Consider the following 57671-nt stretch of genomic DNA (forward strand, 5'->3'; position numbering starts at 1 on the left):
CTTCGCGTTCACGCTGTGGATGGTCTACGGCTCCGGCGCGGACGCCGTCCTGAAGAGCCTGATCCTGCTGCTGGTCGGCATCCCGGTCTACATCTGGGTCAAGGCGTCCCGCGGCGAATACGGCCCCGGCGAGGTCAAGCGTTCCACGTCCAAGTAACCGGAAATCCGCGGGAGACCCCCGCACTGCCTAGGAGGTTCCATGGGGTTCAACGTCCAGTCGGAGACCGGGCGGCTCAAGCAGGTCATCCTGCACCGACCGGACCTGGAGCTCAAGCGGCTGACCCCCACGAACAAGGACGAACTCCTCTTCGACGACGTCCTGTGGGTCAAGCGGGCCCGTGAGGAGCACGACGCCTTCGCCGACGCCCTGCGCGACCGCGGGATCACCGTGTACCTGTTCGCGGACCTGCTCAAGGACACGCTCGGCGCCGAGCCGGCGGCGAAGAAGCTGGTCCTGGACCGGGTCTTCGACGAGCGCGCCTACGGCCTGCTCGCCGTCGACGAACTGCGAAGCCTGTTCGAGGGGTTCGAGACCAAGACGCTGGTCAAGCACCTCATCGGCGGCATCACCAAGCGCGAGGTGCTGGAGTACATCCAGGAGCCGCACAGCGTCGCGTTCCACACCATGGACCTCGACGACTTCGTCATCATCCCCGTGACGAACCACCTGTTCACCCGCGACACCTCGTGCTGGGTGTACGACGGGGTCGCCATCAACGCGATGCAGATGCCCGCCCGGCGCCGCGAGACCGTCCACTTCGAGGCGATCTACAACTACCACCCCATGTTCGCCAAGGGCGACTTCAACGTGTGGAACCCCGGGCAGTCCGAGTACCCGGCCACCATGGAGGGCGGCGACGTCCTGGTCATCGGCAACGGCGCGGTGCTGGTGGGCATGAGCGAGCGCACCACCCCCATGGGCGTCGAGGCCCTCGCCCGGTCGCTGTTCCGCAAGGGCGCCGCGCAGAAGGTCGTCGCCCTGCGGATGCCGAAGGCGCGCGCGTTCATGCACCTGGACACGGTCATGACGATGCTCAACGGGGACACGTTCACCAAGTACGCCGGCATGGGCATGCTGCCCTCGTACACCATCGAGCCCGGCGACGCGGAGGACGAGCTCAAGGTCACCGACCACCCCGCCGAGGACATGCACGACGCCATCGCGCGCGCCCTCGGCCTCGACAGCATCAACGTGCTGACCGCCACCCAGGACGTCCGCTCCGCGGAGCGCGAGCAGTGGGACGACGGCTGCAACGTGCTGGCCGTCGAGCCCGGCGTGGTCTTCGCCTACGAGCGCAACGTCACCACCAACACGTTCCTGCGGAAGAACGGCATCGAGGTGGTGACCATCCGCGGCAGCGAGCTGGGCCGGGGCCGCGGCGGCCCGCGCTGCATGAGCTGCCCGGTGGAGCGCGAAGCGGTCTCCTGACCGCGGGCTACCCCCCGTCCCCGTCCCGACACCACGAAAGAAACACTGGAGTCATGGCTTTCAACCTGCGTCACCGCAACTTCCTCAAGGAGCTGGACTTCACTCCGCAGGAGTTCAAGTTCCTGATCGACCTGGCCGCGGACCTCAAGGCGGCCAAGTACGCCGGCATCGAGCGGCAGCGCCTCAAGGGCAAGAACATCGCCCTCATCTTCGAGAAGACCTCGACCCGTACCCGCTGCGCCTTCGAGGTGGCCGCCCACGACCAGGGCGCCAACGTCACCTACCTCGACCCGTCCGGCTCGCAGATCGGCCACAAGGAGTCGATGAAGGACACCGCGCGCGTCCTCGGCCGCATGTACGACGGCATCGAGTACCGCGGCTCCAAGCAGGAGTACGTCGAGGAGCTCGGCGCCTACGCGGGCGTCCCCGTGTGGAACGGCCTCACCGACGAGTGGCACCCCACCCAGATGCTCGCGGACATGCTCACCATGAAGGAGCACTCCGACAAGCCGCTGCACCACGTGTCCTTCGCCTACCTCGGCGACGCCCGCAACAACATGGGCAACTCGCTCCTCGTCACCGCCGCCATGCTCGGCATGGACGTGCGCATGGTCGCCCCCAAGGCGCTGTGGAACGACGACGCGGTCATCGCCAAGGCCAAGGAGCTCGCCGTCAAGACCGGCGCGACGATCACCCACACCGAGGACGTCAAGGAAGGCGTCAAGGGCGTCGACTTCCTCTACACCGACGTGTGGGTGTCCATGGGCGAGCCCAAGGAGGTCTGGGACGAGCGCATCGCGCAGCTCAAGGCGTACCAGGTCAACATGGACGTGGTGAAGGCGACCGAGAACCCCAAGGTCAAGTTCATGCACTGCCTGCCGGCCTTCCACAACCGGGAGACCCAGGTCGGCCGGGACATCTACGAGAAGACCGGCATGGAAGCCCTCGAGGTCACCGACGAGGTCTTCGAGTCCGACTTCTCGATCGTGTTCGACGAGGCCGAGAACCGGCTGCACACCATCAAGGCCATCATGGTCGCCACCCTCGGCGACTGAGGGCCCTGACGCAGACCCCGAGCCGGGCCCGGCGGCCCTCCCCGGCCCGGGTGCCGGACCGAGGCACCCGGGCCTTGTCGGCTCCACGAACATCCGAAAACTCCGCATCCATCCCGCTCTTCACCCGGCCCACAAGGCCCGAAGCCGCGGCCGTTCGGAAGGGAGACCAGGCCCATGCGCGTGGTCGTCGCCCTCGGCGGAAACGCCATGCTCCAGCGCGGGGACAAGCCCGACGCCGACATCCAGCTCGCCAACGTCCGCAAGGCCGTCCGGGCGCTCGCCCCGATCGCCGAGGAGCACGAGCTCGTCGTGACCCACGGCAACGGGCCGCAGGTCGGCGTCCTCGCGCTGCAGTCCGCCGCCGACACGTCGCTGACCGTGCCCTACCCGTTCGACGTCCTCGGCGCCGAGACGCAGGGCATGATCGGCTACTGGCTCCTCCAGTCGCTGCAGAACGCGCTGCCCGGGCGGCAGGTGTGCGCGCTCATCAACCAGACCCTGGTGTCCGCGGCCGACCCCGCGTTCCAGAACCCGACCAAGTTCGTCGGCACGGTGTACAACGAGCAGGACGCCAAGAGGCTGGCCGCCGAACGCGGTTGGACGGTCAAACAGGACGGCGAGTACTGGCGGCGCGTCGTGCCGTCGCCCAAGCCGCGTCGCGTCGTCGAGACCCGACTGATCCGCCAGCTGCTGAACTCCGGCGCGATCGCCGTGTGCGCGGGCGGCGGCGGCGTCCCCGTCATGCGCAACGAGACCGGCCAGCTCGTCGGCGTCGAGGCCGTCGTCGACAAGGACCTGACCGCGTCGCTGCTGGCCGAGGCGCTCGAGGCCGACGCGCTGCTGCTCCTCACCGACGTCCCCCGCGTCATGCGCCACTTCGGCACCCCGCAGGCCGAGGAGATCACCAGCGCGACGCCCGCCACGCTGCGCGCCGAGCAGTTCCCGGCCGGCTCGATGGGCCCCAAGGTCGACGCCGTGTGCCGCTTCGTCGAGATGACCGGCGACATGGCCGCCATCGGCTCGCTCGACCAGGCCGCCGACATCCTGGCGGGCAAGGCCGGCACGATCGTCACGCCCAGCGGCCAGTACCCGGAGCGCGGGCTGCTCTGAGCGGCGCATCGACGCACGGCCTCGCACGAGCCCGCACGCCGCAGGTCGGCGTGCGGGCTCGGCCGTCGGGGTGTCGAGGCGGCGGCGCGGCGGACGGTTGGGGCGCGGCAGCCGGCGAACCGTCCGGTGTGATCCGGTGTCCCCCTCCCGCGCGACTGCCCAAAAGCTTGACGGCCTGTCACCATCACCCATATGGCCGCTTCTGTGATGCCTGCCGCCGACACTCTCACCCGGACACTGCTGGCCGCCCGCGACGCCGACTGGGGTGCGTGGAGCCGCGACGATCTCGGCCGGGTCGCGGCCGGGTTGTCATGGCGCACGGCGGAGCTCGACGAACTACCCGAACTCGACACCGGGGTCCCGGGCCTGCTGTGCCGGTGGGATCCGGGGGAGGGCCCGGACGGCTGCCCGGTGCTGCGCTTCGAGGTGCCCGTACCGGTGCCGACCCCGGGACCCGAACTACCGGCCCCCGGCGGACCGGGGCGCAGTCTCGGCTTCGGCGCGGGGCTCTCCGGTGAGTCGTGGGGCCTGCCGGGCGCCGGGTTCCCGCGCGACCGGGACCGCGAACTGGACGCCGCCCACACGCGGTTGGTCGCCTCGGTGACCGCGGCCCTCGGCCCCGCGCCGTGGCGCGGCGGCCCCGGCGCGTGGCTGCGCTGGCGCACCCGGACGACCACCCTGCGCCTGGCCCGCGACCGCGCGCGCGGCGCGCTGACCATGGAGCTGTTCCCGACACTGGCCTGGGAGGCCGACGAGCAGCGGGAGTTCGCCGCCGCGCGCGGGCTCTCGGGGCTGCCGTACGAGTGGTGCGTGAGCCGCCCCGACATGGCGCTCGCCGAGCTGTTCCTGCCGTTCGGCCCCGAGCCGGAGGACTGGGACGACTTCGCCCGCGCGCTGCCGGCCCTGCTCGGATCGTGCGTCACCGACCTGCCGCTGGTCGGCTGGATCGAGCCGATCCTGCTGGTGGTCGGCGACATCGCCCGCCCCAGCCGGACCGTCGAACTGCGCATCGGCCAGGACCGCCTGGAACTCGGCGGCATCCCGAACCTGGCGCGCCAGGTGTGGCTGCGCCCCGGCACCGAGCACGGGCGGAGGGCGGGCAACCTGCTGCTCGAGGCGTTCGCCGCGTGGGGCATCACGGCGACGTCCGGCATGCGGGTGCGCTCGTGGACGAGCGGCGGCTATGTGGACTTCCCCGGGCTGGGCGTGCGGCCCGAGGGCACCCATCCGGACGACGTTTCCTGAGAAACCGCGTCACCAGGCGGCGCGGTATCGGGTAGTCTTTGCGGCCTTGCCCGGGGTGCTGTGGGCGAGCCCGGCGGTGGCACACCGCATCAGGGCCCGCGCAGCGAAACCAAGAGCGAGCGATCCGAACTGACTTTCCGACGCCGTGCGCCGGCCGCTTCGGTGTGCCCGGCGCAGGAGGTATCCGTCATGCCGTTCGCCGCCGCATGCCCGAAATCCGCTCCTGATCCCCATTCCGCCCCCGATCCGTCTGCCGATCCGCCCGACCGGCGCGGCCGCCCGAGACCGCCCGCGCGGCGCCGCGCCGCCGACGCGGCCGCCGGCTTCGTCGCGCTGACCGGCGCGGGCTTCCGCCGCTACGCCACCTACCGCCAGGCGATGGTCGCCGGGCTCTTCACGAACATCGTCTTCGGCGCGATGCTCGCGTCGATCATGCTGGGCGTCGCCGCCGACGGCCGTACGCCCGGCGGCTACTCGCGCGAGCAGCTGGTCGCGTTCGTGTGGGTGGGCCAGGGCCTGCTCAACGTCGTGTACACGTGGGGCTGGCGCGAACTCGCCGACCGGGTCCGGTCCGGCGACGTCACCGCCGACCTGCTGCGCCCCGTCGACCCGCTGACCTCGTACGCGGCGGCCGACCTGGGCCGCGCCGGCCAGGCGGTGCTCGGCCGCTGGATCGCGCCGGTGGTGGTCGGCGTCGCCTTCTACGACATCTACGTCCCGCACCGCCCGTCCACCTACGTGCTGTTCGTGGTCTCCGTGGTGCTCGCCACGCTCGTCAGCTTCGGCGGCCGCTACCTGGTCAACCTGAGCGCGTTCTGGCTCCTGGACGTGCGCGGTCCGGTCGCGCTGTGGATGCTGGCCGGGGCGCTGCTGTCCGGCAGCTTCCTGCCGATGCGCTTCCTGCCCGAATGGGTGCAGTGGCTGCTGTGGTGCGGCACGCCGTTCCCGAGCATCTTCCAGATCCCGCTCGACGTCGCGGTCGAACGCACGGACGGTGCCCTCTCGGCCACCACGGTGCTGTTGCAACTCGTCTGGGTGATCGTGCTGTTCCTCGCCTGCCGCGCCGTCCAGCGCCGCGCGGTACGACGCCTGGTGGTGCAGGGTGGCTGACACGATCCGCGCGTACCGCTCGCTGGTCGGCGCCCAGGTGCGCAGCCAGGCGCAGTACCGGCTGTCCTTCGCGCTCGACGTCCTCGTGACGTCGTTCGTCTCCGGCATCGAGGTCGTGGCGATCCTGCTGCTCTTCCGCGTCACCCCGACGCTCGGCGGGTTCTCCGTGCGCGACGTGCTCGTCATGACGACCATGTGCGAAGTCGGTTTCCAGCTCGCCGACTTCCTGGTGGGCAACGTCGAGGCGGTGGCCCGCTATGTGCGCACCGGGCTGATGGACACCGTCCTGATCAGGCCGCGCAGCGCGCTCGGCCAGCTCCTCGCCGTCGACTTCCCCGTGCGCAAGTTCGGCCGCCTGCTCCAGGCCCTGACGATGTACGTCGCCGTGCTCGCCTGGGCCGACCTCGACTGGACCCTCCCGCGCGCGCTGCTCGCGGTCGGCGCGCCGGTCGCCGGGGCCGCGCTCTACTCGGCGATCTTCGTCGCGGGCGCCACCGTCGCGTTCTGGTGGATCGACTCGGGCGAGTTCGCCAACGCCTTCACCTACGGGGGCCGCCAGTTCGGCTCGTACCCGATCAACGTCTACGCGCCCTGGCTGCGCGTGGTGTTCGCGTACGGGCTCGGCATGGCCTTCACCGGCTACCAGCCCGCGCTGGCACTGCTCGGCCGCCCCGACCCGCTCGGCGCGCCCGACTGGCTGGCGTGGTGCACGCCCGTGGTCGGCGCCGTCGCGTGGGCGGGCGCACTGCTGCTGTGGAACACCGGAATCCGCCACTACAGGAGTACGGGATCATGACCATGCCTCCGCACGACGCCGTCATCCACGCCGCTGGCCTGCGCAAGGACTTCACCGTCAAGCGCAAGACAGGCCGACTGCGCCGCACCGCGCAAAGCGTCTCCGCGGTGGACGGCGTCGACCTCACGATCACCACCGGCGAGACGGTCGGCTACATCGGCCCGAACGGCGCCGGGAAGTCGACGACGCTGAAGATGATGACCGGCATCCTGACGCCCACCGGCGGCGCGCTGACCGTGTGCGGTCTGGAGCCGGTGCCGCGCCGCAAACAGCTGGCACGCCGCATCGGCGTGGTCTTCGGACAGCGCTCGCAACTGTGGTGGGACCTGCCGCTGCGCGAGTCGTTCCGGCTGCTCCGGCACGTGTATTCGGTTCCGGCCGCCGACCACGCGCACCGCCTGGAGACGTGCCGCCGCATGCTCGACCTCGACGCGTTCCTCGACACCCCGGTGCGGCAGCTGTCGCTCGGGCAGCGGATGCGCGGCGAGATCACCGCGGCGCTGCTGCACGGCCCCGAGGTGCTCTTCCTGGACGAGCCGACGATCGGCCTGGACGTCGTCAGCAAGCACGCCCTGCGCGCCTTCCTCGCCGACCTGGGCGCGCGCGGCGACGTCACGATCGTGCTGACCACGCACGACCTCGCCGACATCGAACGGCTGTGCCCGCGCCTGGTGGTGGTCGACCACGGCCGCGTGGTGCACGACGGGACGCTCGCGGCGCTGCACGAGAGGTACGGGTCGCGCCGCCGCGTCGTGGTGGACCTCGATCGCCCGTACGACGACCTGCCGCACGTCCCCGGCGTGAAGGTGGACCGCGTCGAGGACGACGGCCACCGCGTGGTGTTCGCGCTCGACGGCGTCCCCGCGGGCGGCCTGATCGCCCGGCTGGCGCAGTTGGGCGGGCTGCGGGACGTCGCGGTGCAGGAGCCCGACATCGAGGAGGTCGTGGCCAGGCTGTACACCACCGAACCCGCCGAACCCGCCGAACCCGCCGAACCCGCCGTCCCCGCGTAGCCGCACGCGCCGAGGCGCCTGTGGCCGCGCACCGGCACGACGTCCCGGCGCGCCCTCGTATCGGGCGCGCCGGGACTCCCCGCCGTCGGCGAGGACGCCCTGCTCACGACGTACCATCACCACCACGGCGGCGTCCGACCGCCGTGCCCCCGGCGAGATCCGGCCGCCGCACCGACCACGTGGGGCTCGGGCCGCGGGCGCCCACGACACGGAAAGGCGGGACCGCCGTGCTCCTGGAAGACGCGCGCCTCGCGCTGTGCGCCTACGGCCGCCGCGCCGTCGACGACGGCTTCGTCGTCGGTAGCTCCGGCAACCTCAGCGTGCGCCGCGACGGGACCGCGTCAGGCGGGCGCGACCTGGTCGCCGTCACCCCCGGCGGCTACCCGCTCGACCGGCTCACCCCGGCCGACTGCGCCGTCGTCGACCGTGCCACGGGCGAAATCGTGGACGGCGTACGGCCGCCGTCGTCCGAGACACCTATGCACCTCGCGCTGTACGACACCGCGCCCGACGCGCGGGCGATCGTCCACACGCACGCCGTCTTCGGTGCCGTCGTCTCCACCACCCGGCCCGCGCTGCCGGCCATCCACTACAACGTCCTGCTGTTCGGCGGGCGCGACGTCCGCGTCGCCGACTACGCCACCTATGGCACACCCGAGTTGGCCGAAAACGTGCGTGCCGCCCTCGCCGGCGGGCGCACGGCGGCACTGCTGGCCAACCACGGCGGGGTCACGCTCGGCGGCGACCTGGACGAGGCGTACGAGCGCACCCGCATCCTCGAATGGCTGTGCCAGGTCTACGTGCGCGCCTGCGCGATGGGCGGCGAACCCCGGCTGCTCGGTCCCGACGAACTCGCCGGCGTCGAGCGGCGCATGGGGCTCGTGGGATGGGACGAGCCCGGACGGACGGGCGCGCGCGGGGTACCCGGGCCCGCTTGAGTATCCGTACGGAGTTGCCGCCTGGGGCCCGCGCCGGAGCATGGGAGCATGACGAAGCGGTACCGGCGACGACGGACGCTCACCTCCGTGTACCGCGAACCGGTGCGCGCCGCGGAGCCGCCGCCTCGGCACGACAGCCTCGCCCGCATCGTCGTCACCCTCGTGCTGCTGTGGCTGGCGACCGCGGCCACCATGGTGTTCCTGCCGCTCGAGATCATGGTCGCCGCGTACAACTGCGCCGACGGCAACCGCACCGGGCTGTGCAACCCGGGCGTGCAGGGCGTGGGCATCAGCGGCGCGTTCCTCGCCCTGCCCGCGCTGGCCGGGCTGGCGACCGGCGGTGTCGCCAGCCGCGACCAGCGGACGCGGCGGCTGGCCGCGCAGGGGTGGTTCGGCGGACTGGTCGGCGTGTGGGCGACGTTCGTGCTCCTCGCCGCCCACCCGTGGCACCGCTGAACCGCATCACCGGTACACGTCGACGACAATCCGGCTCGGGTCGGTCAGGACGAACGTGCGGACCTCGCTGACGTGGCCCTGGGTCATGACACCGACGTCGAGGTGGCCCTCGAAGTCACACGTCACCGCGTAGCCGGTGACGCGCGCGAGCTGCGGCGTGCGCACCACGCGCGGACCGGTGTAGGTCGGGTTGCCGTCGGCGTCGTGCGCCGCGCTGGCCGCCTGCACCTCGTGGAACTGGTCGCCGGGCAGCGGGACCTCCTGGCCCGACCCGCAGTTCGTCAACGGGCCGGGGCCGCCGGTCACGCCGAACGCCGGCACGCCGCCCGAGAAGTCGAGCACCACGCGGTCGAACGTGGGGTGCGCGCCGGTACGGATGTTCGTCAGGTACGTCGGCCCCGCCATGGCCGGCGCGGACAGCGCGACGGACCGCTGCGCGGCGGCCGGCGCGGCGGCGTCGGCGGTCGCCACCGGGAGCAGCGCGACCGCGAGCAGGGCGCCGGCGGCACCGGTCGCCAGTGCGGCACGGGCCGCGCGCCGACGGGGGAGCGCGGTCGGCGTCGGAACGGCGGAGGGGGACGGGTTCTCGGACACGGAGACCTCCTGGGCCGAGGCGCGAGGTGCGGATCAGATCGCGCCGTAGATGCTTGAAGGACGCCCATCTCACCTGTCGGGTTGCACGGTTTGGCGATATTGCGCCCGAATTGCACGCCTGATCACTCGCGGGCGACAGCGCCTTCACCCATGTGGATGAAACGGGTCGTTCTGACTGGCGCGCGGCCTCCGGGCGCGTCAACGTACTCCCGGACGGGTCGCCGCCAGGTGCCGTCGGGAATCCTCGGGAGGCTGTTGCATGAGTCGGCGCCGCGTCGGATCTTGGTGTGCCGTCGTCGTCCTGGCCGCGGGAGCGGCCTCCGCGTGCGGCGGTTCGCACGCGCGTATCGCCCCGGCGGGCAACGTGCCGGCCACCGGCGCCGCCCCGGCGGCGGAGGGCAACGACCAGGCCCCGGGCCGCGGCCCGCACGGCAACGCCACCAGGGGCGGCAAGGCCCCGGGCGTGACCGCCTCACCGGGCGAGCGCCACAGCGGCGTCCCGCTGCCGCCGCAGGAGGCCGCGTCCGTCCGGCCCGAGGAACCGTCCTTCACGGCAGGCGACGCCACCCCGCCCGCGGCCCCCGGCACCGCCCAGCCCACCCCCGCCGCCGACGCGACCCCGGTGCCCTCACCCCCGGCGGTACCCCCGGCCTCCGCACCGCCCACCACCGCCCCGCCCGCCCCGAGCCCCCTCCCGACGGACAACCCGCCGGCGTCGCCGCACTGAGGCGCCAACGACGTTCGGCCGCACGGTGTTTGGGCCGTGCGGCGGTTGCGGCCCGCTGAGCCGCGGCGGCGCAACCGGGCATGACCGTCCCGCACGTCAATCGACGGCGCGGAGCCGCCGACATGCGACCGACCGCACCGTCGGCTCCTCGATCGGCTCGGCCACGAGCCACGCCACGCTGGGACCCGGCACAGGCGGCCGGCTCGCATGCCGTCGGCGCGCCGCCGCAGCGGGGCGGGCCGACACCCTCAGGCGAAGTCTTCAGTGCTCGGGGTTCAGGGCGGCGCGGAGCAATGCCCGTGCTGTGTCGCGCATCAGGGCTACGGCGGCGGGGCGGGTCAGGCCGGCGATGTCGGTGAGCCAGACCAGGGACTCGATGCCGGTGGCGGCGCGGATGGCGACGGCCAGGCGGTGGACGTCCACGTCGGGGTGGGTGGTGCGCAGCGGTGTGAGGGCGTCGGTGATCCAGGCGATCGCGCGGCCCTGGCGCAGGGGCGGGCGCTGCGCGACCTCGGGGGTTGCGGCCGGGGTGAGCGACAGCCTTAGTGCGGCGCGGAGTTGGGGTTCCCACTCGGTGGTGATGCGGGCGAACGCGGCCATCACCAGGTCGAGTCGTGCGTACGGGTCGTCGGGCGGCGCGTCGTCGGGCAGGAGCGACGTGTACTCGATCTCGGGGTGGGCGGCGGTCAGCAGGCTGTGCTGGTTCGGGAAGTACCGGTAGGCCGTGGTGCGGGAGATGCCGGCCGCGGCGGCGGCCTGTTCGACCGTGGGATCGCCGCCGTCGGCGATGAGGGCGCGGGCGGCGGTGACGAGGGCCTCGCGGGTGCGGGCCTTCTGCTTGCTGCGTCCCGTCGACTCATATGGTACCGGCATGCCATCATGGTACTCTGATCCCATAAAGGGTTCCATGCTGTGGAGGTGGGCTGCCATGCACCAGGACCCGGCGACGACCGATCCCGAGCTCTACCGCGTCGTGTTCGAGAACGACCGTGTGCGCGTGCTGGAGTACCGCGACAAGCCCGGCGACCGCACGATGCCGCACGGGCATCCGGACACGGTGATGTACACGCTGAGTTCGTTCCGCCGCAGGCTCAGCTCGGGCGACCGGCAGGCGGACGTGGAGCTGGCGGCCGGGCAGGTGCGCTGGCTGGACGCGCAGGAGCACGCGGGCGAGAACATCGGCGACTCCGAGACGCACGCCCTGTTCATCGAGTTGAAGGAGCCCGCCGCGGCGCCGCGTCCGGCCGCGGGCGGTGCGCTGGGCCCCTCCGCGACCTGAGCCGGAGCTCACTGCCGCGGGCGGTCCGAACGTGCCATCCAGTACAGCTGCTTGTGGTGCCCGCCGGTGTGCTCCATGGCCGCCAGCCGCTCGCGTGCCTCGTTCTCGGTGTCGTACGAGGCGATCAGAAAGCGCGCGCCGTTGTCGTCCTGGCGCCAGACCTGCCAGCGGATCCGTTCGGTCATGGCCTGATTCTCCCGTATGCGTCGCTCTTTCGGGTGATTGGGCTCAAGGTTTCCGATGCCCGGCCCCGACCTTCGCTTCCATGGATTCATGGGACATCTTGTGAAGATCAAGGCGAAACCCGGGACAGCGCAGGGGGTTTCGTGCGACGTCCGCCGCGAGCCGGGGAGCCTGCTCGAACCGGCCGGGCTCGGGGACGGCTTCGACGCGGCGCTGGCCGAGCTGCTGGAGGCGGAGGCGGCCGTCGTCGCGCCCGTGTCGCCGCGCGGCGTCGACCTGGTCCGGCTGGAGCCGGCCCTCGCGCCGGGACGCGGGCCCGACCTGCCCGGGATACGGGCGATGGCGAACGCGCTGTCAGGGCCCGGTAGACCGGAGATCCGGCGGATCGGCGAGATCGCCGTACTGCTGGCGGGCCTCGCGGAGTTGGGGCGGCACGCGCTCGTCGCCGACCTGGCCGAGCTCGCGGTGCGAAGCCTCGCCGCCAACCCGGTGCTCGTCCGGAATCCGCTCGACTGGGTGTGGGACGCCGCGGTCGACCTGGTCGACCTGCACATCGCCGCCTGCCTGCGCACCGGCCGACCGGCGATGCGGCTGCCCGAGCCGCTCAGCCCGGCCCGCCCGCGCCTGGCCGTGGGGTCGTGCTGACCGGCTTGTCGTCCCGCGTGGGCGGCACCTCTTGGGGGCCGCGCCGCAAAGGCAGTTCGCGCAGCGACAGCGCGAGGGCGAACGCGCCCAGCGCCAGCGGTACACCGGTGGCGAAGACCCACGAGAGGGCGTCGGAGAAGGTGTCCAGCACGGCCGCGTGCGCCGGCGCCGGAAGGGCGTCGATGCGGTCGCGCGTGATGCTCGAACTGTCCCCGCCGAGTGCCGCCGCCTCGGAGGGGGAGAGCCCCGCCGCGAGGCGCCGGCTGAAGACCGCGCCGAGGATCGCGACGCCGAACGACGATCCGATGGAGCGCGAGAACGAGTTGAGCGCGGTCGCCACTCCCAGGTCGCGGTGGTCGACCGAGTTCTGCACGGCGAGCGTGGTGACCGGCCCGATGGTCCCGAGGCCGAGTCCGAGGACGACGAGCGCGACGAACAGGCGCCAGTAGGGGCTCGCGACCCCCAGCGTGGCCAGCATCGCCAGCCCGACCGCGGCCGCGAGCGTGCCGCCCACCGGGAAGCGCTTGTAGCGGCCGATCCGCGAGATGATCCGCCCGCACACGGTCGAACACACGAGCATCGAGAGCAGCATCGGGGCGAGCAGCAGCCCCGAGGCGGTCGGGCCCTTGCCGTGCACCACCTGCTCGTACATCGGCAGGAACGTGCTCATGCCGACGAACAGGCAGCCGGTCAGCAGGGTCATCGGACACGCGACGCGCACCACCGCGTTGTCCGACAGCAGGCGCAGCGGGACCAGCGGATCGGCCGCGCGGCGCTCCGCGGCGACGAACAGGGCCAGCAGCACGACCGCGGCGGCCGCGAGGGCCAGGATCGGGGCGGACGACCAGGCGTACTCCGTGCCGCCCCACGACGTGCACAGGATCAGCGCCGCGGTGCCGCACGACAGCAGCGCGCCGCCGGCGAGGTCGAGCGGCCGCCGTTCGCCGCGCCGTTCGGGCGGGCGCAGCACGAAGCTGGTCACCACCAGGGCGATCGCGCCGAGCGGCAGGTTGACGTAGAAGACCCACTGCCACGAAAGGTGCTCGGTGATCACGCCGCCGAGCAGCGGCCCGCTGACCGTGGCCAGCGCGATGACGGACCCAATGAGGCCCTGGTAGCGACCGCGTTCGGCGGGGGGCACGAGGTCGCCGACGATGGCCTGGGCGTTGCTCATCAGGCCTCCGGCGCCGAGGCCCTGCAGGGCCCGGAAGGCGATGAGCGCGCCCATCGACTGCGCGAGCCCGCACAGCGCGGAGCCGGCGAGGAAGACGACGATGGCCGTCTGGAAGAGGTACTTGCGCCCGAAGAGGTCGCCGAGTTTGCCGTACACCGGCGTCGAGATCGCCATGGCCAGGGCGTACGCCGTTGTCACCCAGGCCAGGCGGTCGAGTCCGCCGAGGTCGGAGACGATCGTCGGCAGCGCGGTGGCGACGATCGTCTGATCGAGCGACGAGAGCAGGATGCCGGTCATCAACCCCACGAACGCCAGCAGGATCTGGCGTTGTGTCAGGGACGGGGTGGATGGTGCCGCGGGACCGGCCGGGTTCCCAGGTCGCATGGCGGCAAGCTAGTTGAATCTAGTTGCAACATGCAACGGTATCCCTCGGTCGGCGGAGAGTCCCGCGGGGCGACCGGCGGGTCAGGCGGCCGCGGTCGGCCGCGGGGTCGGCTGCCAGCCGTTGCTGCGCAGCAGGTCGACGACGCCGTCGACACCGTCGCCGCGCAGCCGTTCGACGACGCGGACGCCGTCGATGCGCGACTTCATGTCGGCGGGGGTGAGGCCTCGGGCGATGCACTCCTTGGCGAGCTCGTGCTGCGCGGGGAGCAGGCCCGCGGTGAGCCACGCGTGCACCTGCGCGGCCGTCAGGTCGAGCCGGACCCAGGCAGCCGCCATCTCCGAGCGCCACTCCGGCGTGGTGCGCGGATCGATCTGCTTGATGACCCGGCCGATGTCGAGCTGCCGGTTCGCGCGCAGGTCCGGCACCTGGTGTGAGGCCGACGGGCTCGGGATCGCGGCGCGCGCGGGCGCGTTGCGCGACGCGGTCCGCTGCTGCGGAGCGGACTGCCGGGAGTCGGAGTTGCGCTGGGACTTGGGCACGATGGTCGCCCGGCGGCGCGGCTGACGGCCCTCGAGGAGGTTGGCCAGCATGAGCCGTTCGAGCGCGTCCAGGTTGTCGTCCACCCGCATCACCCTTCCGTGGGACTGTGCGGCGTTTGCGGAACCATCGTGGACGGAGGCTCCGACACCGCAACGCGCGGCTATGGGCGCACCCCCTCGGGTGCGCCGCCACATACGCAGACGCTCCGGTCTTGCCCACGAAGCGTGTACTTCACACACGCGCTCGATCAACGTTTCGCGCTGATGTGACGATCCGTCAATCTGCGGGCCCCCCGCATGACCTGGGACGAGCCGTGGCGCACGCCGTAGCGCGCCTCCGGAAGCGGTCGGTCACGCTGCGTATCGTTGATGTCGCTCATGATCGGACGCCCGTCCGGGGCACTAGGCTGGACCACCGCGCGAGGAGGTGGGCCCCGTGACTCTCGGATACGACAGGTCTTGCTGGTTCACGCTGCCCGCGGAACCGGCCGCTGTGCCGCAGGCCCGCCGGGCGTTGGCCGACCATCTGACGTACTGGGGGCTGCCGCGCAACCACGATCTCGGGTACGGGCTGCGGCTGATCGCGTCGGAGCTCATCACGAACGCGGTGGAGCACGCCGCCGTGGTGTCGCCGGAGATCGTCGTGACGCTGACCGTGCACGACGGCTGGCTGTGGCTGGGCGTGCGCGACCGGCACCCGTACCGCCCGGTCGCGTTGCTGGAGACCGTCGACGACACGTCGGGGCGCGGGCTGCTGATTGTGCGTCAGATCGTGGAGGAGAACGGCGGGCAGATCCACATCGAGGCGCACCCCGACGGCAAGACGCTGTGGGTGATCCTGCCCTGGCCCGTGGCGTGAGGCGGCGGGCCGGGCCCGGGAGTTCCGGGCCGGCCCGCCCGCGGATGTCGCGAGCCCCGGCTCAGGGGCAGGTGATCTGCACCTTCTCCGCCGAGGCCTGAAGCTCCTCGCTGTGGCTGACCTCGTCGAGCGTCGCGCCCGCGGCCTGCACGTCGCCGCTGTTCAGCTGCTCCGTGGTCTGGTTGATCAGGTCGGCCTGGTGCTGGTACTTCTGCGCCCAGTCCCGCAGGTCGGCGTCGGTGTTCTTCGGCTGCGGAACGGCCTTGACCCGGCTCATCAGCGCTTGCATCGAGTTGTTGAGCGCGCGCATCTTCTGCTGCGCGTCCGTGAGGTTGGCGTTGCTCCCGTTGATGGCCGCGTCGACGTCGCTGAGCTTGTTCGCGATGTTGTCCGAGGACTCGCTGCAGACCTTGTTGACGTCCGCGACGAACTTCTCGCGCGTGACCGATTCGTTCGCGGCGGGCTGGCCGCTCGCGGGAGTGTTCTTCGAGTCGCTCGACAGGTCGAACGGCCCGATGCCCATGGCGAGCAGCACGCTGACCACCGTGGCGACGGTGCCCACCAGAGTGAGGATCAGCATGAGCTTGCCGTTGCCGTCCCCGCCTCCACCGCGCTGCGGCGGGGGCGGCGGCGGTGCCTGCCAGTGCGGGGGCGGGTAGCCGCCGTAGGCGGGCTGCTGCCCGCTGTCGCGCCGGTGAAAGTCCATCGTCGTCTCCGTGTCCAAGCCGATCCGTGGGGGACGGCCCGGTCGCGCGGAGTGCGGCCGCGCGCCGAGCTGGTTGCGTTCGGCCGATACGGGTGACCACACGCTCTGCTGGACCCCCCCAACAGGTGCGCGCGGGTGCGTTCGCTCCCCCCATCCGGCCGCCTGACGGCGCCTCGGACGTGTCCGGCGCCGACAAGGGCAGTGCGTATGGTAGCGACCCGCGTCGGCCGGCAGCGGGCCACCGTCCATACGGGTCGCTTGTGGTGACGGAGGCGGCACCTTATCCGGTTCCCGCGCGTTCACCCGATGGCCGGGATCTCGAACGGGTCGCCGGTGGGTAGACATCGGTTCGGCGTCCGGCGACCGGACGCGGAACACGTGTGACCGGGCCTGAACACCGGGGAAGGGATGGGTTACCGTTCTCCGAACAGCTCGCGTTGCAGGTGCGCCGCAGATCCGTCCCGAGGAATCCGCCGCGTCCCGAAGTCGGACACCGACCTCCGGACCGCCGTCGAGCACGACCCGAACGCCGCCCCACCGCACGGCCGTTGTCGAACAGGGGAGGTCCGTACAGCCCATGTCGTTTCCCGGTCAGGCGCCGACGACCCACGTCGCGGCCCAGCGTCTCGGCTCTCCTCCGTCGTCACCCACTCTCCCGCCCGCGCCCGACCCGGATCCGCCGCTGCGGTCCGCCGACGCCGAAGCCGCCGCCGACCACGCGGCCGTCGAGGCGCTGCTGCGCTGCCGGTTGCGCGAGGACGGCGGGGCGGTGCGCGAGGGCCCGACCGTGCGGCCGGCGCTCGGCGCGGACGGCCCGGTCGTCGAGGCGGTCCTCGAGTACCGCTCGCCGACGGGATGGCACCGCTTCGGCGCGGTGCGCGACGCGGACGGCACACACCTCGACGCCCCCGCGCTCGCGGCGCTGCTGTGCGCGGACCGTTCCCCCGAGGTGGCCGCCCAGTTGGCGGAACGCGTCGCGGACTCGGTGCGGCGCACGGCCCGGCACCTGCTGGCCCGGCACGCGGAGGCCGAAGGCCACTCCGCGTCCGCCGTCCCCACCGCGCGCGGCACGGCGAACGGCTCTTCCGCCCCGGCCGCGCCCGAGTCCACCCCCTTTCTGGACGCGGAGCAGGCGCTCGTCCTCGGACACCCGTTCCACCCCACACCGCACAGCCGCCAGGGCGTCGACGACGCGGAGGCGGAACGGTTCTCCCCGGAACTGCGCGGCCGGTTTCCGCTGCACTGGTTCGCCGCCGACCCCGACGTGCTGCAGCTCGACGAGGACCTGATCGGACCGCTTCCGGCCATATTCGCCGCGCTCGCCGGACCCGGCCTCGAACGCCCGCCCGGCACCGTGGTGTTCCCCGCGCACCCGTGGCAGGCCCGCACCGCGGTGACCCGCCCGGCCGTCCGCGCGCTCCTCGATACCGGCCGACTCCACGACCTGGGCCCGGCCGGCCCGGAGTGGTCGCCGACGTCGTCCGTGCGCACGCTGTACCGCGCCGACGCGCCCGTGATGCTCAAGACCTCGCTCGGCGCGGAGATCGCCGACTCGCGGCGCGAGAACCTGCGCTCCGAGATGCGCCGCGGCCTGGCCGTGCACCGCATGCTGGACGCCGGCCTCAAACGCGTCCTGCACGGCGCGCACCCGGGTTTCGACGTCGTCCGCGACCTCGGCTGGCTGACGCTGCGCACCTCGGGCGGCGACGCCGGGGCGGGCACCGACGGGTCGGCCGCGTGCGGCGGCGCCAGCGGCCTCGAACTGGTGGTGCGGGACAACCCGTTCGGCGCCCGCGACCGCGTGCTGTGCGTCGCCGGGCTCACCGCCGAGCGCCCCGACCGGCCCGGCGGCCGCTCCGAACTGGGCCGCGTCGTCCACCACCTCGCGCTGCACACCGGCCGTCCGCTGGCCGAGGTCGCCGACACGTGGCTGCGCCGCTACCTCGACGTCGTGGTCGCGCCGGTCCTGTGGCTGTACGCCGACTACGGGCTCGGGCTGGAGGCCCACCAGCAGAACACCCTGGTCGTGCTGGACGGCGACGGCTGGCCGATCGGCGGCCGGTACCGCGGCAACCAGGGCTACCACTTCTCGGCGGCGCGGGGGACACCGCTCGCCCGCTGGCTGCCCGCCGACGTCCGCGAGGACCCCGGCACGTGGGCCACCGACGCCGTCGTCGACGAACGCCTCGGCTACTGCGTCGGCGTCAACAACATGCTCGGCCTCGTCGGCGCCATGGGCGCGCAGGGCCTCGCGGACGAGACCCGACTGCTCGGCGACGTCCGCGCGTTCCTCGCCCGGCTGCGCGACGAGCACGCCGACCACGCCGCGGGCGACCTCGTCGACACCCTCCTCGACGCGCCGCGCCTGCGCTGCAAGGCGAACCTGCGCACCCGCGTCGCGGGCCTCGGGGCGCCCCCCGGACCCCACCCGAACCGGACCGTATACGTCGACATCGCCAACCCGATCGCGACCGGATGACCCGGACCCCATCCGGCTGACGATCCGGGAAACTCGCGTTACGTTCGGCGTGTGCCAACCGGCGCGCGCCGAACTCCAGGAGGGCCCGTGCCGCTGCCTGACTTCCCCGAACTCACCGGTCCCGCATGGCAACGGGCCTCCGCCGCACTCCTGCTCTCCGTCCTGTCCGAGTACGCGTACGAAGGGCTGCTGCTCCCGCTCCCGGACGAGGAGGCGGGCGACGAACGCCCCGACCCGGACCGTGTGGTGCGCTACCGGCTCGAGCTGGCCGGCCACGTCGTCTACTCGTTCCGCGCGCGGCGCGGCGCGTTCGGCTCGTGGCGCGTGCAACCCGGTTCGGTGCTGCGGGTCGCGGACGGCTCGGCCGCACCGGCCACCGATCCGGCGCGGCTGATCGTCGACGCGCGCGCCACGCTCGGCCTCACCGCCGAGGCGACCGCGGGCCTGGTCGCGGACGTCACGGCCGCACTGCTCGGCGCCGCCCGCGACGAGGCACGCGGACTGCCCACCGCCGCCGAACTCGCCGACCTTCCCTACCTCGACCTGGAGGGCCGCGTCGACGGCCACCCCGGCCTGGCGCCGGGCCGGTCCCGGCCGGGCTTCTCGGCGAGCGACGCGACCCGCTGGGCGCCGGAGGCGCGCAACCCCATCCGCCTGCCGTGGGCGGCCGTGCACCGGGACATCGCCGTGTGGGGGTCCGCCTCGCCGGAGCTGACCGAACAGCGGCTGCTCGCCGAGGAACTCGACCCGTCGACCCGCCGCCGGTTCACCGCGCGACTGCGCGACCGCGGCGTCGACCCGGCCGACTACCTGTGGCTGCCGGTGCACCCGTGGCAGTGGGACGAGACCGTGCTGCCGTTGTTCGCCGCCGACCTCGCCCACGGCCGCATCGTGCCGCTCGGCGACGGCGGCCCCGACCGCTACCTGCCGCGCCAGGCGGGCGGCGGGTTCACCAACCTGGACCGCCCCGGACGCCGCGACGTTGCGCTCCCGCTCGCCGGCCCGGACGCACCGCTCGGCACGCGGCTCCCGGCGCCGGCGCGGCCGTCGCCCGAGACCACCGGGTGGCTCGTCGACCGGTACCACGCCGACCCGTTCCTGCACGGCGAGACGCGCGTCGTGCTGCTGGCCGACCTCGCGTCCGTGACCGTGCGGCACCCGCACCTGGACGCCGTGCCGGGCGACGGCGACGGCGGGCACGACGCCACCGCGGCCGGCCACCCGTACCGGGGCCTGTTCGGCGCGCTGTGGAGCGAACCGCTCGCGGCCCGCCTGGAGCCCGGCGAACGCGCCCGTCCGCTCCCCGCGTTGCTGCACCGCGACCACACCGGGCGACCCCTCGTCGCCGAACTCGTCGAGCGCTCGGGGCTGGCGCCGCGCGAGTGGCTGCGCTGGTTCGGCGCCGCACTGCTGCCGCCGCTGCTGCACCTGCTTTACCGCTACGGTCTGGCCGTCCCCGGATACGGCGAGGCCCTGGTCGTGGTCTCCGACGCCGGAGAGGTCCCGGTGCGGCTCGCGGTCCGGGACGCGGCCCGCGGCCTGATGGTGTGCGGCGACCCGGCGGGGCGGCCGTTCCCCGAGACCGAGGGCCTGCCGCCGGCGGGGCCGAAGGGCCCGGTGGCGACACACCCTCCCGACGAGGTCGCGCGCACCCTCGGCGGCGGCCTGTTCGGCGGCCCGCTGCGCCACCTGTCGCAGCTCGCCGACGACGAACTGGGCGTCTCGGAGACGGCGTTCTGGGCGCTCATGCGCGCCGAGGCGGCCCGCTACCAGCAGCGCTTCCCCGAACTCAAGGAGCGCTACGCGCTGTTCGACCTGCTGGGCCCGAGGATCGCCCGGTACACCCCCAACCGCGACCGGCTGCCGAGGCAGCGCGCCGCCCCCGTGCCGCCGACGGCCAGCCCGCTGTCCGGACCGGTCGGCTGACCCGCCGTTCGGGGGCCGTCCGAAACCCGCCTCACGACATGCGGAAAGTCCCTTGGACGGAGACGAGTTCGCGTACCTAGGCTGGGACGGCAGCGCACAGAGCCGTACGGGGACCCGAGGTGAGACGCAGCATGACCTACTCCGCAGAGATCAGCCGCGCGCATCCCGGATGCCTGATCTTCCTGGTCGACCAGTCCAGTTCGATGGACGACCCGATCGGGACCGCGCCGGGCGACGACACCCCCGGCAAGGCCCTGCCGCGCAAGGCCGACGTCGTCGCGGACTCGCTCAACCGCCTGCTCTTCGAGCTCTCGGTGCGCTGCGCCAAGGAGGAAGGCGTCCGCGACTACTTCCACATCGCCGTGGTTGGCTACGGCGAACTGGTGCAGCCGGCGCTCTCCGGCGCCCTCGCCGGGCGCGAACTGGTGCCGCTCAGCGAGATCGTCACGTACCCGGCGCGCTTCGAGGCCCGCGTGAAGAAGGTCCCCGACGGCGCGGGAGGCGTCGTGGACCGCACGATGGAACTCCCGGTGTGGGTCGAGCCGGTGGCGTCCGGCGGAACCCCCATGTGCCAGGCCCTCGGCTACGCGGGCAAGCTCGTGCAGGGCTGGGTCGACACCCACGGCGACGGCTTCCCGCCGATCGTGCTCAACCTGACCGACGGCGAGTCGACGGACGGCAACCCGTCCGAGGCCGCGACCCGGCTGCGCTTCCACGTCACCGGCGACGGCGAGGCGCTGCTGTTCAACCTGCACATCTCCGCCAACCGGACCGCGCCCATCACGTTCCCCGGGCCGAACGACGCGCTGCCCGACAAGTACGCCCACCTGCTGTCCACGATGTCCAGCGAACTGCCGCCCGGCATGCGGGCGTACGCCACCGAGCAGGGCCAGGACGTCACCGACGGCGCACGCGGGTTCGTCTTCAACGCCGACATGTCGGCCGTCGTGCAGTTCCTCGACATCGGCACGCGCGCCGCGGACATCAGGTAGCCCGGGTGCGCGCCCAGGTCACGATCCTCGCGCTGCACAAGGGCGGCGGAGCGCCGCACGAGTACGAGGACGCCGTGTGGGTCGGCAGCCGCACCGCCGAGGGCCCCGAGCGCGGCCTCCTGCCGCCGCCGGGCCCGGCGTGCCGCAGCGGCGGCGTCGGCCGGGTGGCCTCGCTGCGCGCCGCGGTCGCGGACGGCGCGTCCAGCAGCCTGCTCGCACGGCGCTGGGCACAACTGCTCGTACGCGAGGCCGGCGGGGCGCCGACCGGTCTGCTGCGCACCGGCCAGGGTTTCGCCGAAGTCCTGACACGCGCCGCCGACCGGTGGCCGGACCTGATGAAGGACTACGTGCGCAACCGCGAGCTGCGCGGCAAGCCGATCACCTGGTTCGAGCGCCCGGGCCTGGAGGCGGGCGCGCACGCCACACTGCTGGTCGCGCACTTCGCCGCGCACCGCTGGGCGCCCGCGCGCGGGACCTGGTCGGCCGTCGCGCTCGGCGACGCCTGCCTCTTCCAGGTGCGCCACGACCGGCTGCACGTCGCGTTCCCGCTGACCGCGTCCGGCGAGTTCGGGAACACCCCGCCGCTCGCCGCGAGCGGCGGGCAGGACCCGGAGGCGGTGCGGGCCCGCGCCGGCCTGGTCTCCGGGCACTGGCGGCGCGGCGACCGGTTCTACCTGGCCAGCGACGCCATGGCGGCGTGGTTCCTGCGCCAGGTCGAGGTCGGCCGCAAGCCCTGGGACCTCCTGCGCGCGCTGGACTACGCCGGGCCGCGCGACCTGGCCGCCTGGGTGGAGCGACGGCGCGGCGCGGGCGAACTGCGCAACGACGACGTCACCCTCGTCCGCATAGCACCGCGGTGAGGTAGGCCGTGGTCCGAGGAGCGGCGGGAGGGGGATCGGGGGCCGGGGTGGACGGACCGTTGCCGACCGGGGCGGACTACAGCGAGGCGTTGCGCGACACGGCGCTGTGCTTCAAGCACCCGGCGCTGGCGCGCGGCATGGTGGCGATGGGTCCGCTGCGGATGCCGCGCGTGGTCTCCGGCAACTTCGGCAGCGTCTTCCGGGTCACCTCGACGAACCCGGGGGACGGCGGCGGCCCGGGCAACGGCCGCGAGTTCGCGGTCAAGTGCTTCACCCGCGCGGTCCCGGACCGGCTCCGGCGCTACCGTGCGATCGGCCGCGCGCTGGACGGCCTCGCGGCACCGGACGGGGACTGGCGCGTCGCGTTCGAGTACGTGCCCGAAGGGGTTCTGGTGCGGGGCCGGTGGTACCCGGTCATCCTCATGGAATGGCTCGACGGGACCGCGTTGATCCCGTGGCTGGAAGCACACCTCGACGAGCCGGACGCGATCACCGGACTGGCCGCGGAGTTCGCGGACGTCGTGGACGGCCTGGAGGCGTCCGGCATCGCGCACGGCGACCTCCAGCACGGCAACCTCGTCGTCGCCCGGGAGGGCGGCCTGCGGCTGATCGACTACGACGGGATGTACGTGCCCGACCTGGCCGGGCTGGGCGCCGCCGAGCACGGGCACCGCAACTACCAGCACCCGAAACGGTCTGCGGCCGACTTCGGGCCCGGCCTGGACCGGTTCTCGGCGCACCTGATCCACCTGACGCTGCGCGCCCTCGCCAAACGTCCCGAGCTGTGGGGCATGTTCCACGAGGAGGGTGGCGAGCACCTGCTGCTGACGGGCAACGATTTGGCGGACCCCGCAGGCTCGGAGCGCTTCGCGACCGTGGCCTGTGCCGTCCCGGAACTCACCGACGCCTTCGCGCGGTTGGCGGTCTGGGCGCAGCGTCCGCTCGCTGACGTCGAGCCGTTGGGCGACGGCACGGGCCTCCCGCCGCGCAAGCCGCGCGCGGTGGCGTCGTCCGCGCCGGCCGGGCCGGCCGCCCAGGGCGGCGGCGGCCTGCCCCCGTGGCTGGCGGAGGCAGTGAGCATGGCGGGGGCGACCGGCGGCACGCGTGCTGTCCCGAGGACGCAGGCACCCGCCGCGCCGACGGCCGCGCCGAGCGTCGGCGAACCCGTCGTGCCGAGGCTGGTCGGCTCGAACTCCGGTGCCGGGACCGGCGGATCGTCGGCATCCGGGGCGAACGGGCGCCCGCCCGAATTCACTCCGCTCATGGAGGCGTTCTTCGGCCCGCAGAAGCCGAACGCGGCTCCGCCTCCGAACGGCGGCAGGCCGCAGGTCCCGTCCCGGCCCGGGGCGGCGCCGGGCTCGACGCCCATACCCCCACCGGCTGTCCCGCGTTCGTTCACGAAGACCGCCCTTCGCACCCGCGTGAAGGTGCGCGCGGGGATGCTCGTCCTGCTGATGGCCGGGGCGCTGTTCGGCTGCTCGGCTTTCGGCGTCGGCCCGTTCGCCGGCGTCCTGCCGGCGCTCGCCGGGGTGGTCGGCGCGGTGGCGGTGGCCGGGAGCGTGTCCCAGGCGCTGAACGGCGTCGTGTCCGCGGCGTACCGCAGCAGCCCGGAGATGCTCAGGCGGGCCGCCGCGGAACGGGTCGCGGCGCAGGTCGCGGCGGCCGAGCGCCTCGCGGCGGCGAAAGTCGGGGAACGGCGCAAGGCGCACCGCGAACTGCAAAGGCGCCGCACGGAGCTGACGGCCTGGCACATCACCGAGGCGCGCATTCTCAAGAACCGCAACACGTACGAGCGGGAGAGCGTGGACCGGCACCTCGCCGAGGCGCTGGACGCCGTCGAGCAGCAGCGTGTGCTGCTCGAAGGCTCGGTCGCACGCGACGAGCTCCAGGCCCTGCGGTCGCTCCAAACACGGCTGCTGAACGAGGGCCTGAAGAAGCACCCGCTGCCGGTCGCGCTGCTGGGCGCCGGACTCGTCGCTTTCCTGGGGCACGAAGGCGTGTGGACCGCCGCCGACTTCACGCGGGTGACCTCCGCGGTGCCGACCACGCCGGAGGAGCGGGACCGGGCGGTGATCGTGACGTCGCGTCCGGGACGGGTGGTCAAGGTCGACGGCCTGCCGCCCGCGAAGGCCCGCGAACTCCAGGAGTGGCGCGACGAGATCGCCGAGGAGCTGCGGGTCCGGCTGCCCGGCGCGCTGCCGTACGACGTCGCCCAGGAGCTGCACCGCAAGCGCGCCGAGCGGCGCCTCGACCTGGCCCGGCAGGCCGCGCGGGCGCGCGCGGCGGCGTTGGAGGCGACGGCCGAGCTCGACGCCGGCCTGACGGAGGCGATCGGCTACCTGGACGGCGCGCTGGCGACCGACGGAGGGGCGCTGGACGCGGAGCTGTGGTCGGCCGCCGCGGAACTCGCCGACGCCGAGGACGCGCACGGCGCCGCGGAGAAGGCGCTGGCGAACGCGCGGAACGCCGTGGCGGCGTACGACGACCTGACGACGGCCCGCTTCGTGTGGTCGGTGACGACCGGCTTGTGAGTCTGGGCCGTACCGGGTCCCCGGCGCCGGCCGGGCGCTGCACGGGAGACGCTCAGGAGCCGCCGAACGTGAACCTCAGATAGCGCGCGAACGACAGCTTCTCGATCTCCTTGCCGAGCCGGTCGCGCTCGGCGGTCAGCCGCTGGTGGTCGCCCAGCAGGGCCTGGTTGCGTGCCGTCTCGCGGTCCAGGTCCAGGGCCCGCAGCCGGAACCGCTCCTTGGCCTCGCGGTCCTCGTCGCCGAGGCGCGCCCGCTCGGCGTTGACCCGGGTCGTCGCCTCCCCCTGACGCTGCTTCACGAGCGCGTCGTAGCGGACGAGTTCCGCCTCGAGATGGGTGCGTCGCGCGGCGAAGCGCGCCGTGATGGCGGCGACGTCGGCCGCTGTGGCGGTGGTGGGCGCGGACGTCCTGAGCCGCCGCTCGATGCTGTCCCGCCAGCGCATCAGGGCCTCCGCATGGGCGGGCGTGAAGTCGAGCGGCTTCGCCAGCGAGCCGTCGGCGCACACCAGCAGCAACGCGTCCGGCCCGTCGGTCGTCGGCATGCGGCGAAGGCCGGTGAAGTCGGCGGCGGTACGGATTCCGAACGCGGCCAGCCGCGGGATCATCACGCCGCTCACTCCGGGGACGCCGGCCTTGTCGACCGGGTACTGGCGCAGGCGCTGTTGGACGAACGCGTCCCGAACCACCGTCAGCACGTCGGCCTGTGCGGCACGCAACGCCGCGTCCAGACCGTCGAGTTCCTGCTGGAGCGGGTAAGCCTCCCGGGCGACCTCCTGGCGGATCGCCGCGTGGCTGTGGCTCAGGTGGTAGTCCAGCTCCTGGTGCCGGTCGGCGGTGTCGCGGACCCGGGAGGTCTCGGCCTTCTGAAGTCTGCGCCGCTCGTGGGCGAGCGCGGCCAGTTTCACGTTCGGGTCTCCGAGGTCGTTGAGCTTCCAGAAGACCTCCTTCTGGCGCTGTTCCAAGGTGCCGACCTCGGGCCGCGACTGGTGGCTCACGTACGGGATGTAGAAGCTGAACGGCACCGTGGCGACGGCAGCGTACGGGAACAGCAGCAGGGCCACGACCGTCGCGGCCAGGCCGAGCACGAAGCTCGCGACGACGGCGAGTTCCATCCCTCCGCGGCCGTGGAAGCCGGCTGCGGCGGCTTGCACGCCGCTGCCGGGAGTCGGCCGTGTCGGGACGGGGCGGGCGACGGGCCCGCCGCCCGCGGCACGGATGTTCGCGGGTGAGGCGGTCGGGTCTGCCGTGTCGCCGGGGGAGTGCTTCGTCATCCAGTCCGGCAGCGGCCCGCCCCGCGCTGCCGAGCCGTTCGCCGCGGCCGGGGGCGGCACCGGGAGCGAACCGTCCAGCTCGGGTATCCGCCCAAGCGGCAGCACGGCCAGCCGGCCCAGTTCGTCGGCGAGCCGCCGAACCGCCGGGTCGGGGTGCCCGGTCAGGGCCGGGAACCGGGCCGAAGCGTCCGGCGCCTTCAGGTCGTCCTCGGTGAGCAGCAGGTACTCGCCGCCCGGCTCGTGCAGCCGCTCCCACAGGTCCGGCTCCGCCGCGAGGGCCAGCAGCGAGACGTGGATCAGCCACGCCGAGAACCGGTCCACGTCCGGCCCGAAGTCGTCCGAAGTACGCATCGGCGACTGGTAGTTGCGGTGCCCGTTCTCGGTCGCCCGACGTCCCGCGAGGGCGGGCACGAACATGCCGTCGTAGTCGACCAGCCGCAGCGTGCGGTCGGGTGCCACGAGCAGGTTGCCGTGCTGGAAGTCGCCGTGCGCGATCCCCGCGTCCGCGAGGTCCGCGGCGAGCGCGGCGAAGTTGTCGGCGACGGTGCGCACCGCGGCCGGTTCGCCGATGTTGGCGTCGAGCCACTCCGTCAGGCCGACGCCGTCGACCCAGGCCATCTTCAGCACCGGGTACCAGCGGCCGTTGACCAGCACGCCGCGCGGCAGGTACTCGAAGCCCATCTTCCACGGCTGGGACAGCGACGCGTCGTCCAGGCCGGACAGCAGGGCGCTGATCGCGCGGTAGCGGTCGGCCTGGTCGGGCACCTCGCGGGTGAAGCACTTCACCGCGAACTTGCGGCCGGTGGTCGCGGAGGTGACGGTGAACACGCTGGCGAACGCGCCCGATATCGGGCGCGGCAGCCCGAGTCTCGTCAACGCCGGGCTGCCGCCGCGCAGTTCGGGGTCGGCGAAGCACAGCCCGGTGTTCTGCAACGCCTCGGCGTACGCGGCACCGGTGGGGTAGGCGCGCGGCCGCGGGCGGTCTACCGGCTGGGCGTCCACGCGGCCTCCGCGACGCTGAGGACCACCACGGCGACGTCGTCGTTGCGCAGGGCGCCGGCCGAGCGTTCGGCCGCGACCAGCGCCGCGAAGCGCTCGCCGTCGGCGTCCCGCGCGCACTCGTCCAGCAGGCGCAGCCGTTCGGCGGCCTCGTCCGGGGCCGCGCCCAGCAGCCACGCCGAGAACGCGTCGGTGGCCAGCACCAGACGGTCCTCCGGCCATGCCGCCCCGGCCGCGAACCGGGTGCGCTCGGCGACCAGTTCCGGATCGGCGGCACGGCTGCCGAACAGGTCGGGCGACGTGCCGAAGTCGTCCGCGGAGTCGACCGGGAAGGCCCCGACGACGCGGCCGTCCCGCACGTGGAACAGGCAGCTGTCGCCGAGCGCTGCGGCGTGCCAGCGGCGCGGTGCCGGGTCCGGGCTGTCGTCGTACGGCGCCGGCTCGTCGTCGAGGCACGGCGCTTCTACCCGTACTGCGAGCAGCGTCGCGAACGCGCCCTTGGCCAGGCCGGGTTCCTCGTACCAGCGCACCGGTCGGCCGCGCGCCGAGCGGTCGGCGACATAGGTGTCGACGTAGTCCCGCCAGGCGTCCGTGAGCCCCGCCGCGAACGCCGCGTACCGCGCACGGTCGGTCAGCAACTCGGGGTCGTGGTACGCCGCGAGCGCCGCGCCCGCGCTGACCTGGTGCGCCCAGGCCCGGGCGAGCAGGCTCTCGGAAGCGCCGTCGGCGACCGCGGCGACCAGCGGGCCGTCGGAGCCGAGATCCCCCAGGCCCGCTTCGTCCGCCCCGAGCACGCACAGCGCGTCCTCGCACTCCTCGGCGCTGCTGCCGTGCTTCGGGACCAGGAACGCCGCGGCCCGGTCGACGCCCGCGATCACCGCAGCTCGGTGGCGCGCGTGCCGATGTCCAGGAAGTCGACGATCGAGACGATGTCGGCGTTGTAGACGAACCCGCGCGTGGCGTCCGACATGCGGTACCCCTGCGTCGCCGCGTAGCTGCGCACGCCGCTCGGCAGCACGCTCGACATCGCGAACAACTGCCGCGCGTAGGCGTCGGGCAGGTCCGCGTCGGAGTCGGGGAACGTGGTCGGCGATCCGCCGGTGTCCGACACGTGGCTGTTGTAGAGCAGCGCCGTGCCGTCCGAGGACGCCCGCGCGGCCAACGCGGCCGCAGCGGCGCTCGGGTCGCCGTCGGTCGACTCGCCGTCGGTCAGGTTGAGCACGATCGGCGGGAATCCGTCCGGGTGTTGCTCGACCCAGCCGGCGACCAGGTTGTCGGCGTACGACAGCGCGCGCACCATCGGCGTGCCCCCGTTGGCGACCGGCTCCAGCCAGAGCGGGAACGTCACCGACGTCTCGACCAGCCCGCCCGCGCCGTCCGGGACCTTCTTGACGCGCTCGTCGATGCGCGCCGGATTGTCCGCGACCTCGCTGATCGGCACCAGGTCGCGGCCGGCCAGCGCGCCGCCGAACACCGAGCCGACCGAGGTGTGGCCGTAGCCGATCACCGCGATGTGGAAGTAGTCGCGGACGCCTTCCTCTTTCGCGCACTTGACCGACAGCTCGGTGAGCAGCCGGTTGATCGCGTCGGCGACCACGTCGGCCTTGCGCTGCTTCACCTCGCCGCCGATCGGGTCGACCATCGACGCGGACTGGTCGACGAGGAAGATGAAGCAGGTCGGATTGGTCCGGCTGATCTCCGCCGTGTAGACCATGAGTTCGGCCCTCCTGGTAGGGGACACCCGGGAGTCCTCACGAAGTTCTCCGCGTGCCCCCGCCAGGGGGATCGTAACCCGGCCGCACCGCCTCACACTTCCGTCTTTCGGCCGGTCCGCCGCTCGGCCCTGAGGATGATCAGGGGGAGCGTCGGGGCGGGATCAGAGGCCGGGGATGCGGCCGTTGCGGAACAGGTCGACGAAGATCGCGTGGTCCTCGCGGGTGCGCGCCGCGTAGCTGTGCGCGAACTCGACCACGTGCGCCACGAAGGCCTCTTCGTCCGGCTCGACGACCGCGCGGATCGCGTGCTCGGTCGAGAACGGCACCAGCGTCTGCCCGCTGCTGGCCTCGTCAGCGACCGCGTGCATGGTCGCGGTGGCGCGCGCGAGGTACTCGACCACGATGCGAATGTCACCGGGCTCGTTGAGCGCCGACCAGTCCAGGTCGTTCGCGTACGGCGAGACCTCGGCGACCAGTTGGCCGACACCGTCGATGTCGGTGTAGCCGAGCCACGGGTCGGCGTGCGCCTGGAGCGCGCGCTGCGAGATCACCGTGCGGTGGCCCTCGTGCTCGAAGTACGCCCGCACCGAGGGGTCGGTGACGTGCCGGCTCGCCGCCGGGGTCTGGCCCTGCTTCATGTACAGGATCACGTCGTTCTCGAGGGCCTCGGTGCTGCCCTCGATCAGCAGGTTGTACGACGGCAGGCCGGCGCTGCCGATGCCCACGCCGCGGCGTCCGACGACGTCCTTGACCTCGTAGGTGTCCGGGCGCGAGCGGGTCGTCTCGGGCATGGTCGCCAGGTAGCGGCCGAACGCCTCGAGGACCGTCTTGCGGGTGTCGTCGTCCAGCGGGAACGCGCCGCCGGACATCGCGAAGCGGCGGTCGTAGCCGTCGATGACGGTCTGCTCGTCGAGCAGCCCCACCCGGGTCTGGAGGCGGGCCTGGTGCAGCACGTCGAGCAGCGGCCCGGTCGCGGTGCTCAGCGTCAGCGCGGTCTGCGCGGAGGCCGGGTCGTCGGTGAGCATGAGGATCTGCGCGCGGTACGCGCGGGCGTAGTCGGCGACCAGTTCGCTGATCAGGTCGTCGCTGAGGGCCTTCGCGTAGCCGATGAGGGCGAGGCTGGCGGCGAAGCGCTGCACGTCCCACACGAAGGGCCCCACGTAGGCCTCGTCGAAGTCGTTGACGTTGAAGACCAGGCGGCCGTCGGCGTTGAGGTAGGTGCCGAAGTTCTCGGCGTGCAGGTCGCCGTGGATCCACACGCGCCCGGTGCGCTCGTCGACGAACGGGTTCGCCATGCCGTCGACGTCCGCGTAGTACAGGCAGGCGGTGCCGCGGTAGAACGCGAACGCCGACGCGGCCATCTTGCGGAACTTGACCCGGAACGCGGCCGGGTCGGAGGCGATCAGCTCGCCGAAGGCCGCGCCGAAGACCTCCAGGATCCGCTCGGCCCGCTCGTCCCGGCCTATCTGCTCGAACACCCCACCGACTCCTTCTGCGCTGTTCGCGCACACTGGCTGCCCCCGCCCGCTCCGCAGCATGCCAGGCGGCGGGGTAAAGGCGGGATGTGGGTGGGTGCTTTGGTGGCTTTGGTGATGGTTTCTGACAATGCGACAGCCGCCGCCCGGGGGGGAAGGGCGGCGGCTGTCACGGTCGGGTCAGCCGGCGGGCTTGACCGTGGTGGGGGCGGCGCCGTGGACAGGCGGGGCGGCGGCGCCCGAGCCTGCGGCGTCGGACTTCGAGCCCCAGGCCGGGGTCTGCGTGCCCGCGGAGCCGGACTTGTTCGTGACCGGCTTGGGGAGGGCGTCAGCGGCGGCGACGGTGTCCCACACCGGGGCCGTGACGATGGCCTTGAGCTGGTCGGTGGTCAGGACCGGGTTCGTGCGGACCTCGGCGCCCTTCTCGACCGCGCCGTTCGTCGCGTAGGCGTAGATGTTCGCGCCGTCCTTGCGGATGATGCCGGCGCTCCACTGCTTCGCGCCCCCGCCGGCCGGGCCCCGCTTGTCGTCTTCCGTCGTCTCGGAGGCAGGCCACTCGCGGTTCTGCTCCAGGCGGAGCGAGCCGTTCGGGGTGGTCTCGTTCGTGCACCAGATGCCCTCGGCGGCATGGAATGTCCAGCACTTGTTGTCATCGCTGGAGCCCATCGGCCCGGAGAACAGCATGTTCACCATGGTCGCGGGCTTGCCGTCGTGCGGGTCGACGAGCAGGTACACCCCGACCTGCGACCCGTTCTGGCCCGGGTTGGACAGGGACTGGACCTTGACGTCGTAGCCGGCCGGGAGCAGCGTCTTGAGCGTCTCCAGCGCCTTCTCCGCGGTCAGCGGCTGGTGCTGCTGCGGGGTCGCACCCGCCGACGGCGGCGCGCTGACGCTCGGCGGCGGGGCCGCCGGGCCCGCCTTGGCGCTGCCGCTGCCGAGGTCGCTCAGCGCGACCGTGCCCGCGCCGCCGATCGCGACGACGGCCAGTGCCGCCACCGTGACCTGCGCGCGCCGGACGGCGCGCATCCGGCGGCCGCGGGCGAGGCCGCCGCGCACGAGCTCGGCCGTCGGCGGCTGGAAGCCGGCCGTCGCGGCGTGCATGGCGTCCGCCAGCGTCGCCTCGGTGCCGTGGGGTTCGTGCCGTTCAGTACTCATCGGTTCACCGTCTCCTGGGTGCGTCCGGGATGGAGGTCGTGCGGGGCCGTACGGCGCCCCGCACGCGAGTGCTCGGGATCGTGGGCCCGCCGTACGGCCGTACCGGCGGTGTCGATCCGTGGGGCGGCCTGCCGCGGTCGCGTCACGCGGCTGCCAGGGCCTGGAGGTCGCCGCCCAGGATCGTGCGCATCTTCTCCAGCGCACGCAGCGAGCGGTTGCGTACCGCGCCCTGGGAGCAGCCCATCTGCCGTGCGGTCTGCTCGACGCTCATGTCCTCCCAGTACCGCAGCACCAGGACGGCGCGGTCCTTGGGCGGCAGTTGCGCCAATCCCTTGAGGAGGGTCATGCGCAGCGCCGGGTCCAGCTCGGGGCCCGCGCTGTCCGGGATGGTGCCGTACGCCTGCTCGCCGCTGCTGCGGCGCCGGCGCCACGACAGGTAGCTGCGAACCAGCACTGTGCGCGCGTACGCGTCCGGGTTGTCCGCGGACTTCACGCGGCGCCACGACCGGTACAGCTTGCCGAGTGTCGTCTGCACCAGGTCCTCCGCCAGGTGCCAGTCGCCGCTGAGCAGCCATGCGGTCCGGAACAGCTGTGCGCTGCGCGCCGTGGCGAATTCCAGGAATTCGTCCGGGTCTGTTGCCATCGCCCCCGCCCTAGTCGCGAGTGTCTCCGTGTGCTTCCATCCGTACCGACGCCGCGGGGCGGAACCCGTGTCACACGTTCGGAGCAGGAATTTTCGCTGTCTTCTGAACGGGTGCTTCACCGGGCCCGACGTACCCTGGTGTCGGTTTTGTGGTGTTAAGCGACTTTTGTCACGAGGTTGGGAGCGTCGGATGGCCGTGGGGACGCATGTCGATCGCGTCTGTACCGAGACACGCGGCTGGGTGAGCGAGGCGGTCCGCAAGGTCAACGCCGACGCCAACCGGTCGGCGGACACACACCTGCTGGTGTACCCGCTGCCGCCGGAGTGGGGCATCGACCTCTACCTCAAGGACGAGTCCACGCACCCGACGGGCAGCCTCAAGCACCGGCTCGCCCGCTCGCTGTTCCTGTACGGCCTGTGCAACGGGTGGATCCGGGAGGGCACCACCGTCATCGAGGCGTCGTCCGGCTCCACGGCGGTGTCCGAGGCCTACTTCGCGCGCATGCTCGGGCTGCCGTTCATCGCGGTGATGAGCAAGAGGACCAGCCCCGACAAGATCAAGCTCATCGAGTTCTACGGGGGCACCTGCCACCTGGTCGACGACCCGTCCACCGTGTACGACGTGTCGCGCAGGCTCGCCGCCGAGACCGGCGGCCACTACATGGACCAGTTCACGTACGCCGAGCGCGCGACCGACTGGCGCGGCAACAACAACATCGCCGAGTCGGTCTTCGAGCAGATGGCCATGGAGCGGCACCCGGTCCCGACGTGGATCGTCGTCGGCGCGGGCACCGGCGGCACCAGCGCGACCATCGGGCGCTACGTCCACTACCAGTGCCACGACACGCTGCTCGCGGTCGTCGACCCGGAGAACTCCGCGTTCTTCGAGGGCTGGACGCGCGACGACCCGGGCTTCACCGTCAGCGCCGCGTCGCGGGTCGAGGGGATCGGCCGGCCGCGGGTCGAGCCGAGCTTCGTGCCCGAGGTCGTCGAGCGCATGTTCAAGGTGCCGGACGCCGCGTCGATCGCGGCGATGCGCTACCTCCACCGGCTGACCGGCAACAAGGCGGGCGGCTCGACGGGCACCAACCTGTGGGGCGCGCTGCAACTGGTCGCCGAGATGCGCGCGACGGGGCGCACCGGGTCGGTCGTCACGCTGCTGTGCGACGGCGGGGAGCGCTACGCGCACTCCTACTACTCGGACGAGTGGCTGGCCGATCAGGGCCTGGACATCGCGCCGTTCACCGCGACCCTCGAGCACCTGCACGCGACGGGGGAGTGGCGCGACTCCTGACCGGGCGCCTCCACCGGCCTCCGGTGCCGGGAAAATCCCCTTACGGCACCGGAGTTCCGGTCGTCCGCGGGTGGCACTAGGCTCGTACGACATGACTTCGAACATCGCCTTCGACCGCCGCGAACAGCTCGAGAAGATCCAGAGCGGCCTGCTGCCGGGCGAGCAGGTGATAGCGGTCTACGACGCGATCGGCGCGGGGACGGGGTTCATCGGGCTGACCGACCGCCGCGTGATCATCCAGGACAACAGCTTCGTGGGGAAGAAGATCGCGATCACGTCGATCCCCTACGCGAAGATCAGCAGCGTCAGCATGGTGAGCAACAAGTCCTTCGCGGGCTCGTTCTTCTCGTCAGGCCAGATAGCGATCGGCGTCGGGACGCACACCTACCAGGTGGAGTTCCGCGGCGAGGAGAAGAGCAAGCACGTGCACAACGTGATCCTGCACTACATCTCGTCGTAGCACGGGTGTTCGGGCCGCGGGCCGGCCGACGGCGCCTTGATCCGTTCGGGCGGAATGTGCGCGGTGGCGGCCGCGTCGGGCCCGGCGTGCCGCACCATCGGGTTGGGATGGGCTCGACCGCGAGCCCTCGCCGGTCGTCCCGAACCCGTGGGGAGGCGTCGTGTCCGTCAAGCGGCCCGCTGTGTCCATCGCCGCCCTCGGCCGTGCCGGCGCGGCCGTCCTCACCGCCGCCGCGCTGTCGCTCGCGGCGCCCGCGGCGGGCGCGTACGCCGCGAACACCGCGCCGCCGGCCGCCGCCCCGATCGCGGTGCTGGACTCCACCGTCGAGGTGTCCGGGCAGGCCACCGTCAAGGCCGATCCGACCGTGGTGACTCTGAACCTCGGCATCGTCTCCTCCCGCGACACCCCGCGCGAGGCGTACGAGGTGGCCGCCGCCGCCACCCAGCGGGTGGTCGACGCGCTGCGTGGGGCGGGGGTCGCCGAGAAGGACGTCACGGCCGCCCAGATCACGGTGACCACGCGCTACATCCCCGGGCACTACCCGGACATCCTGGACTACCTGGCCGAGGGCTCGATCCGTGCGACGGTGCGGGACATGCCGTCCGCACCGCACGTGCTCGACGCGGCGGTCACCGCCGGGACCTTCAACATCAAGGTCGGCTCCATCACCTTCGACCTGGACGACAACCGCCCCGCCGTCGCCCAGGCGCGCGAACTCGCCTACCGCGACGCGCAGTCCAAGGCCGAGCAGTACGCCTCGCTGTCCGGCCGGATCCTCGGCAAGCCGGTCGCCATCACCGAGGTCTCGGCCCCCGCCCCGGGCCCGATCACCGGCCAGCCCGCCCCCACCCCGCCCCCGGGCGCCCCGCCCTTTCCGGTCAGCCCGGGCCCCTTCGAGGTCGCCGTGACCGTACGAGTGGTCTACGCCCTGTTCTGAGGCGGGCTCAGGCGTCCGCCCGGTCCGTGGTGGGGCGGGCGGCGATCAGGCGGGTGAGGAGGGTCGTCAGTTCGGCGCGGGCGTCGGGGGCCAGCGCGGCGAACCAGGCCGATTCGCGTTCCGCGTGCGCGGTGAACGCCTCGGCGACCGCGGCCTGCCCGCGCGCGGTCAGGGCGACGAAGACGGCGCGCTTGTCCTCGGGGGTGCGGCGGCGCTCGACGAGGCCGTCGCGTTCGAGGGTGTTGACCGCGTTGGTGAGTGCCGAACGCGACATCACGGAGAGTTCCGCGAGTCGTCCCGGCTGGGTGGGGCCGAGCACCCACAGCTTGAACATGACCCGGAACCCCGGCACCGTCCAGCCGCGCGGGCGGTGCACGGACGACTCCAGGTCGGTCAGCAGCATGTACGCGAAGTGCAGCAGCAGATACCCGAGTTCGAACTGGTCCGGGTCGGCGTCGGGGGCCAGCTCGGGCATCCGGGCGCGGGCGTGGGCGGCGTACCGCAGGTCGGGCGGCAGGTCGGGGGCGGCGGGCCGCGTCGCCCGGTCTTCGTTCTCGTGCACGGGGTCCATCCTGCCAACGGGTCTTGCGCGGATCCGTTCCCGCACGCACTATGGGGCGAAATTGTTATGGCCAAAACAAAACTGCTCAGGGAGGCACCGTGCGCGTCGTCGTCGCCGGAGGAGGGATCGGCGGGCTCACCGCCGCGTTGTCGCTGCACGCCGCGGGGATCACGGACGTCACCGTCCTGGAGGCCGCGCCGGAGATCCGGCCGCTCGGGGTCGGGATCAACCTGCTTCCGCACTCCGTGCGCGAGCTGACCGAGCTGGGCCTCGCCGACCGGCTGGCCGAGCTCGGCGTGCGCACCGGCGAGCTGGCCTACTTCAGCCGCCACGGGCAGGGCATCTGGTCCGAGCCGCGCGGTGTCGCGGCCGGGTACCGCTGGCCGCAGTTCTCCGTGCACCGGGGCCGGCTGCAGATGATGCTGCTCGACGCCGTCCGCGAGCGGCTCGGCGAGGCCGCGGTCCGCACCGGCGCGGCCGTCGAGTCGTACGAGGACACCGCCACCGGCGCGCGCGTCCGCCTCGCCGACGGCGGGCACGTCGACGCCGACCTGCTCATCGCCGCGGACGGCATACGCTCCGCGATACGCCGGCAGCTGTTCCCGTCCGAGGGCCCGCCGCCGTGGAACGGCCTCGTGCTGTGGCGCGGCACCACGCGGGTCCAGGCCCCGGCGTTCCTCGGCGGCCGCACGATGATCATGGCCGGCGACGGCACCGAGAAGTTCGTCGCCTACCCGCTCACCGACACCCCCGACGAGGCCGGCACCGTCCTGCTCAACTGGATCGCCGAGCGCCCGCTCGAGACCCCGCCGCCCGCGCCCGGCGACTGGAACCGGCCCGCCGACCCCGCCGAGATCCTGCGCCACTTCGGCGACTGGGCGTTCGACTGGCTCGACATCCCCGGCGTCATCGCCGCCGCCGACGCGGTCTTCGAGTACCCGATGGTCGACCGCGACCCGCTGCCCCAGTGGACGTACGGCCGGGTCACGCTGCTCGGCGACGCCGCGCACGCGATGTACCCCATCGGCTCGAACGGCGCCTCGCAGGCGATCCTCGACGCCCGCGTCCTCGCGCACGCCCTCGCGACGCACGCCTCGATCGAGGACGCGCTCGCCGCCTACGAGGCCGACCGCCGCCCGGCGACCACCGCCATCCAGACGGCGAACCGCGGCCTCGGCCCCGAGGTCGTCATGCGCACGGTCCACGAGCGCGCGCCGGAGGGCTTCACCGACATCGACGAGGTCCTCTCGCTCGCCGAGCGCGAGGAGGTCGCCGCGGCGTACAAGCGCACCGCCGGCTTCGACCCGGAGACCCTCAACACCCGCGCCTCGTACGACGCGACCTGGCCCGGCGCGCAGTCCGCCGGATCCGCCGCGTCCGCCGACGCCGCCCAGGGCGGTGCCGCGTGACCGACTACACGCCGCCCACCCCCGGCATCGAGCCGCTCGCCCGCTTCCGCGTCGAGGTCGGCCCGATCCTCGACCTCGGCCGCACCCCGTGGGGCAACCGCCGCGTGATCCCCATCACCGGCGGCTCCTTCGAGGGCCCCCGCCTGACCGGCGAGATCCTCCCCGGCGGCGGCGACTGGCAGGTCGTCCACGCCGACGGCACCGCCGACATCGACACCCGCTACACGCTGTGCACCACCGACGGCGCCCGGATCCACCTGACCACCACGGGCCTGCGCCACGGCGCCCCCGACGTCATGGCCGCCCTCGGCCGCGGCGAACCGGTCGACCCGCGGCTGTACTACTTCCGCCTGGTCCTGCGCTTCGAGACCGGCGACGAGCGGTACACGTGGCTCAACCGCACCATCGGCGTCGCCTCCGGCATGCGCGCCGACAACCGCGTGGAATACGACGCGTACACGCTGAGCTGACTTAAACGCCGCATGCGCGGCACCGCTCCTGCGCCCGGTCCGGCAACCGGCGTGCAGGCGAGCCCGCTCCGTGACCGTCCCGGGTACCGGAGCGGGCTACATGCGTTGCCGCAGATGTACACCGCTGACCCGCGCATCCACGCGGGTGTGTTCGATCGTTACGGGCGCGGCGGCCGCCCGGTCCACCGCCGGTGCGCGGTGCGGTGCCCACGTTTCCGTCGCCTGGGCGCATCGGTGTCAGGCGGCGGCCCCGGCAGTCCCGGCGGCGCCGGCCGGGGCTCCCACGTCACGCCCTGGCGGGCGAGGGAGTCCAGATACGCGACCAGCACATGATCGGGTTTGCGGATGCGGTCCCGTTCGTCCTCGGGCAGCGGGCCGAGCACGTCCACGAGCTCGAGCTTGCGCGAGACGTGGACCATCTGGCTCTGGTAGACGCGGCATTCGGGGCACCAGAAGAATCCGATGCACCGCTCGTAGCTCGCGGACTCCGGCGGGTGGAAGCGGTACTGGTACGTCCGGATCGGCGTCGCGCAGTCGGCGCACACATACCGGTCGCCGTCACGGACGGTCCGCCACTGGTGGTCGGGCAGCCATGCCGGGCGACCGTGCTCTTCTCTTCACATCGTCATGGGCCGGAGTCTCGCACGAGGGACGGCACTTCGTCCCGCCGTTAACCGCCCCACGCGGCCTACCCGCTCTGCAGGATGCGCTCGATCGTCACCGGGTCGGCGCTGGTCGGGACCGGCGGCGGCAAGGGTTCCTCGTCCGCCGGTTCGTCGTCGGCCGGTTGCGGGTGCCAGCCGACCATGAACAGCGCGACGACCGTGCAGACCGTCAGGCCCACGACCAGCGGGGCCAGCAGGTGCGGCGAGTCGGCGCCCTTCAGCGTGTCGGTCGGGCCGTGCAGGTGGACGGAGACCGCGGTCATCGCCGTGTAGTGCATGCCGCCGACGGCGACGCCCATCGCGAGCGCGGCGCCCAGGATCGCGCCCGGGCTGCGGACGTTCAGGGCCGCGTAGAGCGCGATGGTGGCGGCGACCATGGCCACGCCCACCGAGACGACCACGGTCCCGGCGTCGTACGACGTGCTGCCGCGCATGCGCATGGCCGCCATGCCCACGTAATGCATCGTGGCGATGCCGCAGCCGGTCACCGCGCCGCCGACGGCCAGCAGCGCGGGCCGGTTCACGTCGCGCGCCGCGACGCTGAGCCCCACGCCGACGACGCCGATCGCGAGGACGAGGCTGGTGAGCGTGAGCGTGACGTCGTACCGGATCGGCGTGCCCTCGACCGAGAAGCCCAGCATCGCGACGAAGTGCGTCGCCCAGATGCCGGTGCCGCCGATCGCGAACGCGCCCAGGGCGAACCAGCGTCTGCGCGCCCAGCCGTGCGCGCCGTGGGCGCGCGTGGTGCACACGAGGCCGAGCACCGAGCCGACACAGGCGACGAGGTAGGCGGCGACGGGAGTGACAGGGCCTGCGGAGAACTGGTCGATGTGACCCACGGATTGGCGAGCTCTTTCTGCCGGTGGTGATCGCGGTCGTCGGCGGGGACGCGGCGCGGGCCCGTCCCGGTTTCGCGAAAAGGCGATGCGAGCCGACGGAAAGCCGCTCAGGCGACCTTGCGCACCTGGTCGCGGTCGTCGAACGGCTCGGGTACCGGCGACCGCCGGACCACCAGCACCGCGGCGTCGTCCTCGAGCCGGCCGCCGGTGTGGATGGTCACGTCGGTGATGAGCTCGTGCGCGAGCCGCTGCGACCCGTAGTGCGCCCAGCGGGCCAGGCGTTCGCCGAACGGGTAGAAGCGGCCCGCCTGGTCGCGGGCCTCGGTCACGCCGTCGGTGACCACGACGAGGACGTCGCCGGGCACATAGCTGACCCGGTACTCGGCGTACTCCAAGTCGTCGTACAGCCCGGCGGTGCCCAGCGGCGGCGCGCTGATGGGCAGTTCGAGCTCGACGGCCCGCCCGGCCCGCAGATGGACGGGCGGGGTGTGCCCGCACGACAGCATGCGCAGGTGGTTCGGCTCGTCGAAGGCGAACAGCACGGCGGTGGCGAAGCGTTCGTCGGCGGGCCCGGCGCGTTCCTCGTCCAGCTGCGCGATGCGTTCCTCCAGGCGGGCGGCGAGGCCGGGCAGGCTGGGCTCGTAGTGCGCGGCCTCGCGGAAGCACGCCATGAGGGTGGCGGCGGTGGCGATGGCGCCGACGCCCTTGCCGCGCACGTCTCCCATGAGCACGCGCATGCCGTGCCGGGAGCGGACGACCGCGAACATGTCGCCGCCGACCTTGGTGTCGACGTCGGCGGGCAGATACAGCGCCGACACCTCGTAGCCGGGCAGGTCCGCCGGTATCGGCTCCAGGACGGTGCGCTGGAGGATGAGCGTCGCCGAACGCGCCTTGCCCAGTTGGACGGTGTGCCGGACACGTGTCGCCGAGGCCCACACGCCGACGACGCACAGCCCCGCGACCACGCTGAGGTGGATCACCCGCGAGCCGGACCCGGTGTCGTTGTGATGCAGTGTCAGCACCCCGGCCGCGACCATGGTCGCGCCCGCCAGGCGGGCGGTCGCCCACGGCGGGAGCAGCGCCGCGAACGCGGGCGGGATCATGCCGAGCGCGACCGCACCGGGTATCTCACGCCCGAAGTACAGGTCGCACACCATCAGGCACAGCAGGATGCCGTACGCGGCCGCGCTGACCCGCAGTTGCGGCGCCTTGCGGCGGTACCAGTCGCCCCATGTGGACCCGCCCCGCAGCCAGGGCGGGGGCGGTGACGCGTCGGGCGAGGCGTCGGCGAGGTCGCCGGCGTACGGGCCGGCCGCGTACGTCGACCGGTCGGCCGGCGGTGCATCGTCGTCGGTGCACAGGTTGAGTCCTTGCCGCGTCACGGGCGCCAGCCTATGCGGTGGACCTCGGACGGTGATCAACGCCCGGGGCGTTGCGGTCGTCGTGCCCGGACGCGGTCCCCGGGGCCGGGTCCGACGCCGGGTCAGGGCCGGTGTCGGCGGGCGGGGCCATCGTCGCGGCGGCGTCGCTGTCGCGCGTGAACAGCGCGAACACCACGCCCACCGCCGCCATCGCGGCGGCCGCCGCGAACGCCCAGTGGTACGCCGTGTAGTTCGGCCGCGCCGCGGCTCCGGTGCCGGTGAAGATCCCCACGCCGGCAAGCACGCTCCCGAGCACGGCGACGCCGACGGCCGCGCCGAGTTGCCGCTGCACGTTGAACAGCGTGGTCGCGTTGCCCATGCGGGGCATCGGCACGGTCGCGAACGCGGCGGTCTGGCTCGGCATGAACACGTTCGCCAGGAACAGCCCGGTGACGAACAGGTCGGCGCGCACCCACCACAGGCTGGTGTCCGGGCCGACGAACCCGAGCAGCGCGATCATCAGCGACACCCCGGCCAGTCCCGCCGCGGTCAGCCGGCGCGGCCCGACCTTCGGGTAGTAGCGGGCCACGAGTTGCGTCGCGAGCACGATGCCGACCGCCGTGGGGAACGTGGTCAGGCCGCTGTCGGTGGCCTCCAGCCCGCGAGCCCGCTGGATCATGATCGGCAGCACGAACACCGTGCCCAGGAAGCCCGCGGACGCCGTGACCGTCACCATCGTGCTGGTGAGGAACAGCCGGTCGCGCAGCAGCCGCAGGTCGAGCATCGGCTGGTCGTTGCGCGACTCGACCACCACCAGGAGGACGAGCAGCAGCACGCCGCCCGTCGCGGTGCCGAGGATGACCGGCGAGGTCCAGCCCCGCTGCGCGCCCTCGGTCAGCGCGTACAGCGTCGCCGCCAACCCCAGGCCCGCGCACGCGAACCCCGGCAGGTCGAAGGGCCCGGTGTCCGGCTCGCGCCGCTCGTCCAGGTACAGCGCCCCGAACACGAGCGCCGCGACGCCGACCGGCACGTTCATGTAGAAGACCCAGTGCCACGAGGCGTGGTCGACCATCAGGCCGCCGACGATGGGCCCGAGCGACGGCGCGAGCGCGGTCGGGATGATCAGGACCCGCGACGCGCGCATGCGCTCGGCGGGCGGATACGTGCGCATCATCATCGCCATGCCGACCGGCGTCAGCAGCCCGCCGCCGATGCCCTGGAGCACCCGGAAGCCGACGAGCTGCGGCAGGTCCTGCGCGAGCCCGCACAGCGCGGACGCGGCCGTGAAGACGGCCAGCGCGAAGAGGAACACGCGCTTCACGCCGAACCGGTCGCCGAGCCAGCCGGCCGCCGAGATGAACACCGCGAGCGAGACCAGGAACCCGACGTTGACGCCCGCGACCGAGGACGGCGCCTCGTGGTAGTCGGACGCGATCGAGGGCAGGGCGACGTTGACGATCGTCGAGTCCAGGACGGTCATGAACATCGCGACGACGAACACGATGCTGACCACGGCCTTCTGACTCGGCCTGGGGACGGGCATGGCGGTTCCCTGCTGCTCCGTGGGGCGCCCGGGCGGTGCCCCGGGCGGTGCGAGAACAGGTTTTATCGCAGGTTCGCGCGGAAGTCTGCCCCCATCGGGCCGTCAGGCCGTGCCGCGTACCGGCAGCCCCGCCTTGCGGTAGACGTCGTCGATCAGCCGCATCGTCTCCACCGCGTCCTCGGCCGGGGTCAGCGGCTCCACACCGCGCAGCACCGCGTCCGCGAACGCCTGCAGCTGGTACTGGTACGTCGGCGTGCGCGCGGCCTGCCCGAGGTGCTCGCGCCGCTTGCGGCCGTCGACCGTGACGGTGAACGTGTGCCGGAAGTGCGGCGCGACGTAGTTCATCACCGCCATCTCGCCGCGCTCGCCGACCACCTTGGCGCTGATGCCCAGCACGTGCCGCGACAGCATCGAGGACCGCATGGTCGCGGTGGCGCCGCCCGGCAGCGCGAAGTGCGCCTCCATCGCGCGGTCGACGCGCGGGTCCCGCTTGAGGACGGTGGCGCGCGCCGAGCGCACCTCTATGCGGGCGTCCGGCGCGGTCTCGTCGGGCGCGGGCGCCAGGTACCGGACGGCGTTGACGGCGTAGCAGCCGGCGTCCATGAGGGAGCCGCCCGCGAGCGCGAAGTTGTAGCGGATGTCGCCCATCATGGGCAGGGGGAAGCACATCGTCGTCGAGATGTGCCGGACCGCGCCGATCTCCTCCTCGTCGAGGATTTCGCGCATGCGCCTGGCCAGTGGGTGGTAGCGCCAGTGAAAAGCCTCCATGCAGACCAGCCCGGTGCGCTTGGCGGCCTCGGCCACCTCGCGCGCCTCCGCCTCGTTGGCGGTCATCGGCTTCTCGCACAGCACGTGCTTGCCGGCCTCCAGCGCGCGCACCGCCCACTCGGCGTGCAGGCCGTTGGGGAGCGGTATGTAGACGGCGTCGAGGTCGGGGTCGGCGAGCAGCTCGGCGTAGTCGCGGTGCACGGTGCGGATGCCCTGGCGACGGGCGAAGGCCTCGGCCTTCTCGGGGTCGCGCGCGGCCACGGCGGCCACCGTGACCTCGGGGACGAGGCGCGCCGGCTTGGTCAGCGCGTTCGGCGCTATGCGCGCCGCGCCGAGCACACCGATGCGGATCCGTTCCATGTCAGCCCCCAGGTCGTGTGGCGCGTTGCGCGCATCGTAGGGCGCGGTACCTGGGGCGGGAAGGCAATGTCGGCCGCTTCCGGAGGCGTAGAGTAGAGTTCTCTCGACATCGAGATACCTGTAGGAGACGTCGTGTCCGCGAACAGCTTCGACGCCCGCACCACGCTGAACGTAGGTGACGAGTCGTACGAGATCTTCAAGCTGGACAAGGTGGAGGGCAGCGCCCGCCTTCCGTACAGCCTGAAGATCCTCCTGGAGAACCTCCTGCGTACGGAGGACGGCGCGAACATCACCGCCGACCACATCCGGGCGCTCGGCGGCTGGGACCCGTCCGCGGAGCCCAGCGAGGAGATCCAGTTCACCCCCGCCCGGGTGATCATGCAGGACTTCACCGGCGTTCCGTGCGTCGTCGACCTCGCCACCATGCGCGAGGCCGTCAAGGAGCTGGGCGGCGACCCGGCCAAGATCAACCCGCTCGCGCCCGCCGAGATGGTCATCGACCACTCGGTCATCGCGGACGTCTTCGGCCGCCCCGACGCGTTCGAGATCAACACCGACATCGAGTACGGCCGCAACAAGGAGCGCTACCAGTTCCTGCGCTGGGGCCAGACCGCGTTCAACGAGTTCGCCGTCGTGCCGCCCGGCACCGGCATCGTGCACCAGGTCAACATCGAGCGCCTCGCCCGCACGGTCATGGTCCGCAACGGCCAGGCCTACCCGGACACCTGCGTCGGCACCGACTCGCACACCACGATGGTCAACGGCCTCGGCGTGCTCGGCTGGGGCGTCGGCGGCATCGAGGCCGAGGCCGCGATGCTCGGCCAGCCCGTCTCGATGCTCATCCCGCGCGTCGTCGGCTTCAAGCTGACCGGCAAGCTGCAGCCCGGCGTCACCGCCACCGACCTCGTGCTCACGATCACCGACATGCTGCGCAAGCACGGCGTGGTCGGCAAGTTCGTCGAGTTCTACGGTGACGGCGTCGGCGCGGTGCCGCTGGCCAACCGCGCCACGCTCGGCAACATGTCGCCGGAGTTCGGCTCGACCTGCGCGATCTTCCCGATCGACGGCGAGACGATCAACTACCTGCGCCTGACCGGTCGTCCCGAGCAGCAGCTCGCGCTCGTCGAGGCGTACGCCAAGGAGCAGGGCCTGTGGCACGACCCGTCGCGTGAGGCCGAGTACTCCGAGTACCTCGAGCTCGACGTCGCCACGGTCGTCCCGTCCATCTCCGGCCCGAAGCGCCCGCAGGACCGCGTCGTGCTGTCCGAGGCCAAGGCCAAGTTCCGCGCCGCGCTGCCGGACTACGTCGCCGAGGCCGACGAGGCGGGCAAGGAGTCCTTCCCGGCCTCCGACGCGCCGGCCAACGGCGTGCGGCCGTCCAAGCCGACGTCGGTGACCGCCCCCGACGGGACGTCGTACGAGATCGACCACGGCGCCGTCGTGATCGCCTCGATCACCTCGTGCACCAACACCTCGAACCCGTCGGTCATGCTCGGCGCGGCGCTGCTGGCGAAGAAGGCCGTCGAGCGCGGCCTGTCCGTCAAGCCGTGGGTCAAGACCACGCTGGCGCCCGGGTCCAAGGTCGTCATGGACTACTACGAGAAGGCCGGCCTGCTCCCGTACATGGAGAAGCTGGGCTTCAACCTGGTCGGCTACGGCTGCGTGACCTGCATCGGCAACTCGGGCCCGCTGCCCGAGGAGGTCTCCGCCGCGATCAACGCGCACGACCTGGCCGCGGTGTCGGTGCTGTCCGGCAACCGCAACTTCGAGGGCCGGATCAACCCGGACGTCAAGATGAACTACCTGGCGTCGCCGCCGCTGGTCGTCGCGTACGCGATCGCCGGCTCGATGGACCTCGACATCACCACCGAGCCGCTCGGCGTCGACGCCGACGGCAAGGCCGTGTACCTCGCGGACATCTGGCCGTCCGACCAGGAGGTCGCGGACACGGTGGCGTCCTCGATCGACCAGGACATGTTCACCACCTCCTACGCCGACGTGTTCGCGGGCGACCACCGCTGGCAGTCGCTGGAGGTGCCGACGGGCGACACCTTCGAGTGGGACCCGCAGTCGACGTACGTGCGCAAGCCCACGTACTTCGAGGGCATGAAGATGGAGCTGACCCCGGTCACCGACATCTCCGGCGCCCGCGTGCTGGCCAAGCTGGGCGACTCGGTCACCACCGACCACATCTCCCCGGCCGGCAACATCAAGGCCGACAGCCCGGCGGGCACGTACCTCGCGGACCACGGCGTGGAGCGCAAGGACTTCAACTCGTACGGCTCGCGCCGCGGCAACCACGAGGTGATGATCCGCGGCACGTTCGCGAACATCCGCCTGCGCAACCAGATCGCGCCGGGCACCGAGGGCGGCTTCACGCGTGACTTCACGCAGGCCGACGGCCCCGTGTCGACGATCTACGACGCGTCGGTCAACTACCAGGCCGCGGGCGTCCCGCTGGTCGTGCTCGCGGGCAAGGAGTACGGCTCGGGCTCGTCGCGCGACTGGGCGGCCAAGGGCACCTCGCTGCTGGGCGTCAAGGCCGTGATCGCCGAGTCGTACGAGCGCATCCACCGCTCGAACCTGATCGGCATGGGCGTCGTCCCGCTGCAGTTCCCGGCCGGCCACACCGCCGACTCGCTGGGCCTGACCGGCACCGAGACCTTCTCGATCACCGGCGTCACCGAGCTCAACGAGGGCCGCACCCCCAAGACGGTGAAGGTCTCCACCGACACCGGCGTGGAGTTCGACGCGGTCGTCCGCATCGACACCCCCGGCGAGGCGGACTACTACCGCAACGGCGGCATCATGCAGTACGTGCTCCGCTCGCTCGTCGGCAAGTGAGCTGACGCGCAATAACGGACAGTTCGCGAGGCCGGCCCCGGACGGGGCCGGCCTCGCGGCGTTCGCGGGCGGTGGTCTCTCAGAGCAGCAGCGGGTCGCGGAAGTAGTAGACGACAGTGACGCCGAAGCCCGGCGTGTACTGGTACACGAGCGTGACCGCCTCGGCCGAGTCGGGCGCGAGGCAGGTCGTGTAGGTGTACTCGATCATCGGCTCTCGCCAGCCGGGGATCTCGTCGCCGATGCGCGGGTCCTGGCGGATCCTGTCCAGGGCGGCCGCCGCGACCGCCTGTTCACCGGGGGACAGCTGGGCAAACGAATGCTTGGCGGGTTCCGACTCCTCTAACGGGACGGTCACTCGGTCCACCCCGGGGGCCGGGCGCTTTCCAGCGCGGCCATGATCTCCGGGGAGTCGCGGATCAGGAGCCGATGCCGATAGGCGGTCACGACCCGCGCGACCTCGCCCAGATCGCCGACCGGCGATGCCTCTACGGCCGCGCTGAGGTCCCGGTCAAACCGTTCGCGGTCACCCGGAAAGCCGTAGCGGCCGAGCGCTCTGCGGAGGTCGGCGATGGTGCGCACTTCGGGCAGCCGCGGGTCGGTGTGATGCGGCTCGTCGTGTGCAGTGCTCATAGCCTCAGACTACGAACTTTCGGACGTCGAGGGCATGCCTTCGGCAGGGATCGTCCGAACGGGTGGTCGGGTCAGAGGCGCGGGTTCCAGCGCTTGCCGATCAGTGCCTCCTCGACCAGGGTGACCTCGCGTTCGAGGGCGGCGGCGCGGGCGCCCTCGTACTCGTAGGCGCGGAGCAGCGCCTCGATCGTGTTGACGTCCTCGCGGTCGCGCAGGTCGAGGCGGGCGGTGCTGTAGCCGTAGCGGGCCGCCTGGAGGGCCGCGGTGACGTGCTGGCGGGCCATGCGGGCGAGCAGCGGGGGATGGCGGCGCAGCACCTCGTGGCGCCGGTAGCCGGGCGGGACGAGCTCGTAGAGCCACCGGACGGCGGTCTCCTCCCAGCCGTCGACGCCGGGCGGGCGCACACCGCGCGGCCAGCCGGGCGGGGCGACGCCGTCCTGCCCCGTACGGCCGCCTCCGTCGGCCGGATGGGCGCCGTCCACGCCCGCGGCACGCTCGAAGCGCCCCGGGCGCTCCCATGCCGGGCGGGGTGTCGGGTCGGCCCTATCGCTCATATGTTCGAGTATGCCTCTCCGGCGATCGATCATGCACTGTTGATCTTGGTCTGGGGCGCGTCGCGGATTCCAGGCAAAGACTCCGCTAAAAGAGTGCAATTAGTGCTATTTATCACTCTTTCCCTCGCGGCCGGGAACCCGCCTCACCTGAACCTCTGCGTCCGCAGCCCCCAGGGAGGCCTCCGTGAAGACGGTGCTTCGATCCCGCGGCCTTGCCCGCCGCACCGCGGCGCTCGGCGCCGCGACCGTCCTCGTGCTCGGCGCCGCCGCGTGCGGCAGCGCGAAGGAGTCGTCCGGCGGTGGCGGGGCGAGCTCCGGGGCCAGCGGCGGTACCGGCGTCACCGTCGACAAGGGGTTCAAGGTCGGCCTGCTGCTGCCCGAGAACAAGACGGCCCGCTACGAGAAGTTCGACAAGCCGTTCTTCGAGCAGAAGATGCGCACGCTGTGCCCCAAGTGCGAGGTGCAGTACGCCAACGCGCAGCAGCAGGCCAGCACCCAGCAGCAGCAGGCCGAGGCCATGCTCACCAACGGCGTCAACGTCCTGGTGCTGGACGCCGTCGACACCAAGGCGGCCGCGGCCATCGTCGACTCGGCCAAGGCCAAGGGCGTCCCGGTCATCGCGTACGACCGCCTCGCCCAGGGACCGATCAACGGCTACGTGTCGTTCGACAACACGACCGTCGGCAAGATCCAGGGCACCTCGCTCCTCGAGGGCCTCAAGAAGGGCGGCGACCCCAAGCGCGGCTCGATCATCATGATCAACGGCTCGCCGACCGACCCCAACGCCGGCGAGTTCAAGAGCGGTGCGCACTCCGTGCTCGACAACCAGGTGGTCATCGGCCGTGAGTACGACACCCCGGACTGGTCGAACGACAAGGCGCAGAGCGAGACCGAGCAGGCCATCACCGCGCTCGGCGGCCCCGGCAAGGTGATCGGCGCCTACTCGGCCAACGACGGCATGGCGGGCGGTGTGATCGCGGCGCTCAAGGCGGCGAACTTCAACCCCGTGCCGCCGGTCACCGGGCAGGACGCCGAGCTCGCCGCGATCCAGCGGATCCTCACCGGCGACCAGTACATGACGGTGTTCAAGCCGTACCAGCCCGAGGCCGACACCGCGGCCGACATGGCGGTCGCGGCGGCCACCGGCAAGAAGTTCTCCGGCGACCTCACGACGAAGAACAACGGCACGCTCGACGTCAGCGCGATCATCCTCAACCCGCAGCCGGTCACCAAGTCCAACGTCAAGGACACCGTGGCGAAGCCGCCGTACTACTCGGTCGCGGAGATCTGCACGCCCGACTACGCCGCGGCGTGCAAGGCCGCGGGGCTGACCTGAGGGGGCTGAGCGGCATGGCGGACACGGCCGACTCCTCGGGCACCCCCGTTCTGGCGCTGAGCGGCGTCTCCAAGCGCTTCGGCGCCGTCCAGGCGCTCTCCGAGGTCGACCTGGACGTCCGCGCGGGCGAGGTGGTCGCGCTGGTCGGCGACAACGGCGCGGGCAAGTCGACCCTGATCAAGGTGATCGCGGGCGTCGGCCCGCCGGACAGCGGCACGCTCACGTGGGAGGGGCGCCCGGTCGCCGTCGCCAAGCCGCACGACGCGCAGGCGCTCGGCATCGCGACCGTCTACCAGGACCTCGCGCTGTGCGAGAACCTCGACGTGGTCGCCAACCTCTTCCTCGGCCGCGAGCTGATGCGCGGCATCGCGCTGGACGAGGTGGGCATGGAGAAGCAGGCCACCGAGCTGCTGACCACGCTGTCGGTGAAGATCCCCAGCGTCCGGATCCCGGTCGCGTCGCTGTCCGGCGGCCAGCGGCAGACCGTCGCGATCTCGCGGTCGCTGCTCGGCGACCCCAAGGTCGTGCTGCTGGACGAGCCGACCGCGGCGCTCGGCGTCGAGCAGACCGCGCAGGTCCTGGACCTGATCGAACGGCTGCGGGACCGGGGCCTGGGGGTGATCGTCATCAGCCACAACCTCGACGACGTGTTCGCCGTCGCCGACCGGATCGCGGTGCTGCGGCTCGGCCGCAACAACGGCGTGTTCGACCGGCGGACCGTGTCGCGCGAGGACCTGCTCGCGGCGATCACCGGCGCCATCGACAACGTGGTGACGCGGCGGCAGGCCCGCAAGAGCGGCGAGGACAGGGGTGACCAGTCATGACCGATCAGCCCCCTGGTGGCGGCAGCGGCGGCGTCGACCCCGAGCGCCCCCTCGACGTCCCCGAGCCCCCGGTCACCCCCGGCGGCCCGGAGCAGCCCGAGCCGAGCGGCAGCGTCGTCCCGCCGTCCGCCGCGGTGTCCCAGGTCGACCCGCGGCTGGTGATGCGCCAGCAGGGCTTCGGCGGCTACCTGTCGGAGTTCAAACGGCGTGTGCGCGGCGGCGAACTCGGCTCGCTGCCGGTCATCTTCGGCCTCATCGTGATCTGGATCGTGTTCTGGTCGCTCAACGACCGGTTCCTGTCCGCGCAGAACCTGTCGAACCTGTCGGTCCAGATCGCCTCGACCGGCCTCATCTCGGTCGGCATCGTCTTCGTCCTGCTGCTCGGCGAGATCGACCTGTCCATCGGCTCGGTCAGCGGCCTGGCCGCCGCACTGCTCGCCGTCCTCAACATCAACCACGGCTGGGGCGACCTCGCCTCGATCTTCGCCGCGATGGGCGTGGGCCTCGGGATCGGCCTCATCCAGGGCTTCTTCTTCGCCAAGGTCGGCGTCCCCGCCTTCGTCGTCACCCTCGCCGGCCTCATCGGCTGGCTGGGCCTCCAGCTGTACGTCCTCGGCGACCAGGGCACCATCAACCTGCGCTACGGCGGCACCATCCACAAGCTGACCAGCTACTACTTCGACCAGGTGATCGTCGGTTACGTGATCGCCGCCGTGCTGGTCGGGCTGTACGCCGTCAGCCGCTACCTCGAGTACCGGCGCCGCCGGGACGCGGGCCTCGCCGTCGTCCCCGTCCAGGACCTCGCGCTGCGCACCGGCCTCCTCGCGGTCATCGCCTTCGTCGTCGCCTACGTGCTCAACCAGTGGAAGGGCACGCCGCTCGCGCTGCTGATCTTCCTCGGCTTCGTGATCGTCGGCGACATCGTGCTGCGCCGCACCCGCTACGGCCGGCAGATCTACGCGGTCGGCGGCGGCATCGAGGCGGCCCGCCGCGCCGGCGTCAACGTGTCGTTCATCCGGATCTCGGTCTTCATGATCTGCTCGATGATGGCCGCGCTCGGCGGCGTGTTCGCGGCCTCGCGCATCGTGTCCGCGGGCCAGAGCACCGGCAGCGGCGACGTGCTGACCAACGCCATCGCCGCCGCGGTCATCGGCGGCACCAGCCTGTTCGGCGGCCGCGGATCCACGTACTCGGCACTGCTCGGCATGCTGGTCATCGGCTCGATCTCCTCGGGCATGGACCTGCAATCCGTGAACTCGTCCGTCAAACTGATGATCACCGGTGCGGTATTGCTCGCCGCGGTGGTCCTCGACTCCGTGTCGCGGCGCAGCCAGAAGGCGAGCGGCCGCGCCTGACACCCGGCGCGTTCGCCCCGCGCCCGGGTCGCCGGGCGCGGGTGACTACGCGTAAAGCGGGGATAAGGGCGAAGGCGAACCGGGAGCACCCTGTCCCGCGTCTAGACTCGATAAGCGCGTTTCCCGCCTCGGGGACGGGCGAGAACCGCGAAAGACCGATTGAGGAGGTACGGGTGGGCCTGCTGGAGAGCATTCGAGGACCCCGTGATCTCAAGGCACTCTCCCCGGAGCAGCTCACCGTGCTCGCCGGCGAGATCCGCGAATTCCTGGTGGACTCCGTCTCTCGCACAGGCGGTCACCTGGGACCCAACCTGGGGGTCGTCGAGCTGACCCTCGCCCTCCACCGGGTCTTCGACTCGCCGCGCGACAAGATCCTGTGGGACACCGGGCACCAGTCGTACGTCCACAAGATCGTCACCGGCCGGCACGACTTCTCCAAGCTCCGCCAGGAGGGCGGCGTCTCGGGTTACCCGAGTCAGGCGGAGTCCGAGCACGACGTGATCGAGAACTCACACGCCTCGACGGTGCTGTCGTACGCCGACGGGTTCGCCAAGGCGTACCAGATCCGCGGCCTGAACGACCGGCACGTCGTCGCGGTCATCGGTGACGGCGCGCTTACCGGCGGCATGGCCTGGGAGGCGCTGAACAACATCGCCGCCGCCAAGGACCGCCCGGTCATCATCGTCGTCAACGACAACGAGCGCTCCTACGCCCCGACCACCGGCGGCCTCGCCAACCACCTCGCGACGCTGCGCACCACGCGCGGCTACGAGCGGTTCCTCGACTGGGGCAAGGGCGTCCTCGGCCGCACGCCGGTCGTCGGCGGCCCGGTGTACGACATCCTGCACGGCGCCAAGAAGGGCCTGAAGGACTTCGTCGCGCCGCAGGGCCTCTTCGAGGACCTCGGCCTCAAGTACATCGGTCCGGTCGACGGCCACGACCCCGAGCAGCTGGAGACCGCGCTGCGCCGCGCCCGCGGCTTCGGCGGCCCGGTCATCGTGCACGCGCTCACCCAGAAGGGCCGCGGCTACGACCCGGCGCGCAACGACGAGGCCGACCAGTTCCACGCGGTCGGCGTCATCAACCCGGAGACCGGCCTGCCGGTCGCCAAGGCCGCCGGCGAGTCGTGGACCTCGGTGTTCGCCGACGAGATGGTGAAGATCGGCGCCGAGCGGCAGGACGTGGTGGGCATCACCGCGGCCATGCTGATCCCGGTCGGCCTGCACAAGTTCGCCGCGGCCTACCCGGACCGCACGTTCGACGTCGGCATCGCCGAGCAGCACGCCGTCACCTCGGCGGCGGGCCTCGCGCTCGGCGGGCTGCACCCGGTCGTGGCGGTGTACGCGACGTTCCTGAACCGCGCGTTCGACCAGGTGCTCATGGACTGCGCGCTGCACAAGTGCGGCGTGACCTTCGTGCTCGACCGCGCCGGCGTCACCGGCGACGACGGGGCGAGCCACAACGGCATGTGGGACATGTCGCTCCTGCAGATCGTGCCGGGGCTGCGGCTCGCCGCCCCGCGCGACGCGGCGCAGGTGCGCATGCAGCTGCGCGAGGCCGTCGAGGTGGACGACGCGCCGACCGTGGTGCGGTTCGCCAAGGGCGTCGTCGGCCCGGAGATCCCCGCGGTCGGCCGGATCGGCGGCATGGACGTGCTGCGCCGCACCGGTCCCGAGCGCAACGGCGGCGGCGAGGGCGGCGACGTGCTGATCGTCACCGTCGGCGCGATGGCCGAGATCGGCGTCGAGGTCGCCGACCGGCTCGCCGACCAGGGCATCGTGGCCACCGTGGTGGACCCGCGCTGGGTCAAGCCGGTCGACCCGGAGCTGCCGGGTCTGGCGGCGCGGCACCGCGTCGTCGTCACGATCGAGAACAACGGGCGCACCGGCGGCGTGGGCGCGGCGATCGCGCAGGCGCTGCGCGACGCGGGCGTGGACGTGCCGCTGCGCGACTTCGGCATCCCGCAGGAGTTCCTCGACCACGCCAAGCCGGGCGTGATCCTGGAGCGCATCGGGCTCAACGCGCAGGACATCTCGCGCAAGGTCGTCGAGGAGGTCGCGCGGCTGACCGGCGCGGAGGGCGCGGCGGTGCAGCGCGAGGGCGAGGAGCCGCAGCCGGCCTCGTGAGGCCGTCGGGCTGATGTGAGCGCGGGTCGGCCCCGCACCCGGTTCCGGCCGGGTGCGGGGCCGATCGGCGTTTCGCGGCCCGCCGATTGACCCGCTCCACCCGATTCACCCGGACGCGCCGGGAGAAGACCGGACTGAAGCGCGACATATCGGTTAATCATGACCCTGATCTCGTGTGCCCGAAGCGGGATCGGGAGGTGGTGCACCGATGAGCACGTCGAGTCCCCCGCGGCCGGGTCCGTTCCGGACCAAGAGCGTCGAGCAGTCGATCCGCGACACCGAGGACCCGGAGCACGGACTCAAACGCGAGCTGTCCGCGCTCGACCTCACGGTCTTCGGTGTCGGCGTCATCATCGGCACCGGCATCTTCGTGCTGACCGGCACCGTGGCGCGCAACACGGCGGGGCCCGCGGTCGCGCTGTCGTTCGTGGTCAGCGGCATCGTGTGCGGGCTGGCGGCGCTGTGCTACGCCGAGTTCTCCTCGACGGTGCCGGTCGCCGGATCGGCGTACACCTTCGCGTACACGTCGATCGGCGAGCTGCCGGCGTGGATCATCGGCTGGGACCTCATCCTCGAACTCGCGCTCGGCGCGGCGGTGGTCGCGGTCGGCTGGTCGGGGTACGTGCAGTCGCTGCTGTCGTCCGCCGACATCACGTTGCCCAACGCCATCAACGGCGGCACCGACGCGGACTGGGGCTTCAACCTGCCGGCCGCGCTGCTGGTGCTGCTGCTGACCGCGATCCTGGTCTTCGGCGTCAAGCTGTCGTCGCGGCTGACCGCACTGATCGTGGCGATCAAGGTGGCGGTCGTGCTGATCGTCATCTTCGCGGGGCTGTTCTTCGTGAAGGCCGACAACTACACGCCGTTCATCCCGCCCAAGCAGCCGTCAGGGGCGGGCACCGGGGGGCTCAAGCAGCCGCTCATCGAATGGCTGACCCCGTTCGAGCCGTCGACGTTCGGCGTGATGGGCATCTTCTTCGGCGCCGCCACGGTGTTCTTCGCGTTCATCGGCTTCGACATCGTCGCGAGCGCCGCCGAGGAGACCCGCAGGCCGCAGCGCGACCTGCCGATCGGGATCCTGGGCTCGCTGGGCATCTGCACGGTGCTGTACGTCGCGGTGTCGATCGTCGTCACCGGCATGCAGAACTACACCGAGCTGTCGATCTCGGCGCCGCTGTCGGACGCCTTCAAGGCGGTCGGGCACGGCGGCTGGGCGTGGGTCGTCAACATCGGCGCGGTCGCCGGCCTGACCTCCGTCACGATGATCATGCTGCTCGGCCAGAGCCGGGTCTTCTTCGCGATGAGCCGCGACGGCCTCATCCCGCGGTTCTTCAGCGAGACCCACCCGAAGTACCGGACGCCCTACCGGTCGACGATCGCCCTCGGCCTGGTCGTCGCGGGCGTGGCGGGTGTCATCCCGCTCAAGCAACTCGCCGAACTGGTCAACATCGGGACGCTGTTCGCCTTCATCGTCGTGGCGATCGGCGTCATCATCCTCCGCCGGACCCGCCCCGACCTGCCGCGTTCCTTCCGCACCCCGCTGGTGCCGTGGCTGCCGATCGCCTCGGTGCTGGCCTGCCTGTGGCTCATGATCAACCTGCCGGTCGAGACGTGGTGGCGCTTCCTGGTCTGGATGGTGCTCGGCTTCGTCCTCTACTTCGGCTACAGCCGCCGGCACAGCCGCCTCGACGACGAGCCGACGGGCGTCGCCCCGCCGGGCGCCACGGGCCCGCCGGCCTAGGCCGCTTCCGTCTGACGGCGGGTCGGCGTGGCATCGGTAGCACCATCCGACAATGCGATTTGCCCGGTTTGTCGGCTGTTCCGCTAGCGTGGCGACGTGCTTGGTCGCGTGCGACGCGTCGCGCTTCGCCCCCTGCCCTCGGCCCTCCTCCTGCTCGCGGTGGCCGCGGCGACCCACGTCCCGTCGTTCCTACGGGCGTTCTGGAACCCCGACGAGGGCTTCCTCGCCACGCAGGCCCGCATGCTCGGGGCGGGCGCCGACCTCTACACCGGCGTCGTCGACCGGAAGCCTCCAGCGCTGCCGTACCTCTACACGGCGGTCTTCCAGGTCTTCGGGCCGACCGCGTTGTGGCCCGTCAAGCTGCTCGCGGTCGGCGCGCACACGGCGACGGCCGGCCTGCTGCTCATGCTCGCCGCACGCCGCTACGGTCGCCCGGCCGGGCTCGCCGCCGGCCTGCTCTACCTCGTCGCCAGCATCGGCCTCGCCCCGCCCGACGCCCAGGCGGCGAACTTCGAGGTGTTCATACTCCCGGCCACCGCAGCCGCCCTGGTCCTCGCGGACCGGGGCCGCTACGGCTGGGCAGGCGTCGCCGTCGCGGCGGCGGCACTGACAAAGCAGTCCGGCGCGGCGGTGCTGCTGCCGGTGGCGTACATGGCGTGGCGCGCCGGGGTGTCCGGCGGGCGAAAGTGCGAGAGGTCCGGTCAGCGTGACCGGCCCGGCGCGGGGCCGGAAACCACCCCAGGGCCGCACTCGCGCACCCACGCCGTGCCGGGCCGCGTCCATGAGTTCCTCAGCGCCCGCGCCGTGCCGGGCCGCGTCCATGAGTTCCTCAGCGCCCGCACCACGCCGGGCCGCGTCCGCAAGTTCCTCAACACCCACGCCGCACTGGGCCGCCTGCTGCTCGGAGCCGTCCTCCCCGTCGCCCTCATCGCGCCGCTGTTCGGCGCCGGACGATTCCTCTTCTGGGTGGTCACCGCCTCCAGCGGCTACGCCTCGCTCAACGGCGGCTGGTTGCAGGCGCTGGCCCGGGCGTCCGGCAACCTCGGGATCGTCGTGGCGGCCGGACTACCCCTCGTCTGGGCGGCCTGGCGCGGCCGCCGTACCCGCGCGGACGCCGACCTGTGGCTGTGGCTCGCCGTCTCCGCCGTGGCCGTCGCCGCGGGGACGCGCTTCTTCGGGCACTACTACCTGCAGTTGCTGCCGCCACTCGTCGTGCTGGGCGTCGGCGGCGTGGCCCGGGGCGCGCTGCGGATGCGCTACGTCGCGGCGTACGCGCTGCTCTCCACCGCGGTCTTCACGACCCTCGCCCTGACCTGGCCGCAGGCCCGCCTCGACCACATCCGCGACGTCGCCGCCACGATCCGCGCTCAGACCCGCCCCGACCAGCCGCTGCTCGTCTGGGGCATGAACCCGACCGTCTACTACTACGCGGAACGCCCGCCCGCGACCCGCTTCCTGACCGCAGGCTTCCTCACCAACTTCGCCGGCGGCCGCCCACCCGACCAGGTCGGCCAGTCGTACGCGGTCCCCGGAGCCTGGGCCCAGTTCACCGCCGACGTCACCCGCACCCGCCCGACCCTCGTCGTCGACGACTCCGGCCACGCCCCGTACCGCCCCGAACGCATCCCCCGCTTCGAGGAGTTCCTCCGCACCAACTACCGCGAAGTCGCCCGCAGCGGCTCAACGGTCATCTACCGCCGCATCACGCCCTGACCGTGCCGCCGACGGTCGCTACTCCCGCCCCGTGACAGCGATCGTGACCCCCAGCGCGATCATCGACAGCCCGCCCGCGCCGCCCACCATCGACGTACGCCGCGGCGAGTTCGCGAACCAGTCCCGCGCACCGGCCGCCGCCAGGCCCCACACCATGTCCGACACGATGCCGATCGCGCAGAAGATCAGCCCGAGCAGCAGCATCTGCACCGCGACGTGCCCCTGCCCCCGGTCGACGAACTGCGGCAGCACGGCGGCAAAGAACACGATCGTCTTCGGGTTGGTCACCCCGACCGTGTAGCCCTCCCACGCCGTCCGCAGCGCCCCGTGCCCGACCGAGCCCCCGGTCGAGAACGCCTCCCGCAACGCACCCCGCGACCGCCACGCCTTGAACCCGAGATACATCAGGTACGCGGCCCCGACCAGCTTCAACGTCCAGAACACCGTCGCCGACCGCTCCACGACCGACCCGAGCCCCAACGCGACCGCCACGACCAGCGTGTACGCCCCGAGCGTCCCCCCGACCACCGTCATCAACGCCGTCCGCCGCCCATGCGCCAACGCCCGCCCGACCACGAACAACACACTCGGCCCGGGAATGATGATCAGCACAAACGAAGCAGCGGCAAAGGCGGCAAGTTGCCCGGCAGAGATCATGCGCCAGGGCTATCACGGCCTTCGACGACACGCCACGGCTTTTTCCACGCCGTCACGCGGGCGTCGGCCACGGACCCGCTGCCAGTCGGGTGAACCGGTGATCTTCCACAGATCACGCTGCCGCTTGGTCGCGTCGATGTAGCTCGTCGCGCCGTGGCTCAGGTCGTTCCAAACGACCGCGTTGCGCACCGAGCATCGCGCCGCAGGCCAGCCCGAACGCGACCTCGCCGGTGAACGGTCCGTCGTGCGCGGCCTACAACGTGTCCCGGCACCCCTTCGGTCGGCAGATCTGCCTGTATGTCTTCCATCGCTCCCGCGCCGCCTCGTCGGCCGACAGCGCCATCTGCGCGGGCGTCCCGGGATTGACGACGGCGGGCCTGCCGTCAGGCACTCAGCGCTGGGCCAGGTGCAGCAGGCACTCCTTCAACACCACGCGGTCCGCCCGGAACGGCGGCAACTCCCCGCGCGTGTAGACTGCATAGCTCCACCCGCGATGCGAATACTGCATCGGGTCGACGAAGTCATAGCCGCCGCTCCGCCCGCCGTCGTCGTCCCGGGCTCACGCCACGGAGATCGGCTCGGCGCCGTCGACGTAGACCACATACCCGGCCTCGTCGCCCGTCTCGCCGAGCGGTACCACGGCCAGTCCGAGCGTCGGCCGAGGAATCCACCCGGTGTCCTTGGGCGGATCGTAGGTGCGTACCTCCTGTACAACCACCGGTGTCGGCGGAATACCCACCAGGCATGCGTCGCCGACCTCAAGAAGGTCGCTGTCGGGCTCGACCCGCCAGGGTGTGTTCAGCCACTCGCGACTGCGGGGATCCCGGGGGAGGGCCACCTGCCCGTTCCAGCGACTCCGGGAGTCCGGATCAGGGCTGCGCCAAGGCCATTCGATGAACACATAGCTGCCCGCGACCCGGGCCACACGGGCGTCC

General features: G+C 72.3%; 53 protein-coding genes (1 of these 53 running past the window's edge). 30 read left to right on the top strand and 23 right to left on the bottom strand.

What is annotated here, in order from left to right; genetic code table 11:
• Window positions 1-199: 199 nt before the first annotated feature.
• The 9 genes from QI554_RS38990 (at window position 200) to QI554_RS39030 (ending at window position 9152) form a co-directional block, all read left to right on the top strand.
• Window positions 200-1429: an arginine deiminase gene (locus tag QI554_RS38990; protein WP_281477410.1), complete on the top strand. Its 1230-nt coding sequence runs from the start codon at window positions 200-202 to the stop codon at window positions 1427-1429.
• 53 nt (window positions 1430-1482) lie between these two features.
• Complete coding sequence (argF, locus tag QI554_RS38995) at window positions 1483-2484, top strand: ornithine carbamoyltransferase (protein WP_281477412.1); 1002 nt, start codon at window positions 1483-1485, stop codon at window positions 2482-2484.
• A gap of 174 nt (window positions 2485-2658) precedes the next feature.
• Window positions 2659-3594 (top strand): carbamate kinase, encoded by a 936-nt coding sequence (arcC, locus tag QI554_RS39000; protein ID WP_281477413.1) that lies wholly within the window; start codon window positions 2659-2661, stop codon window positions 3592-3594.
• A gap of 192 nt (window positions 3595-3786) precedes the next feature.
• On the top strand, window positions 3787-4839 hold the full coding sequence (locus tag QI554_RS39005; RefSeq protein ID WP_281477415.1) for a hypothetical protein: 1053 nt from the start codon (window positions 3787-3789) through the stop codon (window positions 4837-4839).
• A 189-nt stretch (window positions 4840-5028) separates the two neighbouring features.
• Window positions 5029-5949 carry an ABC transporter permease gene (locus tag QI554_RS39010; protein ID WP_281477417.1) on the top strand — a complete coding sequence of 307 codons (921 nt, stop codon included), beginning with the start codon at window positions 5029-5031 and terminating at the stop codon, window positions 5947-5949.
• The gene (locus tag QI554_RS39015; RefSeq protein ID WP_281477418.1) at window positions 5942-6745 is read left to right on the top strand and encodes an ABC transporter permease; all 804 of its coding nucleotides are present in this window, start codon (window positions 5942-5944) and stop codon (window positions 6743-6745) included. The genes QI554_RS39010 and QI554_RS39015 overlap by 8 nt, the downstream gene beginning before the upstream one ends.
• Window positions 6746-6747: 2 nt before the next feature.
• Complete coding sequence (locus QI554_RS39020; protein ID WP_281477497.1) at window positions 6748-7758, top strand: ABC transporter ATP-binding protein; 1011 nt, start codon at window positions 6748-6750, stop codon at window positions 7756-7758.
• 227 nt (window positions 7759-7985) lie between these two features.
• Entirely contained in the window at window positions 7986-8696 is a 711-nt protein-coding gene (locus QI554_RS39025; protein WP_281477419.1) for a class II aldolase/adducin family protein, read from the top strand.
• 48 nt (window positions 8697-8744) lie between these two features.
• Complete coding sequence (locus QI554_RS39030; RefSeq protein WP_281477421.1) at window positions 8745-9152, top strand: hypothetical protein; 408 nt, start codon at window positions 8745-8747, stop codon at window positions 9150-9152.
• Between the two features lie 6 nt (window positions 9153-9158).
• Here QI554_RS39030 and QI554_RS39035 read toward each other — a convergent pair whose 3' ends face one another.
• Window positions 9159-9746: an AMIN-like domain-containing (lipo)protein gene (locus QI554_RS39035; RefSeq protein WP_281477422.1), complete on the bottom strand. Its 588-nt coding sequence runs from the start codon at window positions 9744-9746 to the stop codon at window positions 9159-9161.
• Window positions 9747-10005: 259 nt separating this feature from the next.
• On the opposite strand from QI554_RS39035, the gene QI554_RS39040 reads away from it, so the two are divergent.
• Window positions 10006-10473 carry a hypothetical protein gene (locus QI554_RS39040; RefSeq protein ID WP_281477425.1) on the top strand — a complete coding sequence of 156 codons (468 nt, stop codon included), beginning with the start codon at window positions 10006-10008 and terminating at the stop codon, window positions 10471-10473.
• 261 nt (window positions 10474-10734) lie between these two features.
• Here QI554_RS39040 and QI554_RS39045 read toward each other — a convergent pair whose 3' ends face one another.
• Window positions 10735-11346: a TetR/AcrR family transcriptional regulator gene (locus QI554_RS39045; RefSeq protein WP_281477426.1), complete on the bottom strand. Its 612-nt coding sequence runs from the start codon at window positions 11344-11346 to the stop codon at window positions 10735-10737.
• A gap of 55 nt (window positions 11347-11401) precedes the next feature.
• Between QI554_RS39045 and QI554_RS39050 the strand changes: the two genes are divergently transcribed.
• Entirely contained in the window at window positions 11402-11752 is a 351-nt protein-coding gene (locus QI554_RS39050; RefSeq protein ID WP_281477427.1) for a cupin domain-containing protein, read from the top strand.
• Between the two features lie 8 nt (window positions 11753-11760).
• Here QI554_RS39050 and QI554_RS39055 read toward each other — a convergent pair whose 3' ends face one another.
• A complete protein-coding gene (locus tag QI554_RS39055; RefSeq protein ID WP_281477428.1) occupies window positions 11761-11937 on the bottom strand; it encodes an SPOR domain-containing protein in 177 nt (58 codons plus the stop codon).
• 88 nt (window positions 11938-12025) lie between these two features.
• Here QI554_RS39055 and QI554_RS39060 point away from each other — a divergent pair, with 88 nt between their 5' ends.
• Window positions 12026-12580 carry a hypothetical protein gene (locus QI554_RS39060; RefSeq protein ID WP_281477430.1) on the top strand — a complete coding sequence of 185 codons (555 nt, stop codon included), beginning with the start codon at window positions 12026-12028 and terminating at the stop codon, window positions 12578-12580.
• Here the strand turns inward: QI554_RS39060 and QI554_RS39065 are convergent.
• Together QI554_RS39065 and QI554_RS39070 are read right to left on the bottom strand one after the other, a co-directional pair.
• Complete coding sequence (locus QI554_RS39065; RefSeq protein ID WP_281477432.1) at window positions 12540-14138, bottom strand: MDR family MFS transporter; 1599 nt, start codon at window positions 14136-14138, stop codon at window positions 12540-12542. The genes QI554_RS39060 and QI554_RS39065 overlap by 41 nt on opposite strands.
• 81 nt (window positions 14139-14219) lie before the next feature.
• Window positions 14220-14762 (bottom strand): hypothetical protein, encoded by a 543-nt coding sequence (locus QI554_RS39070; RefSeq protein WP_281477434.1) that lies wholly within the window; start codon window positions 14760-14762, stop codon window positions 14220-14222.
• 352 nt (window positions 14763-15114) lie between these two features.
• Here QI554_RS39070 and QI554_RS39075 point away from each other — a divergent pair, with 352 nt between their 5' ends.
• On the top strand, window positions 15115-15537 hold the full coding sequence (locus tag QI554_RS39075; RefSeq protein WP_281477436.1) for an ATP-binding protein: 423 nt from the start codon (window positions 15115-15117) through the stop codon (window positions 15535-15537).
• Between the two features lie 61 nt (window positions 15538-15598).
• Here QI554_RS39075 and QI554_RS39080 read toward each other — a convergent pair whose 3' ends face one another.
• Window positions 15599-16243, bottom strand: coding sequence for a hypothetical protein (locus QI554_RS39080; protein WP_281477438.1), 645 nt, complete (start codon window positions 16241-16243; stop codon window positions 15599-15601).
• Between the two features lie 577 nt (window positions 16244-16820).
• Between QI554_RS39080 and QI554_RS39085 the strand changes: the two genes are divergently transcribed.
• From QI554_RS39085 to QI554_RS39105, 5 genes are all read left to right on the top strand, one after another.
• Window positions 16821-18722: an IucA/IucC family protein gene (locus QI554_RS39085; protein WP_281477440.1), complete on the top strand. Its 1902-nt coding sequence runs from the start codon at window positions 16821-16823 to the stop codon at window positions 18720-18722.
• Window positions 18723-18809: 87 nt separating this feature from the next.
• Entirely contained in the window at window positions 18810-20648 is a 1839-nt protein-coding gene (locus QI554_RS39090; protein ID WP_281477441.1) for an IucA/IucC family protein, read from the top strand.
• 131 nt (window positions 20649-20779) lie between these two features.
• Complete coding sequence (locus QI554_RS39095; RefSeq protein ID WP_281477442.1) at window positions 20780-21640, top strand: vWA domain-containing protein; 861 nt, start codon at window positions 20780-20782, stop codon at window positions 21638-21640.
• Window positions 21641-21645: 5 nt separating this feature from the next.
• Window positions 21646-22500, top strand: a complete 855-nt coding sequence (locus QI554_RS39100) for a hypothetical protein (RefSeq protein WP_281477443.1) — start codon at window positions 21646-21648, stop codon at window positions 22498-22500.
• Window positions 22501-22547: 47 nt separating this feature from the next.
• Window positions 22548-25031 (top strand): protein kinase family protein, encoded by a 2484-nt coding sequence (locus QI554_RS39105; protein ID WP_281477445.1) that lies wholly within the window; start codon window positions 22548-22550, stop codon window positions 25029-25031.
• Window positions 25032-25083: 52 nt separating this feature from the next.
• On the opposite strand, the gene QI554_RS39110 is transcribed toward QI554_RS39105, so the two are convergent.
• The 6 genes from QI554_RS39110 to QI554_RS39135 form a co-directional block, all read right to left on the bottom strand.
• Window positions 25084-27303, bottom strand: coding sequence for a protein kinase family protein (locus tag QI554_RS39110; protein ID WP_281477446.1), 2220 nt, complete (start codon window positions 27301-27303; stop codon window positions 25084-25086).
• Window positions 27285-28178 carry a hypothetical protein gene (locus QI554_RS39115; protein WP_281477447.1) on the bottom strand — a complete coding sequence of 298 codons (894 nt, stop codon included), beginning with the start codon at window positions 28176-28178 and terminating at the stop codon, window positions 27285-27287. Before QI554_RS39115 ends, QI554_RS39110 begins: the two co-directional genes overlap by 19 nt.
• Window positions 28175-29041, bottom strand: coding sequence for a vWA domain-containing protein (locus QI554_RS39120; protein ID WP_281477449.1), 867 nt, complete (start codon window positions 29039-29041; stop codon window positions 28175-28177). Before QI554_RS39120 ends, QI554_RS39115 begins: the two co-directional genes overlap by 4 nt.
• 135 nt (window positions 29042-29176) lie before the next feature.
• The gene (locus QI554_RS39125) at window positions 29177-30493 is read right to left on the bottom strand and encodes a DUF2252 domain-containing protein (RefSeq protein ID WP_281477451.1); all 1317 of its coding nucleotides are present in this window, start codon (window positions 30491-30493) and stop codon (window positions 29177-29179) included.
• A 177-nt stretch (window positions 30494-30670) separates the two neighbouring features.
• On the bottom strand, window positions 30671-31645 hold the full coding sequence (locus QI554_RS39130; protein ID WP_281477453.1) for a hypothetical protein: 975 nt from the start codon (window positions 31643-31645) through the stop codon (window positions 30671-30673).
• Window positions 31646-31787: 142 nt separating this feature from the next.
• Window positions 31788-32288 (bottom strand): SigE family RNA polymerase sigma factor, encoded by a 501-nt coding sequence (locus QI554_RS39135; protein WP_281477455.1) that lies wholly within the window; start codon window positions 32286-32288, stop codon window positions 31788-31790.
• A gap of 190 nt (window positions 32289-32478) precedes the next feature.
• On the opposite strand from QI554_RS39135, the gene cds1 reads away from it, so the two are divergent.
• The 3 genes from cds1 (at window position 32479) to QI554_RS39150 (ending at window position 34979) form a co-directional block, all read left to right on the top strand.
• A complete protein-coding gene (gene cds1, locus QI554_RS39140; protein WP_281477457.1) occupies window positions 32479-33582 on the top strand; it encodes an L-cysteine desulfhydrase Cds1 in 1104 nt (367 codons plus the stop codon).
• A 91-nt stretch (window positions 33583-33673) separates the two neighbouring features.
• Window positions 33674-34042 (top strand): PH domain-containing protein, encoded by a 369-nt coding sequence (locus QI554_RS39145; protein WP_281477458.1) that lies wholly within the window; start codon window positions 33674-33676, stop codon window positions 34040-34042.
• A 160-nt stretch (window positions 34043-34202) separates the two neighbouring features.
• The gene (locus QI554_RS39150) at window positions 34203-34979 is read left to right on the top strand and encodes an SIMPL domain-containing protein (RefSeq protein ID WP_281477460.1); all 777 of its coding nucleotides are present in this window, start codon (window positions 34203-34205) and stop codon (window positions 34977-34979) included.
• A 7-nt stretch (window positions 34980-34986) separates the two neighbouring features.
• Here the strand turns inward: QI554_RS39150 and QI554_RS39155 are convergent, their stop codons facing one another.
• A complete protein-coding gene (locus tag QI554_RS39155; RefSeq protein WP_281477462.1) occupies window positions 34987-35541 on the bottom strand; it encodes a MarR family winged helix-turn-helix transcriptional regulator in 555 nt (184 codons plus the stop codon).
• Window positions 35542-35639: 98 nt separating this feature from the next.
• Between QI554_RS39155 and QI554_RS39160 the strand changes: the two genes are divergently transcribed.
• The gene (locus QI554_RS39160; RefSeq protein ID WP_281477463.1) at window positions 35640-36950 is read left to right on the top strand and encodes a flavin-dependent oxidoreductase; all 1311 of its coding nucleotides are present in this window, start codon (window positions 35640-35642) and stop codon (window positions 36948-36950) included.
• Window positions 36947-37420 carry a DUF3237 domain-containing protein gene (locus tag QI554_RS39165; protein WP_281477464.1) on the top strand — a complete coding sequence of 158 codons (474 nt, stop codon included), beginning with the start codon at window positions 36947-36949 and terminating at the stop codon, window positions 37418-37420. The genes QI554_RS39160 and QI554_RS39165 overlap by 4 nt, the downstream gene beginning before the upstream one ends.
• Window positions 37421-37578: 158 nt before the next feature.
• On the opposite strand, the gene QI554_RS39170 is transcribed toward QI554_RS39165, so the two are convergent.
• From QI554_RS39170 to QI554_RS39190, 5 genes are all read right to left on the bottom strand, one after another.
• Entirely contained in the window at window positions 37579-37965 is a 387-nt protein-coding gene (locus QI554_RS39170; RefSeq protein ID WP_281477466.1) for a hypothetical protein, read from the bottom strand.
• A 143-nt stretch (window positions 37966-38108) separates the two neighbouring features.
• Entirely contained in the window at window positions 38109-38924 is an 816-nt protein-coding gene (locus QI554_RS39175; protein ID WP_281477467.1) for an MHYT domain-containing protein, read from the bottom strand.
• Between the two features lie 107 nt (window positions 38925-39031).
• Window positions 39032-40306 (bottom strand): PP2C family protein-serine/threonine phosphatase, encoded by a 1275-nt coding sequence (locus tag QI554_RS39180; protein WP_281477468.1) that lies wholly within the window; start codon window positions 40304-40306, stop codon window positions 39032-39034.
• A gap of 10 nt (window positions 40307-40316) precedes the next feature.
• The gene (locus QI554_RS39185; protein ID WP_281477469.1) at window positions 40317-41828 is read right to left on the bottom strand and encodes an MDR family MFS transporter; all 1512 of its coding nucleotides are present in this window, start codon (window positions 41826-41828) and stop codon (window positions 40317-40319) included.
• A 102-nt stretch (window positions 41829-41930) separates the two neighbouring features.
• The gene (locus tag QI554_RS39190) at window positions 41931-42956 is read right to left on the bottom strand and encodes a Gfo/Idh/MocA family protein (RefSeq protein ID WP_281477471.1); all 1026 of its coding nucleotides are present in this window, start codon (window positions 42954-42956) and stop codon (window positions 41931-41933) included.
• A 132-nt stretch (window positions 42957-43088) separates the two neighbouring features.
• On the opposite strand from QI554_RS39190, the gene acnA reads away from it, so the two are divergent.
• Entirely contained in the window at window positions 43089-45800 is a 2712-nt protein-coding gene (acnA, locus tag QI554_RS39195; RefSeq protein WP_281477472.1) for an aconitate hydratase AcnA, read from the top strand.
• 79 nt (window positions 45801-45879) lie between these two features.
• On the opposite strand, the gene QI554_RS39200 is transcribed toward acnA, so the two are convergent.
• The 3 genes from QI554_RS39200 to QI554_RS39210 all read right to left on the bottom strand — a co-directional run bounded on the left by QI554_RS39200 (window position 45880) and on the right by QI554_RS39210 (window position 46984).
• A complete protein-coding gene (locus QI554_RS39200) occupies window positions 45880-46155 on the bottom strand; it encodes a hypothetical protein (RefSeq protein WP_281477474.1) in 276 nt (91 codons plus the stop codon).
• The gene (locus QI554_RS39205) at window positions 46152-46430 is read right to left on the bottom strand and encodes a hypothetical protein (RefSeq protein ID WP_281477476.1); all 279 of its coding nucleotides are present in this window, start codon (window positions 46428-46430) and stop codon (window positions 46152-46154) included. Before QI554_RS39205 ends, QI554_RS39200 begins: the two co-directional genes overlap by 4 nt.
• A 71-nt stretch (window positions 46431-46501) precedes the next feature.
• Complete coding sequence (locus QI554_RS39210) at window positions 46502-46984, bottom strand: hypothetical protein (protein WP_281477477.1); 483 nt, start codon at window positions 46982-46984, stop codon at window positions 46502-46504.
• A gap of 184 nt (window positions 46985-47168) precedes the next feature.
• Here QI554_RS39210 and QI554_RS39215 point away from each other — a divergent pair, with 184 nt between their 5' ends.
• The 6 genes from QI554_RS39215 to QI554_RS39240 all read left to right on the top strand — a co-directional run bounded on the left by QI554_RS39215 (window position 47169) and on the right by QI554_RS39240 (window position 56079).
• Window positions 47169-48320 carry a substrate-binding domain-containing protein gene (locus QI554_RS39215; RefSeq protein ID WP_281477479.1) on the top strand — a complete coding sequence of 384 codons (1152 nt, stop codon included), beginning with the start codon at window positions 47169-47171 and terminating at the stop codon, window positions 48318-48320.
• Between the two features lie 14 nt (window positions 48321-48334).
• Complete coding sequence (locus QI554_RS39220) at window positions 48335-49144, top strand: ATP-binding cassette domain-containing protein (RefSeq protein ID WP_281477481.1); 810 nt, start codon at window positions 48335-48337, stop codon at window positions 49142-49144.
• Entirely contained in the window at window positions 49141-50499 is a 1359-nt protein-coding gene (locus QI554_RS39225; protein WP_281477482.1) for a sugar ABC transporter permease, read from the top strand. Before QI554_RS39220 ends, QI554_RS39225 begins: the two co-directional genes overlap by 4 nt.
• A 173-nt stretch (window positions 50500-50672) precedes the next feature.
• Window positions 50673-52625, top strand: coding sequence for a 1-deoxy-D-xylulose-5-phosphate synthase (gene dxs / locus QI554_RS39230; protein WP_281477483.1), 1953 nt, complete (start codon window positions 50673-50675; stop codon window positions 52623-52625).
• A 208-nt stretch (window positions 52626-52833) separates the two neighbouring features.
• Window positions 52834-54366 carry an amino acid permease gene (locus QI554_RS39235; RefSeq protein WP_281477485.1) on the top strand — a complete coding sequence of 511 codons (1533 nt, stop codon included), beginning with the start codon at window positions 52834-52836 and terminating at the stop codon, window positions 54364-54366.
• 96 nt (window positions 54367-54462) lie between these two features.
• Window positions 54463-56079: a glycosyltransferase gene (locus tag QI554_RS39240; protein ID WP_281477487.1), complete on the top strand. Its 1617-nt coding sequence runs from the start codon at window positions 54463-54465 to the stop codon at window positions 56077-56079.
• 18 nt (window positions 56080-56097) lie between these two features.
• Here QI554_RS39240 and QI554_RS39245 read toward each other — a convergent pair whose 3' ends face one another.
• On the bottom strand, window positions 56098-56736 hold the full coding sequence (locus tag QI554_RS39245) for a LysE family translocator (RefSeq protein WP_281477489.1): 639 nt from the start codon (window positions 56734-56736) through the stop codon (window positions 56098-56100).
• A 559-nt stretch (window positions 56737-57295) separates the two neighbouring features.
• Window positions 57296-57671, bottom strand: the 3' portion of a protein-coding gene (locus QI554_RS39250; RefSeq protein WP_281477490.1) for a hypothetical protein. Its footprint extends 56 nt past the window's final position; only the last 376 of its 432 coding nucleotides appear in the window; its start codon lies off the right edge, out of view; its stop codon occupies window positions 57296-57298.

It is taken from the genome of Yinghuangia seranimata (genome assembly GCF_029953285.1).
Lineage (GTDB): Bacteria > Actinomycetota > Actinomycetes > Streptomycetales > Streptomycetaceae > Yinghuangia > Yinghuangia seranimata.

Coding starts and splice junctions, on each gene's coding strand:
- QI554_RS39010 (WP_281477417.1), top strand. CDS start 5,029: ATGCCGTTCGCCGCCGCATGCCCGAAATCCGCTCCTGATCCCCATTCC.
- QI554_RS39185 (WP_281477469.1), bottom strand. CDS start 41,828: ATGCCCGTCCCCAGGCCGAGTCAGAAGGCCGTGGTCAGCATCGTGTTC.
- QI554_RS39145 (WP_281477458.1), top strand. CDS start 33,674: ATGACTTCGAACATCGCCTTCGACCGCCGCGAACAGCTCGAGAAGATC.
- argF (WP_281477412.1), top strand. CDS start 1,483: ATGGCTTTCAACCTGCGTCACCGCAACTTCCTCAAGGAGCTGGACTTC.
- QI554_RS39135 (WP_281477455.1), bottom strand. CDS start 32,288: ATGGCAACAGACCCGGACGAATTCCTGGAATTCGCCACGGCGCGCAGC.
- QI554_RS39130 (WP_281477453.1), bottom strand. CDS start 31,645: ATGAGTACTGAACGGCACGAACCCCACGGCACCGAGGCGACGCTGGCG.
- QI554_RS39210 (WP_281477477.1), bottom strand. CDS start 46,984: ATGAGCGATAGGGCCGACCCGACACCCCGCCCGGCATGGGAGCGCCCG.
- QI554_RS39205 (WP_281477476.1), bottom strand. CDS start 46,430: ATGAGCACTGCACACGACGAGCCGCATCACACCGACCCGCGGCTGCCC.
- QI554_RS39040 (WP_281477425.1), top strand. CDS start 10,006: ATGAGTCGGCGCCGCGTCGGATCTTGGTGTGCCGTCGTCGTCCTGGCC.
- QI554_RS39045 (WP_281477426.1), bottom strand. CDS start 11,346: ATGCCGGTACCATATGAGTCGACGGGACGCAGCAAGCAGAAGGCCCGC.
- QI554_RS38990 (WP_281477410.1), top strand. CDS start 200: ATGGGGTTCAACGTCCAGTCGGAGACCGGGCGGCTCAAGCAGGTCATC.
- QI554_RS39190 (WP_281477471.1), bottom strand. CDS start 42,956: ATGGAACGGATCCGCATCGGTGTGCTCGGCGCGGCGCGCATAGCGCCG.
- QI554_RS39235 (WP_281477485.1), top strand. CDS start 52,834: ATGAGCACGTCGAGTCCCCCGCGGCCGGGTCCGTTCCGGACCAAGAGC.
- QI554_RS39060 (WP_281477430.1), top strand. CDS start 12,026: ATGGGACATCTTGTGAAGATCAAGGCGAAACCCGGGACAGCGCAGGGG.
- QI554_RS39055 (WP_281477428.1), bottom strand. CDS start 11,937: ATGACCGAACGGATCCGCTGGCAGGTCTGGCGCCAGGACGACAACGGC.
- QI554_RS39005 (WP_281477415.1), top strand. CDS start 3,787: ATGGCCGCTTCTGTGATGCCTGCCGCCGACACTCTCACCCGGACACTG.
- QI554_RS39245 (WP_281477489.1), bottom strand. CDS start 56,736: ATGATCTCTGCCGGGCAACTTGCCGCCTTTGCCGCTGCTTCGTTTGTG.
- QI554_RS39220 (WP_281477481.1), top strand. CDS start 48,335: ATGGCGGACACGGCCGACTCCTCGGGCACCCCCGTTCTGGCGCTGAGC.
- QI554_RS39080 (WP_281477438.1), bottom strand. CDS start 16,243: ATGGACTTTCACCGGCGCGACAGCGGGCAGCAGCCCGCCTACGGCGGC.
- QI554_RS39225 (WP_281477482.1), top strand. CDS start 49,141: ATGACCGATCAGCCCCCTGGTGGCGGCAGCGGCGGCGTCGACCCCGAG.
- cds1 (WP_281477457.1), top strand. CDS start 32,479: ATGGCCGTGGGGACGCATGTCGATCGCGTCTGTACCGAGACACGCGGC.
- QI554_RS39020 (WP_281477497.1), top strand. CDS start 6,748: ATGCCTCCGCACGACGCCGTCATCCACGCCGCTGGCCTGCGCAAGGAC.
- arcC (WP_281477413.1), top strand. CDS start 2,659: ATGCGCGTGGTCGTCGCCCTCGGCGGAAACGCCATGCTCCAGCGCGGG.
- QI554_RS39030 (WP_281477421.1), top strand. CDS start 8,745: ATGACGAAGCGGTACCGGCGACGACGGACGCTCACCTCCGTGTACCGC.
- QI554_RS39085 (WP_281477440.1), top strand. CDS start 16,821: ATGTCGTTTCCCGGTCAGGCGCCGACGACCCACGTCGCGGCCCAGCGT.
- QI554_RS39095 (WP_281477442.1), top strand. CDS start 20,780: ATGACCTACTCCGCAGAGATCAGCCGCGCGCATCCCGGATGCCTGATC.
- QI554_RS39065 (WP_281477432.1), bottom strand. CDS start 14,138: ATGCGACCTGGGAACCCGGCCGGTCCCGCGGCACCATCCACCCCGTCC.
- QI554_RS39050 (WP_281477427.1), top strand. CDS start 11,402: ATGCACCAGGACCCGGCGACGACCGATCCCGAGCTCTACCGCGTCGTG.